Annotated in this window: 49 protein-coding genes, 2 tRNA genes, 3 rRNA genes and 1 riboswitch (2 of these 55 cut by a window edge); of the genes, 26 read left to right on the top strand and 28 right to left on the bottom strand. The window is 65.7% G+C overall.

Features of this window, described 5'->3' with window-relative positions:
* Window positions 1-571, bottom strand: the 5' end (the start) of a protein-coding gene (locus tag ABL844_RS28665; protein WP_418129758.1) for an ATP-binding cassette domain-containing protein. Its footprint begins 1,334 nt before the window's first position; 571 of the gene's 1,905 nt are visible here — the first part of the coding sequence; its start codon is at window positions 569-571; its stop codon lies beyond the left edge, outside the window.
* A gap of 730 nt (window positions 572-1,301) precedes the next feature.
* On the opposite strand from ABL844_RS28665, the gene ABL844_RS28660 reads away from it, so the two are divergent.
* The 5 genes from ABL844_RS28660 to rrf all read left to right on the top strand — a co-directional run bounded on the left by ABL844_RS28660 (window position 1,302) and on the right by rrf (window position 6,524).
* Window positions 1,302-2,836, top strand: a 16S ribosomal RNA gene (locus ABL844_RS28660).
* Window positions 2,837-2,915: 79 nt separating this feature from the next.
* Window positions 2,916-2,992 (top strand) — tRNA-Ile (locus tag ABL844_RS28655).
* 29 nt (window positions 2,993-3,021) lie between these two features.
* Window positions 3,022-3,097, top strand: a tRNA-Ala gene (locus ABL844_RS28650).
* 316 nt (window positions 3,098-3,413) lie between these two features.
* Window positions 3,414-6,284 (top strand): 23S ribosomal RNA (locus ABL844_RS28645).
* A gap of 127 nt (window positions 6,285-6,411) precedes the next feature.
* A 5S ribosomal RNA gene (gene rrf / locus ABL844_RS28640) occupies window positions 6,412-6,524 on the top strand.
* Together the 16S, 23S and 5S rRNA genes with 2 tRNA genes alongside form the textbook arrangement of a ribosomal RNA operon.
* Before the next feature lie 144 nt (window positions 6,525-6,668).
* Here rrf and ABL844_RS28635 read toward each other — a convergent pair.
* From ABL844_RS28635 to hppD, 5 genes are all read right to left on the bottom strand, one after another.
* Window positions 6,669-7,601, bottom strand: coding sequence for an MBL fold metallo-hydrolase (locus ABL844_RS28635; RefSeq protein ID WP_418129757.1), 933 nt, complete (start codon window positions 7,599-7,601; stop codon window positions 6,669-6,671).
* 9 nt (window positions 7,602-7,610) lie between these two features.
* The gene (locus ABL844_RS28630) at window positions 7,611-9,308 is read right to left on the bottom strand and encodes an AMP-binding protein (protein WP_184640944.1); all 1,698 of its coding nucleotides are present in this window, start codon (window positions 9,306-9,308) and stop codon (window positions 7,611-7,613) included.
* Between the two features lie 124 nt (window positions 9,309-9,432).
* Window positions 9,433-10,308 (bottom strand): phenylalanine 4-monooxygenase, encoded by an 876-nt coding sequence (phhA, locus tag ABL844_RS28625; RefSeq protein ID WP_418129756.1) that lies wholly within the window; start codon window positions 10,306-10,308, stop codon window positions 9,433-9,435.
* 27 nt (window positions 10,309-10,335) lie between these two features.
* A complete protein-coding gene (locus tag ABL844_RS28620) occupies window positions 10,336-11,145 on the bottom strand; it encodes a transporter substrate-binding domain-containing protein (protein WP_418129755.1) in 810 nt (269 codons plus the stop codon).
* A gap of 35 nt (window positions 11,146-11,180) precedes the next feature.
* Window positions 11,181-12,308 carry a 4-hydroxyphenylpyruvate dioxygenase gene (hppD, locus tag ABL844_RS28615; RefSeq protein ID WP_184640941.1) on the bottom strand — a complete coding sequence of 376 codons (1,128 nt, stop codon included), beginning with the start codon at window positions 12,306-12,308 and terminating at the stop codon, window positions 11,181-11,183.
* A 156-nt stretch (window positions 12,309-12,464) separates the two neighbouring features.
* Here hppD and ABL844_RS28610 point away from each other — a divergent pair, with 156 nt between their 5' ends.
* The 4 genes from ABL844_RS28610 to lnt all read left to right on the top strand — a co-directional run bounded on the left by ABL844_RS28610 (window position 12,465) and on the right by lnt (window position 16,329).
* Window positions 12,465-12,938 (top strand): Lrp/AsnC family transcriptional regulator, encoded by a 474-nt coding sequence (locus ABL844_RS28610; RefSeq protein WP_019658474.1) that lies wholly within the window; start codon window positions 12,465-12,467, stop codon window positions 12,936-12,938.
* 109 nt (window positions 12,939-13,047) lie between these two features.
* The gene (locus tag ABL844_RS28605) at window positions 13,048-13,776 is read left to right on the top strand and encodes an N-acetyltransferase family protein (protein WP_418129754.1); all 729 of its coding nucleotides are present in this window, start codon (window positions 13,048-13,050) and stop codon (window positions 13,774-13,776) included.
* A gap of 109 nt (window positions 13,777-13,885) precedes the next feature.
* Complete coding sequence (locus ABL844_RS28600) at window positions 13,886-14,764, top strand: HlyC/CorC family transporter (protein WP_126023798.1); 879 nt, start codon at window positions 13,886-13,888, stop codon at window positions 14,762-14,764.
* Window positions 14,764-16,329: an apolipoprotein N-acyltransferase gene (lnt, locus tag ABL844_RS28595; RefSeq protein WP_418129753.1), complete on the top strand. Its 1,566-nt coding sequence runs from the start codon at window positions 14,764-14,766 to the stop codon at window positions 16,327-16,329. The genes ABL844_RS28600 and lnt overlap by 1 nt, the downstream gene beginning before the upstream one ends.
* Window positions 16,330-16,335: 6 nt before the next feature.
* Here lnt and ABL844_RS28590 read toward each other — a convergent pair whose 3' ends face one another.
* The 7 genes from ABL844_RS28590 to ABL844_RS28560 form a co-directional block, all read right to left on the bottom strand.
* Window positions 16,336-17,715, bottom strand: coding sequence for an FAD-binding oxidoreductase (locus tag ABL844_RS28590; RefSeq protein WP_418129752.1), 1,380 nt, complete (start codon window positions 17,713-17,715; stop codon window positions 16,336-16,338).
* 8 nt (window positions 17,716-17,723) lie between these two features.
* Window positions 17,724-18,533, bottom strand: a complete 810-nt coding sequence (locus tag ABL844_RS28585; RefSeq protein ID WP_418118081.1) for an ABC transporter permease — start codon at window positions 18,531-18,533, stop codon at window positions 17,724-17,726.
* Entirely contained in the window at window positions 18,530-19,366 is an 837-nt protein-coding gene (locus ABL844_RS28580; RefSeq protein ID WP_418129751.1) for an ABC transporter ATP-binding protein, read from the bottom strand. Before ABL844_RS28580 ends, ABL844_RS28585 begins: the two co-directional genes overlap by 4 nt.
* Before the next feature lie 20 nt (window positions 19,367-19,386).
* Window positions 19,387-20,370 carry an ABC transporter substrate-binding protein gene (locus ABL844_RS28575; protein WP_126023793.1) on the bottom strand — a complete coding sequence of 328 codons (984 nt, stop codon included), beginning with the start codon at window positions 20,368-20,370 and terminating at the stop codon, window positions 19,387-19,389.
* 72 nt (window positions 20,371-20,442) lie between these two features.
* Entirely contained in the window at window positions 20,443-21,309 is an 867-nt protein-coding gene (locus ABL844_RS28570; RefSeq protein ID WP_126023792.1) for a creatininase family protein, read from the bottom strand.
* A 23-nt stretch (window positions 21,310-21,332) separates the two neighbouring features.
* The gene (locus ABL844_RS28565; RefSeq protein WP_418129750.1) at window positions 21,333-22,598 is read right to left on the bottom strand and encodes an amidohydrolase family protein; all 1,266 of its coding nucleotides are present in this window, start codon (window positions 22,596-22,598) and stop codon (window positions 21,333-21,335) included.
* Complete coding sequence (locus ABL844_RS28560) at window positions 22,595-23,182, bottom strand: NAD(P)H-dependent oxidoreductase (RefSeq protein ID WP_126023790.1); 588 nt, start codon at window positions 23,180-23,182, stop codon at window positions 22,595-22,597. Before ABL844_RS28560 ends, ABL844_RS28565 begins: the two co-directional genes overlap by 4 nt.
* A 314-nt stretch (window positions 23,183-23,496) precedes the next feature.
* On the opposite strand from ABL844_RS28560, the gene ABL844_RS28555 reads away from it, so the two are divergent.
* The 6 genes from ABL844_RS28555 to ABL844_RS28530 all read left to right on the top strand — a co-directional run bounded on the left by ABL844_RS28555 (window position 23,497) and on the right by ABL844_RS28530 (window position 29,247).
* Window positions 23,497-24,012 (top strand): spore coat U domain-containing protein, encoded by a 516-nt coding sequence (locus ABL844_RS28555; RefSeq protein WP_126023789.1) that lies wholly within the window; start codon window positions 23,497-23,499, stop codon window positions 24,010-24,012.
* 20 nt (window positions 24,013-24,032) lie between these two features.
* The gene (locus ABL844_RS28550; RefSeq protein ID WP_418129749.1) at window positions 24,033-24,764 is read left to right on the top strand and encodes a molecular chaperone; all 732 of its coding nucleotides are present in this window, start codon (window positions 24,033-24,035) and stop codon (window positions 24,762-24,764) included.
* A gap of 40 nt (window positions 24,765-24,804) precedes the next feature.
* Window positions 24,805-27,126: a fimbria/pilus outer membrane usher protein gene (locus ABL844_RS28545; protein WP_418129748.1), complete on the top strand. Its 2,322-nt coding sequence runs from the start codon at window positions 24,805-24,807 to the stop codon at window positions 27,124-27,126.
* A complete protein-coding gene (locus ABL844_RS28540; RefSeq protein ID WP_418122948.1) occupies window positions 27,123-28,139 on the top strand; it encodes a spore coat U domain-containing protein in 1,017 nt (338 codons plus the stop codon). Before ABL844_RS28545 ends, ABL844_RS28540 begins: the two co-directional genes overlap by 4 nt.
* A 245-nt stretch (window positions 28,140-28,384) precedes the next feature.
* A complete protein-coding gene (locus ABL844_RS28535) occupies window positions 28,385-28,780 on the top strand; it encodes a hypothetical protein (RefSeq protein WP_418129747.1) in 396 nt (131 codons plus the stop codon).
* A 152-nt stretch (window positions 28,781-28,932) separates the two neighbouring features.
* Complete coding sequence (locus tag ABL844_RS28530; protein ID WP_184640932.1) at window positions 28,933-29,247, top strand: hypothetical protein; 315 nt, start codon at window positions 28,933-28,935, stop codon at window positions 29,245-29,247.
* Between the two features lie 22 nt (window positions 29,248-29,269).
* On the opposite strand, the gene ABL844_RS28525 is transcribed toward ABL844_RS28530, so the two are convergent.
* Together ABL844_RS28525 and ABL844_RS28520 are read right to left on the bottom strand one after the other, a co-directional pair.
* Window positions 29,270-30,394, bottom strand: coding sequence for a hypothetical protein (locus ABL844_RS28525; RefSeq protein ID WP_418129746.1), 1,125 nt, complete (start codon window positions 30,392-30,394; stop codon window positions 29,270-29,272).
* A 194-nt stretch (window positions 30,395-30,588) separates the two neighbouring features.
* Entirely contained in the window at window positions 30,589-31,266 is a 678-nt protein-coding gene (locus tag ABL844_RS28520; RefSeq protein WP_184640930.1) for a TetR/AcrR family transcriptional regulator, read from the bottom strand.
* Between the two features lie 163 nt (window positions 31,267-31,429).
* On the opposite strand from ABL844_RS28520, the gene ABL844_RS28515 reads away from it, so the two are divergent.
* Entirely contained in the window at window positions 31,430-32,500 is a 1,071-nt protein-coding gene (locus ABL844_RS28515; RefSeq protein ID WP_418129745.1) for an asparaginase, read from the top strand.
* 75 nt (window positions 32,501-32,575) lie between these two features.
* Here the strand turns inward: ABL844_RS28515 and ABL844_RS28510 are convergent, their stop codons facing one another.
* Window positions 32,576-33,394, bottom strand: coding sequence for a phosphatase PAP2 family protein (locus tag ABL844_RS28510; protein WP_184640928.1), 819 nt, complete (start codon window positions 33,392-33,394; stop codon window positions 32,576-32,578).
* Between the two features lie 150 nt (window positions 33,395-33,544).
* Between ABL844_RS28510 and glyQ the strand changes: the two genes are divergently transcribed.
* Genes glyQ through ABL844_RS28475 form a run of 7 tightly spaced genes read left to right on the top strand, consistent with a single transcriptional unit; the run spans window position 33,545 to window position 39,867 of the window.
* Entirely contained in the window at window positions 33,545-34,453 is a 909-nt protein-coding gene (gene glyQ, locus ABL844_RS28505; protein WP_418129744.1) for a glycine--tRNA ligase subunit alpha, read from the top strand.
* Window positions 34,454-34,456: 3 nt separating this feature from the next.
* The gene (glyS, locus tag ABL844_RS28500) at window positions 34,457-36,622 is read left to right on the top strand and encodes a glycine--tRNA ligase subunit beta (protein WP_375792103.1); all 2,166 of its coding nucleotides are present in this window, start codon (window positions 34,457-34,459) and stop codon (window positions 36,620-36,622) included.
* A gap of 24 nt (window positions 36,623-36,646) precedes the next feature.
* Window positions 36,647-36,976 carry a hypothetical protein gene (locus ABL844_RS28495; protein WP_418129743.1) on the top strand — a complete coding sequence of 110 codons (330 nt, stop codon included), beginning with the start codon at window positions 36,647-36,649 and terminating at the stop codon, window positions 36,974-36,976.
* A complete protein-coding gene (locus tag ABL844_RS28490) occupies window positions 36,966-37,499 on the top strand; it encodes a DUF6036 family nucleotidyltransferase (RefSeq protein WP_126023777.1) in 534 nt (177 codons plus the stop codon). Before ABL844_RS28495 ends, ABL844_RS28490 begins: the two co-directional genes overlap by 11 nt.
* The gene (gene gmhB, locus ABL844_RS28485) at window positions 37,496-38,074 is read left to right on the top strand and encodes a D-glycero-beta-D-manno-heptose 1,7-bisphosphate 7-phosphatase (protein WP_126023776.1); all 579 of its coding nucleotides are present in this window, start codon (window positions 37,496-37,498) and stop codon (window positions 38,072-38,074) included. Before ABL844_RS28490 ends, gmhB begins: the two co-directional genes overlap by 4 nt.
* Window positions 38,074-38,847, top strand: coding sequence for a lysophospholipid acyltransferase family protein (locus tag ABL844_RS28480; protein ID WP_418129742.1), 774 nt, complete (start codon window positions 38,074-38,076; stop codon window positions 38,845-38,847). Before gmhB ends, ABL844_RS28480 begins: the two co-directional genes overlap by 1 nt.
* Window positions 38,848-38,892: 45 nt before the next feature.
* Entirely contained in the window at window positions 38,893-39,867 is a 975-nt protein-coding gene (locus tag ABL844_RS28475; protein ID WP_260319385.1) for a M48 family metallopeptidase, read from the top strand.
* Between the two features lie 32 nt (window positions 39,868-39,899).
* Here ABL844_RS28475 and thiC read toward each other — a convergent pair whose 3' ends face one another.
* On the bottom strand, window positions 39,900-41,783 hold the full coding sequence (thiC, locus tag ABL844_RS28470) for a phosphomethylpyrimidine synthase ThiC (RefSeq protein WP_418129741.1): 1,884 nt from the start codon (window positions 41,781-41,783) through the stop codon (window positions 39,900-39,902).
* 89 nt (window positions 41,784-41,872) lie between these two features.
* Window positions 41,873-41,978, bottom strand: a riboswitch (TPP riboswitch).
* A 41-nt stretch (window positions 41,979-42,019) separates the two neighbouring features.
* Window positions 42,020-42,439, bottom strand: a complete 420-nt coding sequence (locus ABL844_RS28465) for a YchJ family protein (protein WP_418118069.1) — start codon at window positions 42,437-42,439, stop codon at window positions 42,020-42,022.
* Between the two features lie 188 nt (window positions 42,440-42,627).
* Between ABL844_RS28465 and ABL844_RS28460 the strand changes: the two genes are divergently transcribed.
* Entirely contained in the window at window positions 42,628-43,368 is a 741-nt protein-coding gene (locus ABL844_RS28460; RefSeq protein ID WP_418129740.1) for a response regulator transcription factor, read from the top strand.
* A gap of 13 nt (window positions 43,369-43,381) precedes the next feature.
* Here ABL844_RS28460 and iaaH read toward each other — a convergent pair whose 3' ends face one another.
* From iaaH to ABL844_RS28410, 10 genes are all read right to left on the bottom strand, one after another.
* Window positions 43,382-44,902: an indoleacetamide hydrolase gene (gene iaaH / locus ABL844_RS28455; RefSeq protein ID WP_418129739.1), complete on the bottom strand. Its 1,521-nt coding sequence runs from the start codon at window positions 44,900-44,902 to the stop codon at window positions 43,382-43,384.
* A gap of 98 nt (window positions 44,903-45,000) precedes the next feature.
* Entirely contained in the window at window positions 45,001-45,840 is an 840-nt protein-coding gene (locus tag ABL844_RS28450; RefSeq protein ID WP_418129738.1) for a metallophosphoesterase, read from the bottom strand.
* A gap of 1 nt (window position 45,841) precedes the next feature.
* The gene (locus tag ABL844_RS28445; protein WP_126023769.1) at window positions 45,842-46,972 is read right to left on the bottom strand and encodes an acyl-CoA dehydrogenase family protein; all 1,131 of its coding nucleotides are present in this window, start codon (window positions 46,970-46,972) and stop codon (window positions 45,842-45,844) included.
* A gap of 31 nt (window positions 46,973-47,003) precedes the next feature.
* Window positions 47,004-48,254 (bottom strand): glutamate carboxypeptidase, encoded by a 1,251-nt coding sequence (locus tag ABL844_RS28440; RefSeq protein WP_418129737.1) that lies wholly within the window; start codon window positions 48,252-48,254, stop codon window positions 47,004-47,006.
* Window positions 48,255-48,325: 71 nt separating this feature from the next.
* On the bottom strand, window positions 48,326-49,207 hold the full coding sequence (locus tag ABL844_RS28435) for a hypothetical protein (RefSeq protein WP_418129736.1): 882 nt from the start codon (window positions 49,205-49,207) through the stop codon (window positions 48,326-48,328).
* Entirely contained in the window at window positions 49,208-49,831 is a 624-nt protein-coding gene (locus ABL844_RS28430; protein WP_418129735.1) for a hypothetical protein, read from the bottom strand.
* Window positions 49,832-49,989: 158 nt separating this feature from the next.
* On the bottom strand, window positions 49,990-51,174 hold the full coding sequence (locus ABL844_RS28425) for an acetyl-CoA C-acyltransferase (protein ID WP_418129734.1): 1,185 nt from the start codon (window positions 51,172-51,174) through the stop codon (window positions 49,990-49,992).
* A 50-nt stretch (window positions 51,175-51,224) separates the two neighbouring features.
* The gene (aceK, locus tag ABL844_RS28420; protein WP_418118059.1) at window positions 51,225-53,045 is read right to left on the bottom strand and encodes a bifunctional isocitrate dehydrogenase kinase/phosphatase; all 1,821 of its coding nucleotides are present in this window, start codon (window positions 53,043-53,045) and stop codon (window positions 51,225-51,227) included.
* Window positions 53,046-53,088: 43 nt separating this feature from the next.
* Window positions 53,089-53,820 (bottom strand): carbonate dehydratase, encoded by a 732-nt coding sequence (can, locus tag ABL844_RS28415; protein WP_369660687.1) that lies wholly within the window; start codon window positions 53,818-53,820, stop codon window positions 53,089-53,091.
* A 27-nt stretch (window positions 53,821-53,847) separates the two neighbouring features.
* Window positions 53,848-54,282: a MerR family transcriptional regulator gene (locus tag ABL844_RS28410; RefSeq protein ID WP_126023764.1), complete on the bottom strand. Its 435-nt coding sequence runs from the start codon at window positions 54,280-54,282 to the stop codon at window positions 53,848-53,850.
* Between the two features lie 120 nt (window positions 54,283-54,402).
* Between ABL844_RS28410 and ABL844_RS28405 the strand changes: the two genes are divergently transcribed.
* Window positions 54,403-55,464 (top strand): MBL fold metallo-hydrolase, encoded by a 1,062-nt coding sequence (locus ABL844_RS28405; RefSeq protein ID WP_418129733.1) that lies wholly within the window; start codon window positions 54,403-54,405, stop codon window positions 55,462-55,464.
* Window positions 55,465-55,473: 9 nt separating this feature from the next.
* On the top strand, window positions 55,474-56,301 hold the 5' portion of the coding sequence (locus ABL844_RS28400; protein WP_418129732.1) for a leucine-rich repeat-containing protein kinase family protein. The gene runs 483 nt beyond the window's last position; only the first 828 of its 1,311 coding nucleotides appear in the window; it begins with the start codon at window positions 55,474-55,476; its stop codon lies beyond the right edge, outside the window.

Below are 56,301 nucleotides of genomic sequence, written 5' to 3'. Positions count from 1 at the left end.
CGATCAGCAGCTGCTCGAGCCATTCGATGGAGTCGAGGTCCAGGTGGTTGGTGGGCTCGTCGAGCAAAAGGACGTCCGGAGCCGCCACGAGAGCCTGGGCGAGGGCCACGCGCTTGCGGGTGCCGCCTGAGAGAGAGCCGACGCGGGCGTTGCGGTCGAGGTGCAGGCGGTGCAGCGTCTCCTCGACGCGCTGCTCCCAGTTCCAGGCGTCGAAGGCCTCGATCTGGGACTGGAGTGCGTCGAGGTCGAGGCCGTCGGCGCCGGAGAGATAGAGATCGCGCAGCGCGATGACCGGGGCCAGGCCCTGGCTGGCGGCGGCGAAGACGTCTGCATCCATGTCGAGCGCAGGCTCCTGGGCGACGTAGGCCACGCGAAGGTTCTGCTGCAGCTGCAGGGTGCCGTCGTCGGTCTTCTCCAGGCCGCCCAGTATCTTGAGCAGGGAGGACTTGCCCGCGCCGTTGCGGCCGATCAGGCCGATGCGCTCCGATTCCATAAGAGAGAAGTCCGCATGATCCAGCAGCGGGACGTGACCGAACGCGAGCTGCGCGTCGAGGAGTGTGATGAGTGCCATGTGGCGCGGATTATCGGAGGAGGGGATGCCGAGCCGTCCTGGGGAGTGTTTCTTCCTCCATATAGATAGAGCAGAGAAGAGCCCGCTGCGACGCCGATCCAAGATTCTTCCACGAGTGTCTTGCGCAAGCACAAATCTGTCATATACTCGTGGGCTTCGCTGCTGAATGCCTCCTGGTGTTCGGGTCTTGCAGGTTCTTAGGGGCTGGTTGGACGGGGCGAAGAAAAGTCTTCGAAAAGTTGACGCGGTTTGAAAAAACAGTGCATAATCGAAGGCTTCGCTGAAACGAACTGCTTCAGCGACTTGCGATGAAAGTTGCGGGTTGCGAGAGAAGTTGGTGGATGCGAAAAGCCAAAATAGTTTGGTTGATTTGAAAAAATCGTGCTAGACTACAAGGCTCCGCTGAAATGACTTCGGCGGCTGACAATGAGAGTTGTGAGCTGCGAATAACGAAGAAATGGAAAGCGAAAAAAGTTTGGCGATTCTTTAAAAATCGTGCTAGACTACAAGGCTTCGCTGATCGCAGCAAGCAAACGAAGTAAGCGACAAGTTGCTTCGGTGATCGTTAAAAAATTACAGCCGATAAGCGTGGGCGTTTGAAGGTAATTGCACAAGTTCTTCGGAACAAGTCGCAAGACTTAAAACGCTCATGAGAATAGAAGTGAAGTTCACTTCAATTCCGTTTTTGTGAGTTTTGCTCCATCGCGAGATGGGGCGCAAAATCAAGATCGAACTATAGAGTTTGATCCTGGCTCAGATTGAACGCTGGCGGCATGCCTTACACATGCAAGTCGAACGGCAGCGCGGGAGCAATCCTGGCGGCGAGTGGCGAACGGGTGAGTAATACATCGGAACGTGCCCAATCGTGGGGGATAACGCAGCGAAAGCTGTGCTAATACCGCATACGATCTACGGATGAAAGCAGGGGATCGCAAGACCTTGCGCGAATGGAGCGGCCGATGGCAGATTAGGTAGTTGGTGAGGTAAAGGCTCACCAAGCCTTCGATCTGTAGCTGGTCTGAGAGGACGACCAGCCACACTGGGACTGAGACACGGCCCAGACTCCTACGGGAGGCAGCAGTGGGGAATTTTGGACAATGGGCGCAAGCCTGATCCAGCCATGCCGCGTGCAGGATGAAGGCCTTCGGGTTGTAAACTGCTTTTGTACGGAACGAAACGGCTCTTTCTAATAAAGAGGGCTAATGACGGTACCGTAAGAATAAGCACCGGCTAACTACGTGCCAGCAGCCGCGGTAATACGTAGGGTGCAAGCGTTAATCGGAATTACTGGGCGTAAAGCGTGCGCAGGCGGTGATGTAAGACAGTTGTGAAATCCCCGGGCTCAACCTGGGAACTGCATCTGTGACTGCATTGCTGGAGTACGGCAGAGGGGGATGGAATTCCGCGTGTAGCAGTGAAATGCGTAGATATGCGGAGGAACACCGATGGCGAAGGCAATCCCCTGGGCCTGTACTGACGCTCATGCACGAAAGCGTGGGGAGCAAACAGGATTAGATACCCTGGTAGTCCACGCCCTAAACGATGTCAACTGGTTGTTGGGTCTTCACTGACTCAGTAACGAAGCTAACGCGTGAAGTTGACCGCCTGGGGAGTACGGCCGCAAGGTTGAAACTCAAAGGAATTGACGGGGACCCGCACAAGCGGTGGATGATGTGGTTTAATTCGATGCAACGCGAAAAACCTTACCCACCTTTGACATGTACGGAATTTGCCAGAGATGGCTTAGTGCTCGAAAGAGAGCCGTAACACAGGTGCTGCATGGCTGTCGTCAGCTCGTGTCGTGAGATGTTGGGTTAAGTCCCGCAACGAGCGCAACCCTTGTCATTAGTTGCTACATTCAGTTGGGCACTCTAATGAGACTGCCGGTGACAAACCGGAGGAAGGTGGGGATGACGTCAAGTCCTCATGGCCCTTATAGGTGGGGCTACACACGTCATACAATGGCTGGTACAAAGGGTTGCCAACCCGCGAGGGGGAGCTAATCCCATAAAACCAGTCGTAGTCCGGATCGCAGTCTGCAACTCGACTGCGTGAAGTCGGAATCGCTAGTAATCGTGGATCAGAATGTCACGGTGAATACGTTCCCGGGTCTTGTACACACCGCCCGTCACACCATGGGAGCGGGTTCTGCCAGAAGTAGTTAGCTTAACCGCAAGGAGGGCGATTACCACGGCAGGGTTCGTGACTGGGGTGAAGTCGTAACAAGGTAGCCGTATCGGAAGGTGCGGCTGGATCACCTCCTTTCTGGAAACAGGCAATTTAATTTAAACGCCCACACTTATCGGTTGTTGGAAGAAGTCGAGATCGTCAAGGTCATCGATATGGGTCTGTAGCTCAGCTGGTTAGAGCACCGTCTTGATAAGGCGGGGGTCGTTGGTTCGAGCCCAACTAGACCCACCAAATCTTCTGATATCTCGTGTGAGAGTTGAGGGGGATTAGCTCAGCTGGGAGAGCACCTGCTTTGCAAGCAGGGGGTCGTCGGTTCGATCCCGTCATCCTCCACCAACAACTCGATGCTTACTCAACACCAAAGCGGCTTCCTGCGAAAGCATGAGGCTTCTTTGTTGTTGATCAGGATCTCTTGATCAATCGGCTGTTCTTTAAAAATTCATAGAGTCGAATCAGCGCTGCTGATGGAAACCGCACATTCGTAAAGGTTTAGTGCGGACCGTGCCATCAGCAGCAAGAATTTTTGATTGCGTCAAAAGAAACTTCAATTTCGAATCAAATCGATTTTTGAAGACGGCATAACGCGTCAGGTGAAAGACCTGGCAATTCCTTGATTGACTTTGGTTTCCGTGAGGAAACGTCAAAGTTATAGGGTCAAGTGAATAAGAGCACGTGGTGGATGCCTTGGCAATGATAGGCGACGAAGGACGTGATAGCCTGCGATAAGCTTCGGGGAGCTGGCAAATTAGCTTTGATCCGGAGATTTCCGAATGGGGAAACCCACCGAAAGGTATCGTTATCTGAATACATAGGGTAACGAGGCGAACCGGGTGAACTGAAACATCTCAGTAGCTCGAGGAAAAGACATCAACCGAGATTCCGAAAGTAGTGGCGAGCGAAATCGGAGAAGCCTGTTAGTGATAGCACAAGACATAACGGAACAGCTTGGAAAGGCTGGCCATAGCGGGTGATAGCCCCGTACGTGAAATGACCTGTGTGGTACTGAGCTAACGACAAGTAGGGCGGGACACGAGAAATCCTGTCTGAATATGGGGGGACCATCCTCCAAGGCTAAATACTCATCATTGACCGATAGTGAACTAGTACCGTGAGGGAAAGGCGAAAAGAACCCCGGGAGGGGAGTGAAATAGATCCTGAAACCGCGTGCTTACAAAAAGTAGGAGCCCGCAAGGGTGACTGCGTACCTTTTGTATAATGGGTCAGCGACTTACATTCAGTGGCAAGGTTAACCGAATAGGGAAGCCGTAGAGAAATCGAGTCCGAATAGGGCGATCAGTCGCTGGGTGTAGACCCGAAACCAAGTGATCTATCCATGGCCAGGATGAAGGTGCCGTAACAGGTACTGGAGGTCCGAACCGACTAGTGTTGCAAAACTAGCGGATGAGCTGTGGATAGGGGTGAAAGGCTAAACAAACTTGGAAATAGCTGGTTCTCTCCGAAAACTATTTAGGTAGTGCCTCAAGTATTACCTTCGGGGGTAGAGCACTGTTTTGGCTAGGGGGTCATGGCGACTTACCAAACCAAGGCAAACTCCGAATACCGAAGAGTACAGCTTGGGAGACAGAGCACCGGGTGCTAACGTCCGGACTCAAGAGGGAAACAACCCAGACCGCCAGCTAAGGTCCCTAAAATTGGCTAAGTGGGAAACGAAGTGGGAAGGCTAAAACAGTCAGGATGTTGGCTTAGAAGCAGCCATCATTTAAAGAAAGCGTAATAGCTCACTGATCGAGTCGTCCTGCGCGGAAGATGTAACGGGGCTAAGCCAGTTACCGAAGCTGCGGATTTGCAATTTATTGCAAGTGGTAGGAGAGCGTTCTGTAAGCCTGTGAAGGTGCGTTGTAAAGCGTGCTGGAGGTATCAGAAGTGCGAATGCTGACATGAGTAGCGTTAAAGGGGGTGAAAAGCCCCCTCGCCGTAAGCGCAAGGTTTTCTACGCAACGTTCATCGGCGTAGAGTGAGTCGGCCCCTAAGGCGAGGCAGAGATGCGTAGCTGATGGGAAACAGGTCAATATTCCTGTACCGATTGTTAGTGCGATGTGGGGACGGATCTTAATAGGTCATCCGGGTGTTGGATATCCCGGTTTAGATGGATGTAGGCGTGCATTAGGCAAATCCGGTGCACATATACCGAGGCCATCGATCGAGCCAGCTTGCTGGTGAAGTGATTGAACGAGGTTCCAGGAAAAGCCACTAAGCTTCAGCTAACAACGACCGTACCGCAAACCGACACTGGTGCGCGAGATGAGTATTCTAAGGCGCTTGAGAGAACTCAGGAGAAGGAACTCGGCAAATTGACACCGTAACTTCGGAAGAAGGTGTGCCCTATTAGTGTGAAGTGAACAACGGAGCATGAACGGGTTGCAAAAAATCGGTGGCTGCGACTGTTTATTAAAAACACAGCACTCTGCAAACACGAAAGTGGACGTATAGGGTGTGACGCCTGCCCGGTGCTGGAAGATTAAATGATGGGGTGCAAGCTCTTGATTGAAGTCCCAGTAAACGGCGGCCGTAACTATAACGGTCCTAAGGTAGCGAAATTCCTTGTCGGGTAAGTTCCGACCTGCACGAATGGCGTAACGATGGCCACACTGTCTCCTCCTGAGACTCAGCGAAGTTGAAATGTTTGTGATGATGCAATCTCCCCGCGGAAAGACGGAAAGACCCCATGAACCTTTACTGTAGCTTTGTATTGGACTTTGAACAGATCTGTGTAGGATAGGTGGGAGGCTTTGAAGCAGGGTCGCTAGATCTTGTGGAGCCAACGTTGAAATACCACCCTGGTGTGTTTGAGGTTCTAACCTAGGTCCATTATCTGGATCGGGGACAGTGCATGGTAGGCAGTTTGACTGGGGCGGTCTCCTCCCAAAGCGTAACGGAGGAGTTCGAAGGTACGCTAGTTACGGTCGGACATCGTGACGATAGTGCAATGGCATAAGCGTGCTTAACTGCGAGACTGACAAGTCGAGCAGATGCGAAAGCAGGACATAGTGATCCGGTGGTTCTGTATGGAAGGGCCATCGCTCAACGGATAAAAGGTACTCTGGGGATAACAGGCTGATACCGCCCAAGAGTTCATATCGACGGCGGTGTTTGGCACCTCGATGTCGGCTCATCTCATCCTGGGGCTGTAGCCGGTCCCAAGGGTATGGCTGTTCGCCATTTAAAGAGGTACGTGAGCTGGGTTTAAAACGTCGTGAGACAGTTTGGTCCCTATCTTCCGTGGGCGCTGCAGATTTGAGGAAGCCTGCTCCTAGTACGAGAGGACCGGAGTGGACACACCTCTGGTGTATCGGTTGTCACGCCAGTGGCATTGCCGAGTAGCTAAGTGTGGAAGAGATAACCGCTGAAAGCATCTAAGCGGGAAACTCGTTTCAAGATGAGATCTGCCGGGGCCTTGAGCCCCCTGAAGAGTCGTTCAAGACCAGGACGTTGATAGGTCAGGTGTGGAAGCGCAGTAATGCGTTAAGCTAACTGATACTAATTGCTCGTGCGGCTTGACCCTATAACTTTGATCAGTCAGATCAAGGTGTTATGCCAAGTTGACGCATTCAAAACAATTCGCCAAAACTGATTCCAAACTCTATGAATTCGTCTGATTGATCATGTGATCAACCAGACAACCCTTTATGCCTGATGACCATAGCGAGTTGGTCCCACTCCTTCCCATCCCGAACAGGACAGTGAAACGACTCAGCGCCGATGATAGTGCGGGTTCCCGTGTGAAAGTAGGTCATCGTCAGGCTCTTACAGCCCCAGAAACCCCCGGTCCATCGCGATCGGGGGTTTTTGCTTTGCACAGCACAAACAAGAAAAAACGCCAGGAGACGGATCAGATGCTCCGAGAGCGCCAAAAGTGAAGCAAAACGCTTGGCGCGGGGTACACCAATTACCGATTGCGGATATCTGTGTGGCTCGCTTCGGCCGCGCCAGCGCTGACCAGCTCCGCCAAGATATCGCCAGTCAGCCGACCCAACTCGACGTCACTGAAAAAGCGTGATCGGATCGCCTCGAGATAGGGCGTGCCGTGCAACCAGGCATTCCATCCGGCTGTCGAGATGGTCTGCACTTCCAGCAACTTGAACTTCATCAAGACCTTGATGGCATGCCGCGCATGCTTGGCCGGATCGCCTATCAATTTCTCCAGGCGCTGACGCGCAACAGCCAGCGCTTTCCCAACATCGTCGAACACAGCTCCGTGCCCCGGAATCACTCGTTCCGGCGCCAGCTTCTCGATCAGGTCCAAGGTCGCTCCTACTTCTCCGAACGACGGCTCCCCCGCCAGTTCTGGAAACGCGATACCGAACCCGTTCTCCCACAGCGCATCCGCTGATATCAACGTGCGCGACTGCTCATCGAACAAGATGACCGAGTGAGGATCGTGCCCCGGTGCCGCGTGCACCTGCCACAGCCTGCCGCCAAGCACGCAATCGCTCCCCGGCAGCAGCAGCGTTGTGAATCGGAACCTGGGACAAGTCTGCCCGGTAGCCAGAAAACTCAGCCCCTGCTGGTTCCAGCTCTCCACAAATGCAGCTTCTCCTGGCGGAATCTCGGTGCGAACCGTTGGATATCGCAGTTGCAGCGCAGCATTCCCTCCGCAGTGGTCACTGTGCAGATGCGTATTCAGAATTCGGTCGAGCGGTCGCTCTCCCAGTACCGACTCGACCAGCGCCAAGGTCTGCTCGGCGTGCGCGGCGTACCCCGTGTCGACCAGCGCAGTCTCTTCGCCGGCCACGAACAGCACGTTGTTCGAAGACAGCCACCCCCGCTCGAACACAACGACACCCGCCGGCAGCCCGGCGCCAGCCGACGAAGGGCTCATCTGTGCCGCTCAGGCGTTTGCATTGACGCGAAGCTCACGCCGCAGGATCTTCCCGACATTGGTCTTCGGCAGCGACTCCCGAAATTCGATGTGTTTCGGCCGCTTGTAGCCCGTGAGCTGCGAGTGGCAATACTGCAGCACCGCATCCTCGGTCAGCGCCGGGTCCCTGCGGACCACGAAGACCTTGATGGCTTCGCCCTGCTTCTCATCGGGCACGCCCACCGCCGCGCACTCCACCACGCCCGGGCACAGCGAGATCACGTTCTCCAGTTCGTTCGGGAATACGTTGAAGCCGCTCACCAGGATCATGTCCTTCTTGCGGTCGACGATGCGGCTGTACCCGTCTTCCTGCATCACCGCGATGTCGCCGGTGCGCATGAAGCCATCGGCAGTGAAAGCCGCGGCAGTCTCGGCCGGCTGGTTGTAGTAGCCCGTCATCACGTTCGGCCCCTTGATGCAGAGCTCCCCGGCTTGGCCCACGGGCAGCGAGTTTCCATCGTCATCCTTGATGGCGATCTCGATGCTGGGCAGCGGCAGCCCGATCGTCCCGGTGAACTCGGTATTCGATACCGGGTTGTTGGTCCCGATCGCGCAGGTCTCGCTCATGCCCCAGCCTTCGATCATCGGGCAGCCAGTGGCCTCGAACCACTTGCGCGCCGTGCCTTCCGAGGCGGCCATGCCGCCCGCCTGCGAGACGAACAGCGTCGAGAAGTCGATCGACTTGAACTCCGGATGCATCAGCAGCGCATTGAACAAGGTGTTCACCGCGGGCAGCATGTGGAAGGGCCGCTTCTTCAGCACCGCGATGAACTTGTTGAAGTCCCGTGGATTCGGGATCAGCGTCATGTGCGAGCCCTGGCGGATCACCAGCAGGCACAGCGTCAGCGCGAAGATGTGATAAAGCGGCAGCGCCGCGATACTGTTGACCTTCGCCAGGTCACCCGCGCGCGACAGTGCCGGCGTGAACCAGGCCTCGGCCTGCAGCGTGGCCGCGACGATGTTGCGGTGGGTCAGCACCGCGCCCTTCGACAAGCCGGTCGTGCCACCCGTGTATTGCAGGAAAGCGATCGAATCGAGCGTGCTCTGGTCAGGCCCCAGCGTACGGCCGCGTCCCTCGGCAATCGCCTGGCTGAACGGCGTCACGCTGCGCCCGTCGCTCAGCGGCAGCTTGTAAGCCGGCACGAGCTTCGCGAGGTGGCGCACGGCCATCGTGATCCACGCGCCGTACAGGCCGCCCAGCAGGTCACCCATCGAGGTCATGACCACGTGCTTCACCGGCGTGCGCTCGATCACCTTCTCGAGCGTGGACGCGAAGTTTTCAAGAATGACGATGGCCGTCGCGCCGGAGTCCTTCAGCTGGTGCTCCAGCTCCCGCGCCGTGTACAGCGGATTGACGTTGACGCACGTGTATCCCGCGCGCAGCACGCCGCACATGGTGACCGCGAACTGCGGGATGTTCGGCAGCATGATCGCCACCCGCGCACCAGGCTCCAGCCCGCGCGACTGCAGCCAGGCGCCCAGCGCCTTCGACAGCGCATCGAGCTCGCCGTAAGACATCCAGCGCTCCATGCAGACCGAGAAGGGCCTGTCGGCATAACGGGCAAAGGCCTCGTCGAACATCTGGGGCAACGAGCGGTACTGCTCCGGATGAATCTCGTGCGGCACGCCGGCCGGATAGTTCTGTCGCGCGGATGTGTTGGTCTGCATGCAAGCTCCTTTGGCGCGGATTGTGGAAGGCACCCTGCCTCCGCGACCAGCGGGCTTGTCCTAGGGAAGGGGTGTGCGCTGTCACGCGCGCGATAGCTGCGCGTGCGAACAACCCTTCGAGGTTTCAGGCCTTGCCGGACTCGCCCGGCAGCAACACCCCGGCCTCGATGTCGGTCGCGACCTTCAGCGACTCGTACAGCGGCGTGAAATCGGGCTCCGTGAGGTCGAACAGCTGCTTGAAGCTGTCGATCACGAAGTAGTTGGCCTGGTAGGTGTCGATCTTGTAGCGCGTGCGCATGGTGCGCAGCAGGTCCAGCGGCAGGCGGCGCGGCTCGTCGCTGAGCACGGCGTGCCTGAGTTCGCCTACCGAGCTGAGGATGCCCGCGCCGTACGCGCGCAGACGGTCCGGCTGGCGGATCAGGCCGAACTCCACCGTGTACCAGTAGAGCCGCGCGAGCTTCTCGCCCGCGCCGAGTTCGTGCGCCTTGATGCCGCCCTGGCCGTAGCGCTGCACGTAGTCGGCGAAGGTCGGGTCGAACAGCATCGGCACGTGGCCGAACAGGTCGTGGAACACGTCGGGCTCGACGATGTAGTCGAACTCCTCGGGCTTGCGGATCCAGTCCGTCACCGGAAACTTGCGGTTCGCCAGCAGCGTGAAGAAGGGCAGCTCCGGGATCAGTCCCGGCACCGCCACGATCTCCCAGCCTGTCGCCTTGCGCAGCCGCTCGTTGAGCTCGTCGAAGCGCGGGATGCGGTCCTTCACGCCCAGCGAGGGCAGCGCATTGATGAAGGCGTCGCAGGCCAGGCCCGGCAGCTGCGCCACCTGCCGCTCGTAGAGGCGGCGGTAGGTGTCGTGGTCGGCCGGCGTGTAGCTGGCCCAGTCCTGCGGGCAGGTGTAGTCGGCCAGCACCGCGCCGCCGCGCGAGTAGTCGCCGCGCGGAGGGCGGTCGGAGGCGCCATAGACGGCGGGGGTGACAACTGCGGCGGCGGGGGAGTCCATGAAAAAGCGATCTCGGAGGAGGAAGGTTTACTTGAGCCAGCGGTCCATCGTCCGCTGGAAGTCGCCGCCGGCTTGCTGCAGGTGCAGCCACTGGTCGACATACGACTTGAAGGCCACGTCGTCGCGCGGCAGCATCCAGGCCATTTCACCGTACTGCAGCGGCTTGTCGGGGTTGACCGCGCACAGGCCGGGCTTGAGCTTCTGCTGCGTGATGGCCTCGGCCGCCTCGGTGACGAACACGTCGGCGCGGTTGGCGAGGATCTCGTCGAAGATCGTCACGTTCTCGCCGTGCAGCGTGAGCTTGGCCTTCTTGAAGTTGGCGCGGGCGAATCGCTCGTTGCTGCCGCCCGGATTGAAGATGACGCGCACCGACGGCTGGTCGATGGCCGCCACGCTCTGGTACTTAGCCACGTCGGCGCAGCGCGCGATCGGCGTCTTGCCGTTGACCATGTAGGGCGCGCTGAAGAAGGCGCGCTTCTGCCGGTCGGTGGTGACCGACACGCCGCCCACGGCGATGTCGCACTTGCCGGCGGCCAGGTCGGGCAGCAGGTTGGCCCAGGTGGTCTTGACCCACTCGGGCTTCGCGCCGAGGCTGGCGCTGAAGCCGGTCATCAGGTCGACGTCGATGCCCTCGAATGCGCCGTCGGGCTTCTGGAAGCTGAAGGGCTTGTAGTCGCCCGGGGTGCAGATGCGCAGTACCGCGGCCTTCTGCACCGTGTCCAGGTGCGAGGCCCCGGCCACCGGCACGGTGGCGGCCGGGGCCATGGCGCAGCCCGAAAGAAGGGCGGCTGCCGCCGCAATGAAGGTCAGACCGATCGAAGGCGTACAGCTGCGCATGCGTGCTCCAGAAGCGTGAATAAGGGATGGGGCCCTTATTTTGCGGCGCTCAGCACCCCGCGGCGCATCTGGTCGAGCTCGATGCTCTCGAACAGCGCCTTGAAGTTGCCGTTGCCGAAGCCGTCGTCGCCCTTGCGCTGGATGAACTCGAAGAAGATCGGGCCGAGCTGGTTCTCGCTGAAGATCTGCAGCAGCAGCGCGTCCTTCTTGCCGTCGATCAGGATCTTGCGCTTGTGCAGCTCCTCCACGCTTTCGCCGTGGCCGGGAATGCGCTTGTCGACCAGCTCGTAATAGGTGTCGATGGTGTCCAGCAGCTTCACGCCGTTGGCGCGCAGGGCGTCGACGGTTTGGTACAGGTCGTCCGAGCCCATCGCGATGTGCTGGATGCCTTCGCCGTTGTACATGTCCAGGTACTCCTGGATCTGGCCGGCCTGCTCCTTGCCTTCCTCGTTGATCGGGATGCGGATCTTGCCGCAGGGGCTGGTCATGGCCTTGCTCTTCACGCCGGTGACCTGGCCTTCGATGTCGAAGTACTTCACTTCGCGGAAGTTGAACAGGCGCTCGTAGAACTCGGCCCATTCGTTCATGCGGCCGCGGTGCACGTTGTGCGTCAGGTGGTCGATGTAGGTCAGGCCGTTGCCCACGGGTGCCAGCGCCTCTTCGGCGGTCAGGCCCGGCAGCGCCTCGAAGTCGACGTCGAAGAAGCCGATGTTGCCGATGTCGCCCGGCTTCGCGCCGTTCTTGCCGCGCCAGCGGTCGACCAGGTAGATCAGGCTGTCGCCGATGCCCTTGATGGCGGGAATGTTCAGCTCGCCCGGGCCGGCCTTGTCGGCGAAGCCCCAGGCGCCCAGCGAAATGGCGCGCTCGTAGGCGAACTTGGCGTCCTGCACGCGGAAGGCGATGGCGCAGACGCTGGGGCCGTGCAGGCGCGCGAAGCGCTGCGCGAACGAATCGGGCTCGGCGTTGATGATGAAGTTGATCGTGCCCTGGCGGTACAGCAGCACATTCTTGTGGCGGTGCTTGGCCACGGCCTTGAAGCCCATGCGCTCGAACACCTTGCCCATGGCGGCCGGATCGGGTGCCGCGTACTCGATGAATTCGAAGCCGTCGGTGCCCATGGGGTTCTCCCAGGGCGTGAAGGCGGGGGCGTCGGCAAGGCTCATGTGCGGTCTCCGGTAGAGGTGGGGAATGGAACGGATCGAATGAAATGGGGCGCGAAATCGGCCGGTCATGCAATGTAGGGTGGATGCCTCTCAGGTTTTCTGCGTTTCCACGCGCTCATGGTGGCTCTTGCGCAGTAAAGCTGCAAGAATGGCGAAATGGAAGCACTGGACAAGATTGATCGGCTCATTTTGCGCACGCTGCAAGCAGACGGCCGCGCCACCTACGACCAGATCGCCGAGCAGGTGAGCCTGTCGCCCAGCGCCGTGCTGCGCCGGGTCAAGCGGCTGGAAGAGCATCGGGTGATCGACCGCTATGTGGCCCTGGTCCAGCCCGAAGCCGTCGGCCTGGGGCTGACCGCCTACCTCAACGTGCGGCTGGAAAAGCACACCGAGACCCACAAGCGCAACCCCATGGACCTGTTCCGCGCCAGCGTGCAGACCTGGCCCGAGGTGGTCGAATGTGCGGCTCTCACCGGCGACATGGACTACCTGCTGCGCGTGGTGGTCGCCGACATGGCTCACTACAGCCGCTTCATCATGGACACCCTGCTCAAGCACCCGAGCGTTGAAGACTGCAAGACCAGCTTCGTGCTCGACCGTGTCAAGGCCACAACAGCTGTGCCTGTTTAGCCACAATTTGGTTGCGATGGCGCCACACGTTCTGGTAAGGGGTCACGAATGTGTCCCCGGATTAACCTTGTGAACTTGTTGTTTAGGTGAAAACCCTTACATTGGAGCCATGCTTACCGCCAAGACCCTTCTCAAAGCGTCTCTCGGCATTGGCTCTTTCCTGAAGGCGCCAATGGTTGAGGCGCAACCACGCGCAGTCAGCGCGCCTCAACCGGTGATGGTGCCGATCCGCTCGATCGGCCCCCGCGAACGCGAGCGCATCGCCCGCCACCTGCTCGACCTCGCTCCGCACGACCGCTACCTGCGCTTCGGCTACGCGGCGGCCGACGAGCAGATCCAGCGCTACGTCGACAGCCTCGATTTCGAGCGCGACGAGCTCTTCGGCATCTACAACCGCCGCCTCGACCTGATCGCGATGGCCCACCTGGCCTTCGCCCCCGGCGACCAGCACAGCGACTGCGCCGAGTTCGGCGTTTCCGTGTCGGCCCATGCCCGCGGACGCGGCTACGGCGCCCGCCTCTTCGAGCGTGCGGTGGTCGTGGCGCGCAACGAAGGCGTGGGCATGCTCTTCATCCATGCGCTGAGCGAGAACGCCGCCATGCTGAAGATCGCCCGCAACGCCGGTGCCACCGTGGTGCGCAGCGGCTCGGAAGCCGAGGCTCATCTCGAACTGCCCAGCGCCACCTTCGACAGCCGCATGAGCGAGATCGCCCTGGAGCACTACGCCGCCGTCGACTTCGCGCTCAAGAGCCGGGCCAAGCAGTTCTGGGCCTTCCTGGCCAGCCTGCAGGAGGTGCGCAGCGGCATGCGCGACGCCCGGAAGAAGTCGGCGCCCTGAGCTCCGCGGCCCTGGCGGCTGCTTCCGTACTTACCCTCGGGGAGGGCCCGGTAGAGCGTGTCACACGCAATCCGGTATCCTTGTCCCTCCTCAACTCCGCCCTCCCGCAGTGGCCGAACCTCACCCTGAACGCGCTCCCGTCGAACGGGAAGACAAGCGCAGCTTTCTCCAGAAACTCGCCGAATTCATCCACCCCGGCCCCGATTCGCGCGACGAGCTGATCGAAACCCTGGCAGACGCCGAGGACAACGAGGTGATCGGCGCGGAGTCGCGCGTGATGCTCGAAGGCGTGCTGCGCATGGCCGACATGACCGCCGGCGACGTGATGGTCGCCGCGCCGCGCATGGACCTGGTGAACATCGACGCCCCGTTCGACGCGCTGCTGCATCTCGTCATCGACACCGCGCACTCGCGCTTTCCGGTGTACGAGGGCGAGAAGGAAAACATCATCGGCATCCTGCTCGCGAAGGACCTGCTCAAGCTGCAGCGCGCGCCTGGCCTGAACATCCGCGCGCTGCTGCGCCCGGCCACCTTCGTTCCCGAGAGCAAGGGCCTGAACGACCTGCTGCGCGAGTTCCGCGGCAACCGCAACCACCTGGCCATCGTCATCGACGAGTTCGGCCGCGTGGCCGGCCTCATCACCATCGAGGACGTGCTCGAGCAGATCGTCGGCGAGATCGAGGACGAGTTCGACATCGCCGAGGACGAGGGCGACATCTTCGGCCTGGCCGACCACACCTACCGCGTCTCGGGCGACACGCCCATCGAGCGCGTCGCCGAGGCCTTCGGCATCGTGTTCGACGAAGAACAGCTCAGCGAAGACTTCGACACCATCGGCGGCTTGATCGCGCACGAGATGGGCCACGTGCCCAAGCGCGGCGAGCACCATGCGATCGGCGGCTTCGACTTCGTCGTGCTGCACACCAAGGGCGGCGCGGTGCGCTGGTTCAAGGTGTCTCCGGCGCGCGGCGGCGACGCGGCCGACTGATGGCTCGCGCGCCGGCTTCCTCCTTCGCCTCCTTCCTCCGTCCGCTCGGCTTCGTCGCCGCCGGGCTTGCGCAGGCGCTCTCGATGGCTTCGCCGGCCGGCGGAAAACCGCTGTGGTGGCTGCAGCTGCTGTCGCTTGGCGCGTTCGTCTGGCTGTTGGACGGACTGCGTTCGCAGGGCGCAGGCTGGCGACGTGCCGGGCTGCACGGCTGGCTGTTTTCCACCGCCTGGCTCACCGGCAGCTTCTGGTGGCTCTTCATCTCGATGCACACCTATGGCGGCCTGCCGGCGCCGCTGGCCGCCATCGCCGTGCTCGCCCTGGCTGCCGCGCTGGGCCTGTACTACGCGGTCGCCGCTGCATGGTTCGTGGTGAAGGGGCCGCAGGGGCGGGTGGCGGGCGCGCTGGTCTTTGCGGCGCTCTGGACGCTGGCCGAGCTGGTGCGCGGCAGCTGGTTCACCGGTTTCCCTTGGGGCGCCGGCGGCTACGCGCATGTCGAGGGGCCGCTAGCGGCGCTTGCGCCATGGGTGGGCGTGTACGGCATCGGCGCCGCAGCAGCACTGGCCGTTGCGCTGGTCGCGCTGCATCGCCCGCTGCGCATCGCGGAAGCCGTGCAGGGCGTGGTGCTGATCGCATTCGTGTTCGCCGTGCCGAACCTCGTGCCCGCGCTGCGCGACGATGTGCGAGGCGCGAAAGGCGCGGCCGGCAACCTGAGCGTCGCGCTCCTGCAGGGCAACATCCCGCAGGACGAAAAATTCATTCCCGGCGGCGGCATCGAGACCGCGCTGCGCTGGTACGGCGAGCAGCTGCGCGATGCGAAGGCTTCGCTCGTCGTCACGCCCGAGACCGCCTTGCCGCTGCTGCCGCAGCAGCTGCCCGCCGGCTATCTCGAAGCGATCAAGGCCCGCTACAGCCAGGGCAGCCAGGCCGCCATCGTCGGCCTGCCGCTGGGAGGGCAGGGCACCTACAGCAACGCGGTGCTGGGGTTCCGCCCCGGCGACGAGCAGCCCTATGCCTACAGCAAGCACCACCTTGTGCCCTTCGGCGAATTCATTCCGCTGGGCTTTCGCTGGTTCATCCAGATGATGAACATCCCGCTGGGCGACTTCGCGCGCGGCGGGCTCGCGCAGGCGCCCTTCGTCTGGCAGGGCCAGCGCATCGCGCCGAACATCTGCTACGAGGACTTGTTCGGCGATGAGATCGGCGCGAACTTCCGCGACGAGGGCACGGCGCCCACCATCCTGCTCAACGTGAGCAATATCGCCTGGTTCGGCGACACGGTGGCCATCGACGAGCACCTGTCGATCTCGCGCATGCGCGCGCTCGAGTTCGCGCGGCCGATGGTGCGCTCCACCAACACCGGCGCGACCGTGGTGATCGACGCCCAGGGCCGCGTGACGCACGAACTCCCGCGTCTCACGCGCGGCGTGCTCGAAGCCACGGTGGAAGGCCGTCGCGGCCTCACGCCCTTCGCGCGCTGGGTGGCGCCCCTCGGACTCTGGCCGCTGTGGCTGCTGGCCATGGCCATCGTGGCGGTGGCCTGGGTACTGGGCCGTCGCCGCGACTGAAAACGGTCAGGCTGCCGGAGCCGCCTTCACCGGCCAGTCGCGCAGCTTGCCCGGGTTCAGCAGGCCCAGCGGGTCGAAACGCTTCTTCACCTCGATGACCTCCGGCGGCAGCGGCCCGCCGGCCTTGCCGTCTTCGACGATGTTCACGTGCGGGTTGTTGATGTGCACGTTGTGCTCGCGGTGGATGCGCATGATCTCCTGCAGGCGCTCCTCGGTGCTGAAGCGCACCAGCTGCAGCCCGCTGCAGGTCATGAGGCCGGCCACGTTGCGCAGGAACTCGATGTGCATCATCACCTCGCCGGTTTCGCCGCCCAGCAGCTTCTCCATCTCGATGACCTGCTCGACGTGCCGGCCCGGAACGAAGCCGCTCTGCAGGTAGGTGAGGCTCGGATCGATCTTCAGCGCATGCAGCGTCGTGTGGTTCCAGGTGAATTCCATCAGCGTGCGATTGCTCTTCTGCACCTCGGCCGCCGTCTTGCGGTAGCCGACGGTGCCGCCGTGGGCCTCCGCCAGCTGCAGCATCGCGGGCTCGCACGACTCGGCCACCAGCGACAGCACCGTGTGGCAGCCCTTGGGCAGGTGCGCGGCGAGTTGCGACAGATGGTCGGAGATCGGCGCCGCGAAGAAAGTGACACCGCGCTTCACGATGCCCGGCGCATGCGCAAGCTTGTCGGCGAAGTTCAGCGCGCTTTCGAAGTCGGTGAAGGTCACCAGTGTTTCCAGCCACGGATGCGCGGGTGCCAGCGCGATCTCCAGCTCCAGCACCAGTCCATTGGTGCCCCACAGGTGGTGCATGCGCATCGCGTCGGCGCCGCGCAGCTCCACGACCTGCGGCTCGGCCTCGATGGTCATCGCGCGGATGCCGATCACGTTGCCGGGCGCGCCCAGCGGCCCGTAGTTGATGGAGCCCACGCCGCCGAAGCCGCCGCCGAACAGGCCGCCCAGCGTCGCGCTGCGGTAGGTCGATGGAACACAGCGCAGCTCCTGCCCCGTGGGCTTCGTCTGCTTCTCGAGTTCGCCGAGACGGATGCCGGCCTGTGCGCGCGCCACGCCGGGGCGCACCCACAGGCAGCTGTTGTAGTCCGTCATGTCGAGCACCACGCCGCCGGCCAGCGGCGTGGTCTGGCCGTAGTTGCCGGTACCGCTGCCGCGGATGGTGATGGGCACGCAGCGGCGCGCACAGGCACCGACCACCGCGCGGATCTCTTCCTCGGTGCGCGGCCGCACGACCACGTCGGCGCGCTTGTCCTTGAGCTGGCGCACCAGCACGGGGCTGAACCACGAGAAATCGGAGGACAGCCGCGTGACGCGGCTCTCGTCGGTGATCCAGTCGAGGTCGGGGAGTTCGAGCAGCAGTTGCTCGATGGCGGAAACAGGGGCGTTCATGGTCAAGGTCAGTCCTGGGAAAGTTCGCTCGCATGCCACGAGCCCAGCGCCAGCTTGGTGAGCCAGGCCATCAGCACGAAGAGCGCGACACCGGTGAGGGAAATGAGCAGCAGCGCCGCGAACATGCGCGGGATGTTCAGCTGGAAGCCCGCCTGCAGGATCTGGTAGGCCAGCCCCGCGCCCGAGCCGCCGGTGCCCGCGACGAACTCGGCCACCACTGCGCCGATCAGGGCGAGACCGCTGGAGATGCGCAGGCCGCCGAAGAAGTAGGGCAGCGCGCTCGGAATGCGCAGCCGCACCAGCTGCTGCCAGCGCGTCGCGCGGTTGAGCTTGAAGTAGCTCTGCAGATCGGGGTCGATGCTGCGCAGGCCCAGCGTGGTGTTGCTGATGATCGGGAACAGCGCCACCAGTGCCGCGCACACCGTCATAGCCGCCACCGGGTTCTTCACCCAGATGATGATGAGCGGGGCCACCGCCACGATGGGCGTGACCTGCAGCAGCACCGCGTACGGGAAGAGCGCGGTCTCGATGCGCTTGCTCTGTACGAACAGGAAGGAGATCAGCACGCCCGCGACCGTGGCCAGCAGGAACGACAGCACCGTGATCTTCAGCGTGACCAGCAGCGCGTTGCCCAGCGGCGCCCAGTCGGTCACCAGCGTCTGCATCATCAGGTAGGGCGAGGGCACCAGGTACGGCGGCAACTCCATCGCCACCACCAGCCATTGCCAGAGGGCGACCAGCACCACGCCGATCAGCACCGGGTAGAGCACGCGCTGCACGCGCGGCTGAGCCAGCAGGGGAAGGGTCTTGGCAGTCATCGCGCGGCCTCCTCGTCGGTGCTGCTGGCGCGCAGCAGGCTGTCCTGCAGCTGCTTGGCGTAGCGCGCGAATTCGGGCGTGACCATGAAGTCGGCCCTGCGTGGATACGGTTCGTCGATGCGGAACTCCTCCACCACGCGGCCGGGCCGCGCGGCCATCATCACCACGCGGCTCGACAGGAACACCGCCTCGTGGATCGAGTGCGTCACGAAGATCACCGTGAGCTTCTTCTTGCGCCACAGCTCCAGCAGGTCGGCGTCGAGCTTGTGGCGCGTGATCTCGTCGAGCGCGCCGAAGGGCTCGTCCATCAGCAGCAGGTCGGGCTGCGTGACGAGGCCGCGCGCGATCGACACGCGCATCTGCATGCCGCCCGAGAGCGCACGCGGCAGCGTGTCGGCGAACTTCTCCAGACCCACGAGCGCGAGCGATTCCATCACCCGCGCATCGGCCTCCTTGCGCGGCACGCCGGCCAGGTCCAGCGGCAGGCGGACGTTGGTCCGCACGCTGGCCCACGGCATCAGCGTGGGCGACTGGAACACGAAGGACATCTTGCGCGGGCAGTCGTGCAGCTGCGCCGCCGGCCGGCGCCACACCAGCAGGCGCCCGTCGCTGGGCTCCAGCATGCCCGCCACCATCTTCAGCAGCGTGCTCTTGCCGCAGCCCGAGGGGCCGAGCAGGGTGACGAACTCGCCTTCGGCGATGGACAGGTCCACCGGCAGCAGCGCCTGCGTGCCGTTGGGATAGGTCTTCTCGGCCGAGAGCACTTCCACCGCGGGTACGGCGGGTGAGTGCTCCGGGGGCGGTGCCAACGTGTGGGGGTCGATTCGGTTCATGCGCAGCGCGTCGTTAAGGTTCAGGGGATGACCTTGGCGTCCTTCACGAACTCGGTCGTGTAAGTCTTCGCCAGCTCCACCTTCGACGGATCGAGCAGCTTCGCGCTCACCAGGAAGTCGTAGCTCGCCTTGGCGCGCGCATCCGTCATCACGCCGATGCCCAGCCTGGCCGCGTCGCCGCCGGTGACCATGCCCATCTCCTTGAGCTTGGCCACGCTGTAGGCCAGCTGGTCGTCGGTCATGTTGGGGTTGTCCTTCTTGATGAGCGCGTTGGCGGGCGCCGGGTCGGCGAGGTAGCTCTTCCAGCCCTCCGCCGAGGCCTTCACGAAGGCGGCGACCTGCTTGCTGCGGTCCTTCACCGTCTTCTCCATGCACGACACGGTGGTCGCGTAGGCCGGGAAGCCGTGGTCGCTGAACATCAGCACGGTGCTCTTCACGCCGGCCTTCTGGATGGCGTAGGGCTCCGAGGTCAGGTAGCCCTGCTGCGCCGCGTTCTTGTCGGCCACGAAGGGCTGGATGTTGAAGGTGTAGGGGCGGGTCTGCTCGTCGGTGAGGCCGAACTTGGCCTTCAGCCACGGCCAGTAGCCGCGCTGGGCCTGCGCGCCGATCAGCAGTGTCTTGCCTTTCAGGTCCTCGAACTTCTTCACGTCGTCGTGCGCGATCAGCACCTGCGGGTCCTTCTGGAAGAAGGCCGCCACGTTGACCACCGGCACGCCGCCTTCGCGCACCTGCATCATCTGGATGTCGCTCGAACCCATGATGCAGTCGGCCTGGCCGGCGGCCATCATCTGCGTGATGTTGACCTGCGGGCCGCCCATCTTGATGGTCACGTCCAGGCCGTACTTCTTGTAGATGCCCTGTGCCACGGCCTGGTAGAAGCCGCCGTGCTCGGCCTGCGCGTACCAGTTGGTCATGTAGGTGAACTTGTCCTCGGCCTGCGCGGGTGCGGCGGCGAGGAATGCGATGGCGGCGGCGCCGGCGATGGACAGTGCGAAGGAGCGCATGGGGACCTCTCTGGGGCAGGGGGTTGAGGAAGACGAAGGAAAAGGAAGAAGCGGCCGTTGCAAGAAGCGGGCTCAGGCCGCCGGCTCGAAGCGCTGCTGGATGAAGCCCTGCTGGTGTCCGCGCTCCCAGGTGGCTTCCTCGCGCACCACCCAGCGCAGTGCGTGCAGCTCGGTCAGCGCCTGCACCCAGCTGTCGGAGAGCGTGTCGAGGATGGCCTCGCCCTGCTCGCGCGTGGCGGTGGTCGGGTCGCCGATCACGCCGCTCGGGCCGAAGTCGCGCGAGGTCCATGCACAGGCCGGGCGGCCGTCGGCCGACAGCAGCTTGATCGGGAAGGGCGGCGGAAAGTTGGCGACCGCATGTTCCATGTGCACCGTCTCGGGCGCGAGCGCGAGCATCAGCGCGGTCTCGGAATGGCCGGCGTGCATCGCGAGTTTCTTCTCCTGCTCGCTGACCTGCTTGCTGGCCGCGCTCGGCAGGCGCGACACGCCATGCGGCACCACCACGAAATCGCCGTGGCGCAGGCGCAGTTCGCGCGCCGCCATTTCGAGCACCTGCGGCTGGCCGCCGTGGCCGTTGGCGAACAGCAGCTTGCGAAAGCCCGAGCGGTACACCGATTCGCCGATCTCGATCACCGTCGACAGCAGCGTGGTGCCGGTCAGCGTCATCGTTCCGGGGAAGTGCAGGTGCTCTTCCGACTTGCCATACGTGATGGTCGGCAGCGCGAAGGCGCGCACCTCGGCGGGGAGCTTTTCGAGCGCCTTGCCCATCACGCCCGAGCAGATCACGCTGTCAACCGAGCAGGGCAGGTGCGGACCGTGCTGCTCGATGGCGCCGCAGGGCAGCACGATGACGGTGTTCTCGCGGTCGGGCAGCGCGGCGATTTCGGTCCAGCTCAGGTAGGGCAGGAAGCGGTGGGGCGGGATGTAGCCGTGGAGCATGGGAAGGTGTCCTTGTGTGTTCGTTACCGGGGGAGGAAGGGCGTCGCGTCGCCGTGCGTGACGCGGCCGTCGCGCAGCACCACGCGGCCGGCGGTGCGCGAGGGCCAGCCGTGGCGGTCGGCCTGCGTGAACAGCACCAGGTCGGCGCCCTGGCCCACCAGTGTGGGCCTCGCAGGAGCGGCTTGGCGCCGCAGCCAGTCGCTGCGGCACAGCGCCTGCGACCATTCGTCGAAGGGTTCGTCGAGCTGCGCCACCAGCGCGGCCGTGCCCAGCGCCTCGACCGGGTCGAAGCTGCCGACGCGGCAGAACGGGTCTTGCACGTTATCGCTCGCGAACAGCAGCGGAATGCCGCGCTCGCGCGCTTCCTTCACCAGCGTGATGCCGCGCAGGCGCGGCGTGCGGCCGGTGACGGCATCCTGCAGCAGCAGGTTGGTGGCAGGCAGCGACACCACCGTGATCGGCGCGCGCGCCACGGCGTCGAGCGTGGCGAGCGCCTGCGCCTCGGGCTGGGCCGCGAGCGCGCAGATGTGGCCGCAGACCACGCGGCCTTCGTAGCCGATCTCGCGCAGGATGCGGGCGGTGGTCTGCAGGCCCACTGCCGAAGCGTTGAGCTCCTCGTCCACGTGCAGGTCGATGTCCAGGTCGCAGGCCTGCGCCGACACCAGCAGGTTGCGCAGCGCGTTCTCGCTCCAGTTGGTGGAGTGCACGAAGCCGCCGAGCAGCGCGTGCGGGCCGGTGGCCTTCACCTGCCTGGCGAGGCGCATGGCCTGAGCCGCGTCTTCGAAGAGCGGCAGCTTGATCAGGCTCACCTGCTCCAGCCGCACCCTGTCGGCCCATTCCTGCGCCAGCTCGGCCATCACCGGCCATGCCATCGGCACGGCATCGGGCTCCCACCAGTCGACGTGCGTGCGCAGGTGCGAGGTGCCGCATTCCCAGGCCCACTGCAGGCCGCGCGAGGCGCGCTCGCGCACGTCGGCCGGCGTCCAGTGCACGCGATCGGCGAGCATCGCGTCGATGGCGCCGAGCAGGCCGGGCTGCACCTGCTTCATGCGCGGCAGCGTGAAGGCCTTGTCCAGGTGCGTGTGGACGTCGATGAAGCAGGGAAGCACCAGTGCGCCGCCGAGGTTCCAGGCGGAGGGCGTGGCGGCGACAGCGGGGTCGACAGATCGCACGCGGCCGGCCTCGATCGCAACGCGCGCGAGTTCGGGCACGCCATCGCGCTGCGGCCAGTCCGCCGGCAGCAGCCAGCGCGGCAGGCGCACGTTGTCGAGGAGCGATGGCGCGCTCATGCGAAGCGCGCCATGGCTTGCCCCACGCGCGCCATGAAGCGCTTGAGCTGGGGCTCGGTGGCGACATTCATGTGGTAGTGGGCGTGGTAGTCCACCTTCGCGCGCCGGCCGGTCAGCCGCAGCATGTACCGCGTGACGATCTTGCGCGGCGGATCGCCCATGTACATCGCCATCCAGCGCGGCCGCCCGTAGGTGACGACGGCGCTGATGCGCTTGATGTGCGTGAGCATCGGCTTCACGTTGGCCGGGTCGCTGATGTCGAAGGCCACGCCCGGCATGAAGAGCCGGTCGAAGTAGCCCTTGAGCATCGCCGGCAGCCCGAAGCACCAGGTCGGAAAGCAGAACACGATGCCCTCGGCCCACAGCAGCCGCTCCACGTAGGGCGCGAGCGGCAGCTGGTTGGAGGGCACGTCGTGGTAGCCCAGGCGCTCCTCGCGCGACAGCACTGGGTTGAAGCCTTCGGCGTAGAGGTCGCAGTCGTCCACCTCGTGCCCGGCCGCGCGAAGGTTCTTCAAGACCTCCTGGTGCAGGGCGGCGTGGAAGCTGGTTTCGACCGGATGGCAGTAGACGACGAGCACTCGCATGGTGTGTTTGACCGCTTAATCAGAGCAAGTGGTCAGGTTATGCAAGCGACGTGCCAGTGCGGGTGCACCGGCTTGGGGCGGCGTGGCGGCCGCGCTACGGAACTGTCGGAAGGCTGCTGGATGAGTGGCCGAATTTCGTAACAAAAGTCACGCGAGGCCGGGAAACGAGTGCCTGGGCGAGCGAATTTTGCTGTCTCCGTAACAACAGCTCACTCTTTCTTCCAATTGTTAACTAAAATTCACAGTCCCAAATTTGTGAACTTTGGGCCTCATTCTCTCTTCATCAACCGTTCGATACCCGAGAGTCCGTCCTCATGAAAAAACCTTCCCTCATCGTTGCAGCCGTCCTGGCCGCTCTGGCCGCCAGCGCGGCGATCGCCGACACGGCCAGCTCCACGTTCAAGGTCCTCATCACCGTGACCAAGGCCTGCTCGGTCACGGCGGGTGCGGCCTCGAACATCGACTTCGGCTCGGTCACCTCGACCGCCACCGCCCTGTCGGCCAGCAGCAACATCAGCGTGACCTGCTCCAAGTCGACGCCCTACAACATCGGCCTGCAGCCTTCGAGCACCGCTGCCACCGACACCACCGGCGCCGGCTTCATGAGTCCCATCGTGGCTGGCCCGGACACCATTGCCTACCAGCTTCGCTCGGTGAGCGCGACGGGTCCCATCTGGGGCAACACCGCCACGCCCACCTCGGTCGGAAACGGCGTGGCCGGCACCGGCACCGGCACGGCCCAGTCCATCCCCGTGTTCGCAACGGTCGCAAGCGCCAACGTGACGCCTGGTGCCTACGCCGACACCGTGACCGTCCAGGTCAACTACTGATCCATTGCCTGAGGCCGACCGTGCACCGCCTGCTGCGCCACACCCTTGCCCTCGCGTTCGCCCTGCTGGCGCACGCGGCCGCCTCGGCTAGCGGGCTGCAGGTCTCTCCGGTCACGCTGACGCTGCAGGCCACGCAGAGCGCCGATGGCCTATGGCTCAGCAACACCGGCGACGACGTGGTGCACGCCCAGGTGCGGGTCTACCAGTGGTCGCAGGAAGCCGGCAACGAGAAGCTCACGCCCTCGCGCGAGCTCCTCGTGAGCCCGCCGATGGTGCAGCTCGCACCGTCCGAGCGGCAGCTGATCCGCGTCATCCGCACCGGGGTTCCTGCCGGCGCGGTCGAGAATTCGTACCGGGTAGTCATCGACGAACTGCCCGTCGAGATGAAGGAAAAGAAGGGCCTGCAGCTGGTGCTGCGCTACTCGGTGCCCATCTTCATCGCAGCCGCCGGCGCGCAGCCGGCCGCACCCCAGCTCAGCTGGTCGCTGCGCCGCGAAGGCAGCCAGACGGTGCTCGAGGTCGCCAACGGCGGCGGCATGCACGCCCAGCTCGCCGATCTGGATTTCGTCGATACCGCCGGCAAGCGCACTCCGGTGCACGCCGGCCTGATGGGCTACGTCCTGCCGGGCGCGAACATGCGTTGGCCCTTGAAGACCCCCGCGGAGGCCTTCGCCACCGGCGGCGTTCTGGAAACGAAGATCAATGGCAACGCGACGCAGGAAAAGATTCCGCCACTTCCACGCGTCCGCTGAGCGTCTGCTCCCACTGCTGCTTCTGTCGGGCCTGGCGTCATTGGACGCCCAGGCCGAGAAGACTGCAGCCGGACCGGGCCCGTGGCTGGTTGCATCCGCTGCGGAAAGCGACCTCACCGGCCCGACCGGGAGCGACCTCTACCTGGAACTGAGCCTCAACGGCAACCCCCAGGGGCTGGTGCATTTCGGGCTGCGCGATCGCGAGCTCTGGACCAGCGCCTCCACCCTGCGGCAACTGGGCTTCGTCCTGCCGCCGGGCGCGTCCGACCCGGTGAGGCTCAACAGCCTTCCCGGCGTGAAGGTCGCCTACGACGCCGCAAGGCAGAGCGTCGCCATCAACGCGCCCGCCGACGTGCTGCGCCTGCCCACGACGGTGGTGAACACCTCGACGGTCGCCTCCCCCAAGGCCAGCGCCTCGCCCGGCCTGCTGCTGAACTACGACCTCTACGGCACGCAGGGCCGCGGCAACAGCACCAGCCTCAACGCGCTGGCCGAAGTTCGCGCCTTCAGCGGAAGCAGCGTGTTCACCAGCACCATGATGTCGCGCGCCTACCGCTCCGACAACGAAGACTGGAAGCACGACTCCGTGCGGCTGGACACCACCTGGAGCCAGTCCTTCCCCGACGACATGCTGACGCTGCGCGTGGGCGACACCACCACCGCGTCGCTGCCGTGGTCGCGCTCCACCCGCATCGGCGGCATCCAGCTCTCGCGCAACTTCTCGCTGCAGCCCTATCGCACGACGACCCCGCTGCCGGCCTTCCTGGGCTCGGCCACGCTGCCCTCGCAGGTGGAGCTCTACATCAACGGCCTGCGCCAGTACACCGGCCAGGTCCCTGCCGGGCCCTTCCAGCTGAACACGGTGCCCAGCATCAACGGCGCGGGCAATGCCCAGGTGGTTCTCACCGACGCCTTCGGGCGCGCGACGACCCTCGACTTCTCGCTGTACGACACGCAGCGCCTGCTGCAGGAGGGCCTGTCCGACTGGTCCGTCGATCTCGGCATGGTGCGCAGGAACTACGGCCTGCGCTCGAACGACTACGGCAGCGACCCCGCCGCCACCGGCACCTGGCGCTACGGCGTGAGCAACAGCTTCACGCTGGAGGCGCACGGCGAGACCACCAAGGGGCTGGTGAAGGGTGGTGTCGGCGGCGCATGGCTGATCGGGCAGAGCGGCGTGTTCACGGGCGCCGTGGCGCACAGCAGCTATCGCGGCGAGCAGGGCTCGCTGCTCAACCTAGGCTACAGCTGGCGCGACAACCAGTTCAATTTCGCGGTCGAGGGCACGCGCACGCGCGGCGAGTACCGCGACGTCGCCTCGCTCTACGGCAGCGCACCGGCCCGTGGCTCGGGCCGTGCATCCATCGGCTACACGACAAAGGATCTCGGCAGCTTCGGCCTGAGCTACCTCTACCTGCGCTACCCGGCGCAGGAGGCGACGCGCATGGCCAGCGTCTACTGGTTCCGGGCCATCGGAAAGAGCGCCTCGATGAACGTGAGCCTCAACCAGAACCTCGACAACCGCCGCGAGCGCAGCCTCTTCGTCGGCTTCACCTGGGCGCTGGACGGCAACATCACGGCCAGCGCCGGCGTCCAGCGCGACAACGGCAAGACGGTCTACACCGCCGATGCGCAGAGCTCCATGCCGGGCGACGGCGGCATCGGCTGGAGAGCGGGCCTGCGCCAGGGCGGCGGCCAGAACGGCGGTCAGGCCGAGATCGACTACCTCGGCCGCTACGGCCGCGCCATGGCCGGCATCAGCGTGCTCGGCGACAACCGCTTCGCCTACGCGGGCGCCACCGGCTCGATCGCGTTCATGGGCGGCCAGCCCTTCGCGGCGCGGCGCATCGACGACGCCTTCGCGGTGGTTTCCACCGACGGCATCGCGGGTGTGCCCGTGAGGCTGGAAAACCGCGACATCGGCACCACGGACGACAAGGGCATGCTGCTGGTGGCGCCGCTTCGCTCCTACCAGAACAACCAGCTGTCCATCGACCCGATGCAGCTGCCCGCCGACGTGAGAATCGAGCGCGTGAAGACGGTCGCCACGCCGAGCGACCGGGCCGGCACGCTGGTGCGCTTCGGCATCACGCCGGTCAGCGCGGCCGCGCTGCTGCTGGTGGACGAGGCGGGCAAGCCGCTGCCGCTGGGCAGTCGCGTGCGAGCCAACGCACAGGGCGGCGAGCCGGCGCTGGTGGGCTTCGACGGCGCCGTGTATCTCGAGTCGCTGCAGGCCCGCAACACGCTCGACGTGCAGACGCCCAACGGCGTCTGCCGGACCAGCTTCGACTATCGCAAGGAAGGCGCGGCAGTCCCGCAGATCGGGCCGCTGCGCTGCACCAGGGAGGCCAAGACGCCATGAGTCTTCTGATCCGCACGCTGCGGGCCCTGCGCCTGCCCATGTTCTGCGCGCTGCTGTGGCTGCTGTCGGCGGGCAGCGCCCAGGCGTCGATCAATTGCACGGCATCGATGACGGCCGTGGCTTTCGGCGCGGTCGACCTGGTTGCCGGCACGGCCACGCCCGCCAACGCCACGCTGAGCTACACCTGCACCAAGAGCGGCAACAACAACACCACCGAGTACGCCAGGGTCTGCTTCAACATCGGCGACGGCAACGAGGGCCTCACGAACTTCAATCCGCGCGTCATGAAGAACACCGCGGGCGACAGCCTGAAGTTCCAGCTCTACCAGGGGACGAGCAGCACGATCTGGGGCTCGAACGGCAACGCCGCGGTGCCGAACCCGTTCACCATCAACATCGCCATTCCCGCCCGGTCCACCACCACCTCGGGCACCGCCACGATGCGCGGTGAGTTGCTCGCGGGCCAGAGCACTGTGCCCCCGGGCTCCTATCAGGACAACTTCGCCGGCATCCACACCTCGATCACGCTGACGTCGAGCACGAACGCGCCCCCGACCACGTGCGGCACGACGCTGGCGGACCAGTTCGCCTTCATCGTCAGCGCCACCATCTCCAAGAGCTGCGTCGTCACGGCCGATCCGCTGAACTTCGGCTCCGTCGCGGGCCTGCCGGGCGGGGCCAACATCGACAAGCTCGGCAACATCTACGTGACCTGCACGACGCCCACCTCCTACACGGTCGGGCTGACGCCGTCGAACAACGTGGCCAATGGTGCGGGGGCGATGACGCCGACCGGGGGCGTGCCTGGCAACACGGACACGGTGCCGTACCAGCTCTACCGCAACGCCGGGCGCACGAATGCCTGGGGCAACATCGCGGGAACCAACACCATGGGGGGTACGGGCAGCGGCCAGGTCCAGACGCTGCCCCTGTATGGCCGCGTTCTCGGCGCAAGCACCAACGTGCGGCCGGACAGCTACCTCGACGTCGTGACGGTCACCGTGACCTACTGAATCCGGGTCCGGGCCGAGCCCGGGCGAGCGAAACGGGAAGCCCGCTGGCAAATTGCGGGAATGTGTGAAGAATGGGGCCTCACGGCCTTCATTTTTCCGCGACTCTGCCGATAAGCCTGACTGGGCATCGATCCGATGCCTCCCAGGTTGCGACGATAGGAGTTCCCATGCCCGGAAACAGGCGAACTGCGAGGGCGGCTGCGCTGCGGTCGCCGCGAACGGCACCACCACTGGCGGCCGCAGGCATGCTGCTGCTCGTGTTGCCCCTGCCGCTGCAATTGAGTTCCGCCGAGCCGGCGCGCGAAGCGAACAGGGCGGCCGGCCGCTTCAACCTGACGATCAACGTGCTCCCGACCTTCGAGGTGCTGGAGATCAGGCCCGTGAACGGCGGGCACGAGTACCGCGTGCGGACCAACATGGCGTCGGTGGTCATCAAGGGGCGGGAGTACCGGTTCGACAAGGTCGGAGAAGCGACCTTCATGGTGCCTGGCACCGATGCCGACGGCCGTGCAAGCCTGGGCACCGCCCTGCACGGCACCGTCAGCGCGATGGCCGCGACCGCGGGCGGCGCTTCGCCGCAGTCCGCGAGTGCTGCAGCCGGCGACGGCAGCAATGCCACGCGGGTGACGGTGACCTACTGACCGGCCGGGCCCGCCGGCCAGTTGCCGGCCAGTCGCCGGTTTCTCCGGCGGGCCCTGCATTTCTTTCCATTCCTGCCGATATCCGGATGCCGGGCGCCCCTGCCGCGCCCGCGCCTCGCGTCCTTGCGACGCACGACAACGGATCGGGCCTCATGACGGGAAATCGGTTTCAACCGGCGCGCGCCGCCCTGGCTGCGCTGGTCGCATTCGCGCCGCTGGTGTGCGCGGCGGAGAGCAGCGCCGGCCCGGCCACAGCGACGGCGCGGGTACGGCTCGTGGTGAGCGTGGCGCCTGTGTTCCAGGTGCTGCAGGCCACGCGAACCCCCGAGGGATACGACTATCTGGTCTGGACCAACATGAGGTCGATCACCATCGGCGGGCGCGAGTACAGCTTCGACCGGCCCGGCGAGCACACCGTGCACATACCCGAGGCGCCTGCAGGCGCCTGGGTCGTGCATGGCCTCTAGACGGCGGCCGGTCGTTCGGCGCTCAGTCCTGGTTCCCGATCTCGGTGTTGTCCGGCGACAGGCACAGCGCCCCGGTGCAGTTCAGCGACCGGAAGAAGATCGGCTCGTCCGGGTTGCCGAAGTAGCGCAGGCCGTTGGCCGTCTGCTCGTTCGCCTGGATGATGTTGTTTTCATCGAGACCGAAGTAGATGTTGTTGGCCTTGGGGAACTCGTACTCGAAGGTGCTCGCCTGCGTCAGGTCCTTCATGTAGAGGAAGAAGCTCGAAGTCTTGCCCTCGTCGGTCAGGAAGCGCTCCTTCAGCAGGCGGTAGCCCAGCGCACCCTGTTCGCGGATCTGTTTCGGGACGTCGGGGAAGTCGCCGCCGACCACGCTCAGCGGACTGATCACGGCCTTCATCTCGTAGCGGGCCGGGCTGCTCAGGTCCTTGATGAAGAAATACGCGCTCTCGTGGTTGATGGTGCTGGGTGCGAACCACGGCCTGAAGCCGTTGGCGCCCTGCGCGTTGGCCGCGTTCACCATGTCCACCGTGGTGGTCGGGATCGGGATGGAGTTGTAGTCGTAGGTGGCCGATGAGCCCATGTCCTTGCGGTAGAGCACGCCGAACACGGGGTTGCTGTTCGGCGGCGGCAGGATCTTCAGCTGCGGCATCAGCTGCACGAAGACCTTGCCCTGCGCGCCCTGGTCCTTCATCTGCTGCAGCAGGCGCGGCAGCAGGTCGGGCGTCAGGATGTCGAGCTCGATCGTCTTGTACTCATAGCTGTAGGTGGTGTCGACGTCTTTCACCACCATGAACTTGTCCTGCAGCCGCACGATGTTGCCGCCCAGGGTGCCTTCGACATAGCGATAGCCCGCGGCGCCTTCGCGGTTCAGCAGCGCGATGTAGTCGTCGTAGCGCTTCTCGGCCGGATCGACGTCCGGATCGCGGTCCTGCTCGAAGGTCACCCACTTGTAGTGGGCGTTGACGGGCGTCGGATTGGTGCCGGGGCCAGGCTCTTCAGGTGGCGGCTCCTTTGGCGGCGGCTCCTTCGGCGGAGGGGGTATCTGGCTGAAGAGCCCGGGGTCGAAGCTGCTGCCGCCACCCCCGCCGCCGCCGCAGGCCACCAGTGCTGCCGTCGCGAGCGCGGCAAAGAACAATCTCGCTTTCATGATCCTCTACTCCTGTTTGTCTGTTCGTGATTCGCCGCCGCGAAAGAAGAAAAAGAAGGCTGGGCGGCGAAGCGTGCGAAGGTAGGCGCGCGGGCGTACCGAACACAGTGCACAAAGTCACTGCGTTGCAGGAAGCGGAAGGAAGGCGGGAAGAGGAGTAAGAAGAAAGAATTGGCTACGACCGCAGCCGGCGCTCAGGCCTCGATGCCGCAGCCGTGCAGCACGAAGGCCACCAGCTCGCGCGCGATGGGCTCGCGGTCGAAGGGCGCGTCGGGCGGCAGGCCGAGCATCACGCGCGTCTGGATCGCGTAGTCGGCATAGCTCTGCGTCATGGCCCAGATGTGCATCAGCAGGATGCGTGCGTCGAGCGGGCGCATCTGGCCGCGTGCGATCCAGCCATTGATGACGTCGATCTTCTTCTGCGTCCAGGCCCGTGCGTTGGGCCAGTAGCGGTCGAGGTTGCGCCCGCCGTCGAGAATTTCGCGCGTGAAGATGCGCGACATCTCGGGGCTGTCGATGGCGTGGTCCAGCTTCTTGCGGATGTAGTCGCCCAGCACCGTGGCCGGGTCGCTCGCGTCCTCGAAGGAGAACACCACCTTCCATGCGTGCAGCACCTGCATCAGCAGCTCTTCGTAGAGTTCTTCCTTGCCGGCGATGTAGTAGTGCAGCTGGGGCTTGGTGAGGCCGGCGCGCGCCGCGATGGCCTGGGTCGAGGTGCCCTTGAGGCCATGCAGGCTGAACTCCGTGACCGCCGCGGTGCGGATCGCCGCCATGATGCGTTCGCGCCCGGGCCTTGCGCGCGACAGGGGGCCGTCGGGCGCGGGCATTTCCTGGGCGGTCGAGACGGGAAGGGCGGCGGGATCGGCGTTCATGGTGGCGGGTGGGCGAGCGGCGGTGCGCGCGGTCGATGGTAATACCACCGGTACCCCTGGCATGACCGCATGCCATGCCGGCATGAGCGGGCAGGGCATGCGGGCATGGTTCCTGTATCTTCCTCGCCGCCTCGAAAAATTCCATTCAACACAGGAGTTGTTTATGTACCTCTCTCCCCGTTTCCGTGCCTTCGCGGCCGGCGCCGCGCTGCTGGCCGCCAGCGCGCTCGCGCAGGCGCAACAGGCGCTGCCCAATGTGGTGATCCTCGCCACCGGCGGCACCATCGCCGGGGCCGGCGCCTCGGCCGTCAACAGCGCCACCTACGCGGCCGCCAAGGTCGGCGTCGAGAAGCTGATCGCCGGCTTGCCTGAGCTCTCCAAGGTCGCCAACGTGCGCGGCGAACAGGTGTTCCAGGTCGCGTCGGAAAGCCTCACCAACGACAACCTGATGACGCTGGCCAAGCGCGTGTCGGCGCTGTCGAAGCAATCGGACGTGGACGGCATCGTCATCACCCACGGCACCGACACGCTGGAAGAAACCGCCTATTTCCTCACGCTGACCGTGCACACAAACAAGCCGATCGTGGTGGTCGGCTCGATGCGCCCGGGCACCGCGCTGTCGGCCGACGGCGCTCTCAACCTGTACAACGCCGTGAACGTGGCGGGCAGCAAGGACGCGATGGGCAAGGGCGTGCTCGTGACGATGAACGACAACATCGACACCGGCCGCGACGTGAGCAAGAACGTCAACATCAAGACCAACGCCTTCTCCAGCCAGTGGGGCCCGCTGGGCATGATCGTCGAAGGCCGCAACTACTGGTTCCGCGCCCCGGTCAAGCGCCACACCATGAACTCGGAGTTCGACATCGACAGCATCACCGCGCTGCCGCCGGTTGAAATTGCCATGGGCTACGAGGGCGTGAGCTCGGTGGCCATCGACGCCATCGCCAAGAGCGGCGCCAAGGCGCTGATCCACGGCGGTACCGGCAACGGCTCGGTGGCCGACCGCATCGTTCCGAACCTGCAGAAGGCCCGCGCCGACGGCGTGATCGTGATCCGCAGCGCCCGCGTGCCCGACGGCTTCGTGATCCGCAACGCCGAGCAGCCCGACGACAAGTACGACTGGGTGGTGGCGCACGACCTGCGTCCGCAGAAGGCGCGCATCCTGGCGATGGTCGCCCTGACCAAGACGAACAACACCAAGGAACTGCAGCGCATCTTCTGGGAGTACTGATCTCCCCCGGGGCGCATGGCGCCCCTCTGCAGAACAAGGCCGCAGCGGTGAAAGCCGCAGCGGCCTTTTTTCTTTCTATCGGCGGTCCGTTCCGCGATGGTGCCGCGCGTACTCGATGCTCGCGATGCAGATCGCCAGCCATGCGGCGCCCGAGCACAGCCCCGCGAGCACGTCGCTCGGGAAGTGCGCCCGCACGAAGATGCGGCTGCAGGCCACGGTGACGATCACGGCCGTCGCCGCCATCACCGATGGCACGCGCCAGCGCGCGGGCAGCATGCGCAGCCCCAGGTAGCCCAGCATGCCGTAGAGCACCATCGAGCCCGAGCTGTGGCCGCTCGGAAAGGAGTAGCCCGAGACCTGCGCGAAGCCGAAGTCATGCACCGGCCGGGCGCGCTCGAAGATGTGCTTGAGCATGTGGTTCAGCAGTGCATTGCCGACCGTGGCCGCGACCCAGCCGGCAGCGAAGCCGCGGTGCCCGCGCAGCCACAGCGCGATCGCCACTCCGGTGCACAGCAGCACCACGGTGATCGGGTCGGCAAGGTGGGTGAGCCACGAGAACACCTCGCGCACGCCCGGTGGCGTATTCACGCCCACGGAATGGCTGATCGTCTCGTCCAGCAGGCCCATTGGCCGGCCGTTGCCAAGGCCCTCGGCCACTTCGGCGAATACCCAGGCCAGCGCCAGCACCGCCGCCGCACCGATGGCCAGCCCGCCGAACAGCAGCCCGGCGCCCGGCTCGGGTTGCGCCGCGCGGCGGCGGCGCAGGTGCTCGAAGCCCCATGCGGCGATGCCGGCGACCAGGGTCAGCAGGGCGAGAAGAACCAGGAATCCGGGCCAGGCCTGGGCGCCGAGGCGCTCTCCCAGGGCGATCAGTGCGGCATGGTCAACGGGCATGAGTGGGGCGTTCGGGCGACAGGGCTGGGGGTTCGGCGGGAAGGGCAGGAGCATAGCGGCCCGTTCCTGACTGCCCGCTGCCTCGTAAAATAGCCGGTTCGTTGCGCCGCGGGGTCTTCTCCCGCCGGGCGGCCGCCTTCACGCAGATCCATGCTGACCTTCCAACAAATCATTCTCAAACTGCAGTCGTACTGGGCCGACAAGGGCTGCGCGCTGCTGCAACCGTACGACATGGAAGTGGGCGCGGGCACCTCGCACACCGCCACCTTTCTGCGCGCGCTGGGCCCCGAGCCCTGGAAAGCCGCCTACGTGCAGCCCAGCCGCCGCCCCAAGGACGGCCGCTACGGCGAGAACCCCAACCGCCTGCAGCACTACTACCAGTACCAGGTGGTGCTGAAGCCGGCGCCCTCGAACATCCTCGAGCTCTACCTCGGCAGCCTCGAGGCCCTGGGCTTCGACCTCAAGAAGAACGACATCCGCTTCGTCGAGGACGACTGGGAGAACCCCACGCTCGGCGCCTGGGGCCTGGGCTGGGAAGTCTGGCTCAACGGCATGGAGGTGACGCAGTTCACCTACTTCCAGCAGGTCGGCGGCATCGACTGCAAGCCCATCACCGGCGAGATCACGTACGGCCTGGAGCGCCTGGCCATGTACCTGCAGGGCGTGGACAACGTCTACAACCTCACCTGGACCGACGGCCTGAGCTACGGCGATGTCTACAAGCAGAACGAGGTCGAGCAGTCGACCTACAACTTCGAGCACAGCGACGCCGAGTTCCTGTTCACCGCCTTCAACGCGCACGAGAAGCAGGCCAGGCACCTCATGGAAGCCCAGCTCGCGCTGCCCGCCTACGAGCAGGTGCTGAAGGCCGCGCACAGCTTCAACCTGCTGGACGCGCGCGGCGCGATCAGCGTGACCGAGCGCGCCGCCTACATCGGCCGCATCCGCAACCTCGCGCGCAGCGTGGCGCAGAGCTATTACGACAGCCGCGAGCGCCTGGGCTTCCCGATGGCGCCGCGCGAGTGGGTCGCGCAGATCCCGCCGAAGAAGGTTGCCTGAGCGATGACGACCCCCATGAACAAGAACTCCCTCCTGGTCGAACTGTTTGTCGAAGAGCTGCCGCCGAAGGCACTGAAGAAGCTCGGCGACGCCTTTGCCGGCGTGCTGCGCGACCAGCTCGTGGCGCAGGGCCTTGCCGACGCCGGTGCGGTGCTGACGCCGTACGCTTCGCCGCGCCGCCTGGCCGCGCACATCACGCACGTGGCCGAACGCGCCGCTGACAAGGCCGTGTCGCAGAAGCTCATGCCCGTGGCCGTGGGCCTCGACGCTTCGGGCCAGCCTACGCCCGCTCTGCTGAAGCGCCTGGGCGCGTTGGGCGCCGACGCCTCCGCCGTGCCCGGCCTCAAGCGCGCGATGGACGGCAAGGCCGAGGCCCTGTTCTACGAAAGCACCGCCAAGGGTGCAACGCTGGCCGAGGGCCTGCAGAAGGCGCTGGCCGAAGCCATCGCCAAGCTGCCGATTCCCAAGGTCATGAGCTACCAGCTCGAAAGCGGCTGCGAGCTGCCGGGCTGGAGCAGCGTGAGCTTCGTGCGACCCGCGCACGGCCTCGTGGCGCTGTACGGCGATGCCGTGGTTCCGGTGGAGGCGCTGGGCCTGAAGGCGGGCCGCGAAACGCACGGCCACCGCTTCGAGGCGGCGGTCGATCCGGTGGTGCTGCGCGATGCCAACAGCTATGCGTTGCAGCTGCAGGAGGAAGGCGCCGTCATCGCGAGCTTCGAGACGCGCCGCGCCGAGATCGCGCGCCAGCTCGCGGCGGCCGCGGTGAAGGCCGGCGGCGGCTCGGTGCCCATCGAGGACGACGCCCTGCTCGACGAAGTGACCGCGCTGGTCGAGCGCCCGAACGTTCTGGTCTGCAGCTTCGAGCGCGAGTTCCTCGAAGTGCCGCAGGAGTGCCTCATCCTCACGATGAAGGCCAACCAGAAGTACTTTCCGCTGCTCGACGCCTCGGGCAAGCTCACCAACAAGTTCCTCGTTGTCAGCAACATCAGCCCCGACGACGCGAGCGCGGTCATCGGCGGCAACGAGCGCGTGGTGCGCCCGCGCCTGGCCGACGCCAAGTTCTTCTTCGACCAGGACCGCAAGAAGTCGCTGGCCTCGCGCGTCGAATCGCTGGGCAAGGTGGTCTATCACAACAAGCTGGGCACGCAGGGCGAGCGCGTGGAGCGCGTGATGCGCATCGCGCGCGGCATTGCCGAGAAGCTCGGCGACGCGGCCCTCGCCGCGCATGCCACGCAGGCCGCCCAGCTCGCCAAGGCCGACCTGGTGACCGACATGGTCGGCGAGTTCCCCGAGCTGCAGGGCATCATGGGCCGCTACTACGCGCTGCACGACGGCCTCGACGCGTCGGTGGCCGACGCCATCGAGGACCACTACAAGCCGCGCTTCGCCGGCGACGAGCTGCCGCGCAACACCGTGGGCCTCGTGGTGGCGCTGGCCGACAAGCTCGAGACGCTGGTCGGCATGTTCGGCATCGGCAACCTGCCCACGGGCGACCGCGACCCGTTCGCGCTGCGCCGCCACGCGCTGGGCGTGATCCGCATGCTGGTCGAGAAAGACCTGCCGCTGGAGCTGACCAGGCTGGTGAGCGACGCGCGCACGGCGCTGGACGACGCCATCGGCAAGACCGGCGAGTTCCCGCTGCACAAGGCGGCGGAGGACGTTGGCCAGGTCGTCGACTTCATCTACGACCGCCTTGCGGGTTCCCTGCGCGAGCAGGGCGCCAGCGCGCAGGAGGTCGAGGCCGTGCTGGCACCGCGCCCGCAGCGCCTGGGCGAGGTGCCCAAGCTGCTGGCCGCCGTGCGCGCCTTCGCTGCCCTGCCGGCCGCCGCAGCGCTCGCGGCAGCGAACAAGCGTATCGGCAACATCCTCAAGAAGGCTCCCGAGGCCGACGCGCACGTCAGCGAGCTGCTGCTGCAGGAGCCCGCCGAGAAGGCGCTGCACGCGGCCATGGCGCAGGTCGTGCCCGCCGCCAACGCGCAGTTCGACGCCGGCGACTACACCGCCTCGCTGCAGACGCTGGCCGCGCTGCGCGAGCCGGTCGATGCCTTCTTCGACGGCGTGATGGTCAACGCCGAGCAGGCCGACCTGCGGCTGAACCGGCTGGGCCTGCTGATGTCGCTGCACGCCGCGATGAACCGGGTGGCGCAGCTCGAGCGGCTGGCGGTCTGATTTTCGGCGCTCGATAATTCGGCCATGAACCGCCAGCAACAGATCGACGACTTCCTGCTTCAGGCGCATCGCCTTGCAGTGTCCCGGCTGCGGGCGGAGCCTGCGCGCATCGCGGATGTTTCCGCGACGCTCGAGCGGTGGCAGGCGCGGGCCGGTGCCACGCGGTCCGATCCTTACTGGAACGAGTGGCGCGCCATGCTCGCTGCCGGCGTCGATGCGATCGAGGAGGCCACTTGCGGTACCGACGATCACGCGGTGGCGCTGCGCAATGTTTCTCCTGTTGGCGTCCTCATGACGCAGCGCGAGCGCGGCGAACTCCTGCGCGCGGCGCGGCAGGGCACACATGCAGCGTAGCGAAGCCGAGCATGTGCTGCGCGCGGCCGCAGCCATTGCGCAGGAGCAGTCGTTCGTCGTGATCGGCAGCCAGGCGTTGCTCTTCCTGCTGGAGGATGCACCGCCGAGCCTGCTGGTGTCGCGGGAGCTCGATCTCTATCCCGCCCTGCACCCCGAGAAGTCCGATCTGATCGACGGTGCCATCGGCGCACTGTCCAGCTTCGACGACACCTTCGGATACCACGCCGATGGCGTCGGCCCCGAGACGGCAGTGATGCCCGGCGACTGGATGCAGCGTGCCAGTCTTCACTACTTGGGTGACCTGACGGTGGTCTGTCCCGATCTGCACGACCTGGCGCTGTCGAAGTGCGTGGCGGCTCGCGAGAAGGATGCCGACTTCGTGCGCGAGTTGCTCAGGCTCGACTTGGTGAACACCGCCGTCCTGCACGAACGTGCTGCCTTGCTGGACGGGGCGAAATATCCTGTGGCGCAGATCGACGACTGGATCGGGCGGCGCAGCATCGAAGCGGGGAAAAGCTCATGAAACTCGTCATCCTCGACCGCAACGGCACGCTCAACGTGCACCGCGAAGACTTCGTGAAGAGCGACATCGAGTGGACGCCGCTGCCCGGTGCGCTGGAAGCGGTGGCGCGGCTCAACCATGCGGGGTGGCACGTGGTGATCGCGTCGAACCAGTCGGGCCTGGGGCGCGGCCTGTTCGACATGGCCTCGCTCAACGCGATGCACGCCAAGATGCACAAGATGCTCGCGGCCGTGGGCGGCAAGGTCGACGCGGTGTTCTACTGCCCGCACAGCCCCGACGAGAACTGCGACTGCCGCAAGCCGAAGCCGGGCCTGTTCCTGCAGATCGGCGACCGCTACGGCATAGATCTCAAGGGCATCCCGACCTGCGGCGACAGCCTGCGCGACCTGCAGGCCGGCGCGGCCGCCGGCTGCGAGCCGCACCTGCTGCTCACCGGCATGGGCGCCGCCTGCCGCGGCGTGGATCCGCTTCCTTCCGAATACCCGGCGAACACGATGGTCCACGACGACCTCGCCGCCTTTGTCGATTTTCTGCTCGCGCGCGAAGCGCGGGATGCACTGCAGGTGGCTGTCTGATGGCGTTGTTCCGTTCCGTTCTCCACGCACTGTGGATGCTCGTCACCGTGGTGCCCTGGGGCATCATCATGTGCGTCAGCTCGCTCTGGAAGCGCGGCGTGCCGCTCTACTGGATGGCCGTACGCTGGCTCGGCTGGGCCATCGGCGGCGCGCGCGTGCTGCTGGGCATCAGGACCCGCGTGAGCGGCATGGAGAACCTGCCGACCGACAAGCTCGCCGGCGCGGTCCTGCTGGTGAAGCACCAGTCCACGCTCGAGACCTTCCTGATGCCCACGCTGATGCCGCATCCGCTGGCCTACGTGTTCAAGAAGGAACTTCTCTACATCCCCTTCTTCGGCTGGGCGATGGCGCGGCTGGACATGATCCACATCGACCGCAGCCAGCGCGCGCAGGCCTTCAACAAGGTGGTGAACCAGGGCCGCAAGCTGCTCGCGCAGGGCATCTGGATCATCATGTTCCCCGAGGGCACGCGCATCCCGCGCGGGCAGAAGGGCACCTACAAGAGCGGCGGCACGCGGCTGGCCTGCGAGACCGGCGTGCCGGTGATCCCGATCGCCGTGACCTCGGCCAAGGTCTGGCCGCGCAAGGCCTTCATCAAGCGCCCGGGCGTGGTCGACGTGTCCATCGGCCCGGCCATTCCCAGCGTGGGCCGCAAGCCCGACGAGCTGATGCGCGAGGTCGAGGAATGGATCGAGGCCGAGATGCGCCGCCTCGACCCCGAGGCCTACGTGGACAGCCCGCCCCGGCCCGCGCGGCAGGAAGCGGTGAGCTGACGGGCGCGGGCCGCCGGTAGAACGACAGAAACCAGAAGGCCCGCCATGGGGGGATTGCTCCGGTTCACGATGGACCTGTTCGAGGGGCTGGGGAGCGAGTTCGCGCCCCCGGCGCCCGCGCCGGCACGTCCGCGCCGTCCGAGAAAGCCGAAGCCGGCGGTACCGCCTTCCGTGCTGCCGGACGCGGCCATCCTTCCTCCCGCGCCCGTCGATCCGGATGCGCCGCCCGCGGTGCCGCTGGCCGACACGCTGACGCTCGCGAACTTCGCGCACCCACAGGCCACGCGCGAAGTGGTGCTGGGCTCCGCGCGCGTGGCCTACGAATTCAAGCGCGGCAAGCGCAAGACCATCGGCTTCCTGGTGGGGGCCGAAGGGCTGTCGGTGCGCGCGCCGCGCTGGGTCGCGCTGCGCGATGTGGATGCGGCCATCCACGAGAAGTCGGACTGGATCCTGCGCAAGCTCACGGAGACGCGACAGCGCCTCGCGCGCGTGGAAGCCACGCGCATCGAATGGAAGGACGGCGCAGCCTTCCCGTTCCTGGGCGAGCCGGTCGTGATGCGGCTCGATCCCAAGCACGGCTTCGCGAGCGTCGGTGGCACGCTGGACGCGGCCACCGAGGAAGGCGCGCCGCGCATCCTGCGGCTGGCCGTCTCGCAGAACGCCGAGCCCTCGCAGATCCGCGACGCCGCGCAGGCCTGGCTCATGCGGCAGGCGCGCAAGCTGTTCATCGAGCGGCTGGACCACTTCGCGCCGCTGCTCGGCGTGCAGTGGCAGAAGCTGTCGCTGTCCAACGCGGCAACGCGCTGGGGCAGCGCCAGCGCCGACGGGTCGATCCGGCTCAACTGGCGGCTGATCCACTTCCGGCTGCCGGTGATCGACTACGTCGTGGCGCACGAACTGGCCCACCTGCGGGTGATGGACCACTCGCACCGCTTCTGGGAGACCGTGGAGAGCGTGGTGCCCGACTACGACGTGCTGCGGCAGCAGCTCAAGGACGAAGCGGTTCCACGCTGGAACTGAGGCCGGGGCGCCCCGGCCCCGGGGTCAACGTTTCAGGACACGGCCTTGATGGGGATGTACATCTCACCCCCGCCCGCCATGAACTCCTTCGACTTCTCCTCCATGCCCTCGCTCATGGCCTGATCCTCGGCCACGCCCTTCTTCGCGGCGTACTCGCGCACTTCCTGCGTGATCTTCATCGAGCAGAACTTGGGGCCGCACATCGAGCAGAAGTGCGCCACCTTGCTCGAATCCTTGGGCAGCGTCTCGTCGTGGAATTCGCGCGCCGTGTCGGGGTCGAGGCCGAGGTTGAACTGGTCCTGCCACCGGAACTCGAAGCGCGCCTTGCTCAGCGCGTCGTCGCGCGAGCGCGCGCCCGGGTGCCCCTTTGCCACGTCCGCGGCGTGCGCGGCGATCTTGTAGGCGATGATCCCCTGCTTAACGTCGTCGCGGTCGGGCAGGCCCAGGTGCTCCTTCGGCGTCACGTAGCACAGCATCGCGGTGCCGGCCCAGCCGATCATGGCCGCGCCGATCGCGCTGGCGATGTGGTCGTAGCCCGGCGCGATGTCGATGGTCAGCGGGCCCAGCGTGTAGAAGGGCGCCTCGTGGCAGTGCCTGAGCTGCTCGTCCATGTTCGACTGGATCATGTGCATGGGCACATGGCCCGGGCCTTCGATCATGGTCTGCACGTCGTGCTTCCAGGCGATCTGCGTGAGCTCGCCCAGCGTGCGCAGTTCGGCGAACTGGGCCTCGTCGTTGGCGTCGGCGCCCGAGCCGGGGCGCAGGCCGTCGCCGAGCGAGAAGCTCACGTCGTAGGCCTTCATGATGTCGCAGATGTCCTCGAAGTGCGTGTAGAGGAAGCTCTCCTTGTGATGCGCGATGCACCACTTGGCCATGATCGAGCCGCCGCGCGACACGATGCCCGTCATGCGGTTGGCCGTCAGGTGGATGAAGGGCAGGCGCAGGCCGGCGTGGATGGTGAAGTAATCGACGCCCTGTTCCGCCTGCTCGATGAGCGTGTCGCGGTAGATCTCCCAGGTCAGGTCCTCGGCCACGCCGCCCACCTTCTCGAGCGCCTGGTAGATGGGCACGGTGCCGATCGGCACGGGGCTGTTGCGCACGATCCAGTCGCGCGTGGTGTGGATGTTCTTGCCGGTGGAAAGATCCATCACGTTGTCCGCGCCCCAGCGGATGGCCCACACCAGCTTCTCCACCTCTTCCTCGATGCTCGAGGTGACGGCCGAATTGCCGATGTTCGCGTTGATCTTCACCTTGAAGTTGCGGCCGATGGCCATCGGCTCGACCTCGGGATGGTTGATGTTCGCGGGAATGATCGCGCGGCCGCGCGCCACCTCGTCGCGCACGAACTCGGGCGTGATGATGCGCGGAATGCTCGCGCCCAACGGGTTGCCCGCCACGCGCTTCGCGCGCTCCTCGTTGGCGAGGTACTCGGCCATCCACTCGCGCTTGCCGTTCTCGCGCAGGGCGACGTATTCCATCTCGGGCGTGACGATGCCGCGGCGTGCGTAGTGCATCTGCGTGACATTGCCGCCCGACTTCGCGCGGCGTGGCGTGCGCTGCAGCGCCGAGGCACCGGCGCGCAGTTCGGCCAGGCGCTGGGCGTCGCGGTCTTCGTTCTTGGCGCCGTCGTCCAGCGCATGGTGCACGCGGCCTTCGTAGCTCTCGGTGTCGCCGCGTTCGGCGATCCACGCGCCGCGCACGTCGGGCAGGCCCCGGCGCACGTCGATCTCGACCTTCGGGTCGGTGTACGGGCCGGAGGTGTCGTAGAGCGACACGGTCTCGCCGTTGGTCAGCTGCACGTCGCGCACGGGCACGAACAGGTCGGGCCGGCTGCCCGGAATCACGCACTTGTGCGACGCGGGAAAGGGCTCGCGCGTCAGCGAAAGCAGCGAGGTGAACTTGTCGGGGGCATTCATCGGAGGCACTCCTTGTTGAGGAAAGGGTGCTCCGCAATCGCTCGGTGGTCTTCGGCAGAAGCCCGTCACGGGAAGGTGGACGGACCGAAGTCAGGGAGTGCAGCTCTTCTTACGCCGGTATGACCCGGATCAAGTTCGCGGGTCGGCAGCTTTGCCATCTCAGCACGCCACATGCGTGCACCCCGGAGCGGGGCCGATTGTGCGAGCCTCGGCCCGGCGCGTCAACCCGCGGGTTGTTACCGCAGGTCGCCGTCGAGGTAGTACCAGCGCCCGTCCTCGCGCACGAAGCGGCTGCGCTCGTGCAGGCGCGTGGCGGCGCCGGAGGGGCCGCGCTGGCGCGCGACGAACTCGACCTCGGCGTGGTCCGCATCGAGCACCGACCGGGCGCGGACGTCCAGCCCGAGCCATTTGACGCCCGGCTCGAACTCGATGGAGGCCGGGCGCTTCGAGGGATGCCAGGTGGCGAGCAGGTACTCGCCGCGCTCCAGCACGAAGGCCGAATAGCGCGAGCGCATCAGCGATTCGGCATCGGGCGCGGGCGTGCCGTCGAAATCGTCGAGATAGCGGCCGCAGCATTGGGCATGGGCGACGGGCTTGTCGCGGCGGTCGGTTCGGCCGCAGGGGCAAGGCCCGGAGAAAGGGACGGAGGCACTCATGAAGACTGCTATTGGAACACCCCGCGGCCCAGCCTCCGACAGGGCAAGCCCGGAGCCGGTGAAGGCCGCTAGCGGCGGATGGGCTCCTGCAGCGCCTGCGCACCGGCCGGCCCGGTCCCCGGGCATCCACCCTTGGCGCGGCGCTTGCTAAACGATAGCGTTGCCCTAGCCCGTCGAGAAAGCCCGCGATGTACCTCACAGCCCCCGAACAGCAGGCCCTGCGCGGCGTCTTCGCGCTGCTGGCCGAGGACGACCGTGGCGAGCACGAGATCCGCGAGCGCCTCGGTAGGGCTCTGCTCGACCTGCTGCACGCCGACCAGTTCGCCTCCTTCGTTTGGAACGCGGCGGGCAACAGCTTCGGCTCGCGCGTGGCGATCCACATGGACCCGGCGAACCTCGACACCTACGCGCAGTGGCACCAGCACCACGACCCGATCACCTTCGTGCTGCAGTCGCGCCGCCGTGCCACGCGTGTGACCGAGGTGATGCCGCAGCGCGAGCTGATGCGCACGCCCTTCTTCAACGACTTCCTCGCGCGCGACGGCCTGCACTGGGGCATGAACCTGCACGCCTTCGAGGGCGACCGGGCACTGGGCGACCTGCGCATCTGGCGCCGCAAGGGGCGCGGCGATTTCGGCGATCACGAGAAGGCGCTGCTGGACCTGATCGAGCCGGCGTTCATCGGTGCCTTACAGCGGGCGCAGCGTGCCGCCGCTGCCGCCATGCCTTCATCGCATGCACCTGCCTCCTCCGATGCGCTGCTGAGTGCGCGCGAGCAGGAGGTGGCCCGCTGCGTACGCGAAGGGCTCACCGACAAGGAGATCGCGCGGCGCATGGCGGTGAGCGTGCCCACCGTGCGCACCTACCTGCGCCGCATCTTCGACAAGCTGGGCATCGAGCGCCGCTCGGCGCTGGCGGCCTTGCGCTGACACCCGCAGCCGGTCACTTCGGCGCGGGCAGCCGTCCCAGCACCTTCTCCACCGCGAGGCCCACGGCCAGCAGCCTGCGGTCGCTGCCGGCGGGGCCGTCGAGCTCCAGGCCCACGGGCAGGCCCGTCGTCGCGCCGATGCCCGAAGGCAGCTGGATGCCGGGGATGCCGGCGTTGCTGCCAGGGTCGGTGTTCTGGATCAGCGCGCCGAAGTTCTCGGGGCTGCTGGCCTCGGGCGCGGCCGCCAGCGCCACGCGCGGCACCGTCGGGAACACCAGCGCGTCGAGCCTGTTCTTCGTGAAGGTGTCGCGATACAGCTTCTGCAGCGCGGGGCGCGCGACGCGCATCGCGTTGTCGTAGACCGGCTTCGCATCCACCACGCCGCTGGGCGCCGGCAGCTTGCGCGGGATGACGAAGGCTTCGAAGGTGCCCTTGACGTCGGGGCTCGCGATGCCGGCCGTGAGCTGCGCGATGTCGATGCCGGTGCGGTATGTCGCGAGATAGGCCGCCATGTCGTCGTTCGCCTCGTAGAGCGCGAGCGGGAAGCCGACGGCGCCGTTGAGCTCCATGAGCTTCGGCATCTCGACGTTCACCAGCGTGACGCCGGCAGCGCGCAGCTTTTCGAGCGCGGCATCGGTGGCCGCGCGCGTGTCGGCATCGAGATTCGCCTGGAAGGCCGGCACCACGCCGAGGCGCACGCGCTTGAGGTTCGCGGGCTTCGGCGGTGCGCCGCCGGCGATGACGCTGTCGAGCAGCGCCACGTCGGCCATCGACTGTGCCATCGGCCCGGCGGTGTCGCGCGTATGCGAGATCGGCGCGATGCCCTGCTGCGGATAGCGGCCCACCGACGGGCGCAGCGAGGCGCAGCCGTTGAATGCGCAGGGAATGCGCACCGAGCCGCCCGTGTCGGTGCCCAGCGCGGCGGGCACCATGCGTGCGCCGAGTGCCGAGCCGTTGCCCGACGACGATCCGCCCGCGATGCGGCTGGCGTCGTAGGCATTGCGCACGCCCACCTCGGCGCCGGTCTGGAAGGCGGGGTTGTAGCCGGTGACGCCGAAGGCCAGCTCGTGCATGTTGGTCTTGCCGAGCACGACGGCGCCGGCCGCGCGCAGCCTGGCCACCACCGGCGCATCGGCGGCAGGCACGAAGCCCTTGAGCGCCGGTGTGCCGGCTGTGGCGGGCAGGCCCTGCACCTGGATGTTGTCCTTGATGGCCACCGGAAGCCCCGCCAGCGGCTTGCAGGCACCGCCGCGCTTGCGCTGCGCATCGGCGGCGCGCGCCTGCTTCAGCGCACCGGCTTCGTCGAGGGTGATGAACGCGTTGAGGTTCGATTTCGCCTTGGCCTGCGCGATGTAGGCGGCCGTCAGCTGCTCGCTGGTGACGGTGCCTGCGCACAGCTGCCGCACGGCTTCTGTTGCAGTCAGCGTCGCGATGTCGGGCGTCGCCGGCTGGGCCTGGGCGGAGAGGGCGAGAGCGACGGCGGACGGCACAAGGGCCAGCCGAGCGGCAAGGGAAATGGATTTCTGAACGGTCATGGCAAGGGCCTCCGGGAAAGAGGCGGCCATGGTGCGCCGGCGCGCGGCACCTGTCTGTCATCCAAACCGATGACAGGCGGCAGAGGCGGCCCGCAGCTCTACCGGAACATCACCCACTCGGGCCGCATGTTGAAGCGCACCGGCAGGATGCTGACGCCCAGCCCGCTGGTGACGTACATGCGCCTGTGCTTGTGCGTGATCCAGCCGTAGGCCCACTCGCGCGGGGCGGCGCCCGGCACGATCAGCGCGCCATAACCCGGTACGCTCACCTGCCCGCCGTGTGTGTGCGAGGCCACCACCAGCCCGCGCGTGCGCGGCATGGTCGCGAAGCTGAAGGGGTCGTGCATCATGACCAGCGTCGCCGCATCGGCGGGGATGCCGGCCAGCGCGCGCATCGGATCCGAATGGCCGGTCGAATGGTCTCCGATGCCGGCCACCCAGATGTCGTGGCCGGGCAGGCGCGCCGAGGTGTTCTCCAGTACGCGGATGCCCTGTGCGGCGAGTGCCTTTGCCGTGCGCTCGCCGCCGTGCCACCAGTCGTGGTTGCCCAACACCGCGTACACACCCTGCGGCGCCTTCAGCTTGCCGAGCACGGCGGCCATATCTTCGATGGGCAGGGGCTCGTCGTCCTCGCCGGTGCCCGCGAGGAAGTCACCGGGCAGCAGCACCACGTCGGGCTGCGCGGCGTTGATCTCGTCGATGATGCGCGCGGCGCGCTCCACGCTGGTGATGCGCCATGCAGAGCGGGATGTGAGATGCCAGTCGCCAGCTACCGCGACCTTCAGGCCGGCGGGCGCCTGCCATTGCGCCGAGCTCAGGGGCTCGACGCGCGCGGCCACCCAGCGCGGCTCGATGGCGAAGCTCCAGACCGCCAGCGCCGCGAGCACGAATGCCGCGGCGTACCACCAGCCCGGGCGTCGCCCTCGGTGCTCGCTCACGTCACGCCAACGCGCGCTGGATCAGCAGCTTCTGGATGTCCGAAGTGCCTTCGTAGATCTGGCACACGCGCACGTCGCGGTAGATGCGCTCCAGCGGAAAGTCGTTCACGTAGCCGTAGCCGCCCAGCGTCTGGATGGCGGCGCTGCACACGCGCTCGGCCATCTCGCTTGCGAACAGCTTGGCCATGGCGGCCTCTTTCAGGCAGGGCAGGCCGGCGTCGCGCAGGCTGGCCGCGTGCCAGATCAGCTGGCGCGCGGCCTCGATCTGCGTCGCGCATTCAGCGAGGCGGAAGCCCACGGCCTGCTGGTCGAAGATGGAGCCGCCGAAGGCCTGGCGCTCCTTGGCGTAGGCCAGCGCGGCGTCGAAGGCGCTGCGCGCCATGCCCACGCTCTGCGCGGCGATGCCGATGCGCCCGCCTTCCAGCGCTCCGAGAGCGATCTTGTAGCCCTCGCCCTCCGCGCCGATCAGGTTCTCGCGCGGAATGCGGCAGCCGTCGAAGTTGATCTGCGCGGTGTCGCTGCTGTGCTGGCCGAGCTTGTCTTCCAGCCGCGCGACGTTGTAGCCCGGCGTGTCGGTGGGCACGATGAACGCGCTCATGCCGCGCTTGCCAGCGCCCTTGTCGGTCACCGCGATGACGATGGCGACCTGCCCGTTCTTGCCGCTGGTGATGAACTGCTTCACGCCGTCGATCACGTAGCCGTCGCCGTCCTTGCGCGCGGTGGTGCGCAGGCTCGACGCATCGCTGCCGGCCTGCGGCTCGGTGAGGCAGAAGGCGCCGAGCATCCGGCCCTGCGCCAGCGGCTCGAGCCACTGCTTCTTCTGCTGCGCGTTGCCGTAGCGCATGAGGATGGCGTTGACGGGGCAGTTGGTCACGCTGATGGCAGTGCTGGTGCCGCCGTCGCCGGCGGCGATTTCCTCCAACACCAGCGCGAGCGTGAGGTAGTCGAGGCCCGCGCCACCATGCTCCTCGGGCACGCAGATACCGTAGGCGCCCAGCGCCGCGAGGCCCTGGTGCGCTTCCTTGGGAAAACTGTGCTCTCGGTCCCACTTCGCGGCGTTGGGCCAGAGTTCGGCTTGCGAGAAGTCGCGCACCGCGTCGCGGATGGCTTCCTGGTCGGCGCTGAGCAGCATGGCGTTGTCTCCTGTCTTTTCTTTTCGTGCCTTACTTGCCTGCGCCCAGGTCCATGATGAGGCGGGCGGCCATGTACAGCCGGCGCGGGATGGCGCTGATGTCCACGTACTCGGCCTTGTCGCTGTGGTAGCCGAAGCCCGGCAGGCCCAGGCTTTCGATCACGGGCTTGCCCGAGAGCGCCGCATAGGCAGCGTCGGTGCCGCCGCCGGTGCGCTCTTCAACGCCCAGCGTGCCACCGGCTTCCTTGTAGTAGGCCACCGCCTTGTCGACCAGCTTCTTGCCGCCTTCGCCCGCGTTGAAGGCCGGACGGCCGCGCGTGACGATCACCTTGACGTCGGCCTCGGGCAGCTTCTTCTGCTGCGCGCGCTCTTCCAGCGTCTTCATGGCGGCGTCGAAGTCCTCGTTGCGCGCATAGCGCACGTCCGCGTTCAGCGTGGCGCTGGCAGGGATGATGTTCGAGACGTTGCCGGCCTTGGCGATGGTCCAGTTGAAACGCAGGTTCTTCGACTTGTCGTCGATGTTCATCGTGCGCAGCACCAGGTCGGACGCCTCGACCAGCGCGTTCACGCCCAGCTCCGGCGCGGCACCCGCGTGCGAGGCCTTGCCGGTGATGTTGACCTGCACGTAGGCGATGCCCGAGGTGCCGAGCGAGAGCTTCTCGTCGCCGGCGCTGGTGGGCTCGAAGGAGAGCACGTAGTCGGCCAGCTTGGCTTCTTCCTGGATCAGGTCGCGCGAGCCGAAGGAGCCTTTTTCCTCGTCGGTGTTGAACAGCACGGTGATGGTGCCGTAGTCGCGCACGCCGTAGTCCTTCAGCAGCTTGAGCGTGTGCAGGATGACCGCGTTGCCGCCCTTGTCGTCGGCGATGCCGGGGCCGTAGGCCTTGTCGCCCTCGACGCGGAAGGGCGCCTTCGCGAGGATGCCCTTCAGGTAGACGGTGTCCATGTGCGACATCAGCAGCAGGTTCTTGCCGCCGCGGCCCTTGATCTTGCCGACGATGTTGTCGCCCACCACGAGGCCGGCCGACTTGCTGCGCGTGACGGTGAAGCCCAGGTTCTTGAGCTCGGCTTCGAGGTAGTTGCCCGCGGCGGCGATGCCTTCGGCGTCACCGGTGCCGGTCTCGATGTTGACGAGCTTCTCCAGCGTCTTGATCACCGCAGGCTGCTCGTCGGTGGCGGCCTGGAACAGCACGTTGTCGCGCTTCTGGGCCAGGGCGGCAGCGGGTGCCAGGAACGCGAGGGCAACCAGTGCGGCGACGGTGTTGCGGGGGAGGGCCGAGTACATGAACGAAGTCTCCAGGCAGATTTGAAAGCGAAACTCTGATTCTAGGCATCGCCCCCGCCGCCGGGGCTGTCTCAGCCTGAGCCCATATCGACGCATGCCTGCAGCGAAAGGTGCGTGCTCTCCAACTGGTCCGCCAGCGCCTTCAGCCGGTCGGACTCGAGGCGTTGCGCCTCGACGCGGATCAGCCTGAGCATCTTCTGCGATCCGTCGGCCAGGCGGGACTGTCCTTCGATCGACAGCCAGCAGTACAGCCTCGTGAGATCGGCCGGCTCGGTCGACCAGCGCTGCTGGAAATAGGCCACCAACCCGTCGACGTCATGGGCGTATCCGGTTCGCCGGGCAGCGAATTCCAGGGACAGGCCTCGGTCCGTGTCCCTGTCCATTCCGTCGATGCCGAGGAGCAGTCGACGCCCCAACTGCAACCGGCATTCCGCGTGACCGCGTTCCGCGCCCTGCAGCAGCCACTTTCTGGCGATCTCCGCATGCTCGCCGGACACGCGCGCTTTATTGACCTGGGCGACCAGCGCGGTCATCAGGCACATCGCGCCGGTGTCTCCCTGCTCCGCGAGCGCCTGCAGCCGCCGCATCGGCTTTTCCAGCGGATAGACATACCCGCCATCGGGCTCGAGCACCTGCAAGGCGATGTGCGCCAGTTCGAACCCTTCGCCCGCGAGTTGCCGCCATCGCCTTTCCCGGTGGACGGTGCCGCTCTCCGTCGGGTAGCGTCGGCTGAGGCGATTCCACTGGGACAGCTCGCTGAACAGTTCGCGCTCGTAGGCCGCGCGATTTTCGGCACTCAGCAGCCTGCCGCGCCGCTCGTCGAAGGAGCGCAGGTCGTTGCGGGGAAAGTATTCGCGCACCGATTCGTACAGCAACAGGGCCGACGCGGCGAAGAAGATCGTCCCCGCGAGCACGGCCGGCCATTGCGGCGGGCGACGGTCGTCGCGCGCCATTCAGCGGACCGCCACGACGACTTCGACATCCGCGGGGCAGGACCGGCTGGGCTCCCGCCATCCGATGAGGGTCCGCTCGCTCGCGTCGCGCGTCAGCTCGTAGCCGTGGTCATAGACGCCGGCTTCGCCCGGCACCGCCAGCCGGGTCTGGACCCGGCGGCCAATCAGGCGCTGTGCGCGGGCGGAATCTGTGTCGCAGAACCGGTGCCCAGCTATTTGAAGCTGGAGCCTGCAGACGGTGCTGGCGCCGGACTGGAATTTTGAATAATTTCCGGCGATAGTTTGATCGGGGGCATTGACGGTGGCCGCGGAATTGAACGTAGCGTTGCCGGAGGCTCCCGCCTTGTCAATCCGAATGGAGAGATATCTTTCGATATTTTCGGGATTGCACAGGACTGATTTGCCTTCGCGCCCCAAAGCCGCCAGTTTCAGGAGCAGATCGTCGGGGTTGGCAGTGACGAATTCGGCAGGTGACTTCTGCAGTGCCAGGAATGCAACCACAAGCACCGCAAACACGGCTAGTGCCGGAAACTTCAGGATGTCGAGCAATCCCCGGAACAGCTCCTCCGTGATCGCCCAATGGCCCGAGTTCAATGCGCAACCGGCTCCTCTCTGCTTATTCATTTTCTTTCCTGATTTCCATCCGGCGCGAGCCCTCTCAGGTCGCAGCGATCATCGGCGCGCGGATGGTATCAGAGAAAATTAAGCAAAAAGAAGAAGTTGCGCTATTTCGGAATTAGACGGTAATTGTCAATTAATTTCGAATTTTGACCAATATTGACTTAAACCAATTCGAGTGCCACGGCCGTGCCTTCGCCGCCGCCGATGCACAGCGTCGCCACGCCGCGCGTCTTGCCGCGCGCCTTCAGCGCGTGGATCAGCGTGACCATGATGCGCGCTCCGCTGGCACCGATCGGGTGGCCCAGCGCGCAGGCGCCGCCGTGCACGTTGACGATGTCGTGCGAAACGTCGAGTTCGTGCATCAGCGCCATCGGCACCACGGCGAAGGCTTCGTTCACTTCCCAGAGGTCGACGTCGCGCGCCTTCCAGCCGGTCTTGGCGAAGAGCTTCTGCACGGCGCCGACCGGCGCAGTGGAGAACCACTCGGGCTGCTGCGCGTGCGTGGCATGGCCGACGATGCGGGCGATGGGCTTCGCGCCGATCTTCTTCGCGTGCGACTCGGTCATCATCACCAGCGCGGCCGCACCGTCGTTGATCGAGGAGCTCGATGCGGCGGTGATGGTGCCGCCGTCCTTCTTGAACGCGGGCTTGAGCGTGGGGATTTTGTCGAGCTTGACCTTGCCCGGGCCCTCGTCGACCGAGATCACGGTCTCGCCGCCGCGGCCCTTCACGGTGACGGGCGCGATCTCGTCCTTGAAGAGGCCGGTGTCGGTGGCCTTCTTGGCGCGCTCGACGCTGGCGATGGCGAAGGCGTCCTGCTGCTCGCGCGTGAACTTGTACTTGGCGGCGCAGTCCTCGCCGAAGGTGCCCATGGAGCGGCCCGGCTGGTAGGCGTCTTCGAGGCCGTCGAGCATCATGTGATCGAAGATGCGGTCGTGGCCCATGCGGTAGCCGCCGCGGCCCTTGAGCATGAGGTAGGGCGCGTTGGTCATGCTTTCCATGCCGCCTGCCACCATCACCTCGTGCGTGCCCGCCAGCAGCAGGTCGTGCGCGAGCATCGCGGCCTTCATGGCCGAGCCGCACATCTTGCTGAGCGTGACGGCGCCCGCGCTGTCGGGCAGGCCGCCCTTGTAGGCCGCCTGGCGCGCCGGGGCCTGGCCCTGGCCGGCCATCAGGCAGTTGCCGAACAGCACCTCGCCCACGCTGTCGGGCGCGATGCCCGCGCGCTCGACGGCGGCCTTGATGGCGACGCCGCCGAGGTCGTGCGCGGAAAGGGAGGCGAAATCGCCCTGGAAGCCGCCCATGGGGGTGCGGGCGGCGCCGACGATGACGATGGATTCGGACATGGAGGTCTCCTTCGGAAATGTGAAAGCGGAATCGGAAAAGAAACGAGAGGTCAGAAGTGCGTCGCGTGCCCCTCGTGCCTGAAGCGCTGCGACTCTTCGTAGGGGAACACGTCCAGCATCTGCCCGGCCTGGATGCGTTCCTTGTGGTGCTGCCAGAAGGCGGCGTCGAGCAGGTCGGCGTGGTGCGCCATGAAGGCCGCGCGCACGTCCTTGTTGCCCAGCAGGAAGGGTTCGAAGGTTTCGGGGAACACGTCCTTCGGGCCCACCGAATACCAGACCTCGCCGCTCATCTCGTCTTCCTCGTTGCGCGGCGTGGGTACCTTGCGGAACTGGCAGTCGGTGACGTACTCGATCTCGTCGTAGTCGTAGAACACGACCTTGCCGCCGCGCGTGACGCCGAAGTTCTTCCACAGCATGTCGCCGGGGAAGATGTTGGCGGCCACCATGTCCTTGATGGCGTTGCCGTATTCGACGACCGCATGTTCGAGCTGGTCCTTCGCGCGCTTCGCATGCGCCGGGCTCTCGGGGGCGGCCAGGGTGTCGAAGGCTTCCTGCAGGTAGATGTTCAGCGGGATCATGCGCCGCTCGATGTAGACGTGTTTCACCACGACTTCCATCTCCCCGTTGCCGTCGCGGTCGCCGATTTCCAGCTGGCTGGGCGCGAACCTGCGGATCTCCTCGATCAGCTCGGGCTCGAAGCGGTCGAGCGGAAAGCCCACGTCGCTGTATTCCAGCGTGTCGGCCATGCGGCCCACGCGGTCGTGCTGCTTCACGAGCATGTACTTGCCCTTGATCTGCTCGCGCGTGGTGTCCTTCTGCGGCGGATAGAAGTCCTTGATGACCTTGAACACGAACGGGAACGAAGGCAGGTCGAACACCAGCATCACCATGCCCTTGATGCCGGGCGCGATGCGGAAGCGGTCGCTCGAGTAGTTCAGGTGCGAAAGAAAGTCGCGATAGAAGAGCGTCTTGCCCTGCTTGGCCAGGCCCAGTGCGTTGTAGATCTCGGCGCGCGGCTTGCGCGGCATGAGCGAGCGCAGGAACTGCACCCAGGCGGAGGGCACCTCCATGTCGACCATGAAGTAGGCGCGCGCGAAGCTGAAGAGCATCTGCAGGTCGTCCTCGCCGAAGAGCGCCGCGTCGATGTAGAACCGGCCGTGGCTGTCGTGCAGTATGGGCAGCGAGAAGGGCAGCTCGGTGAAACCGTTCATGATCTTGCCGACCACGTACGCACCCTTGTTGCGGAAGAACAGGCCCGACAGCACCTGCAGCTGGAAGTTGGCGCGCAGCTTGACCTGGTTGAAGCGGCCCAGGATGACGTGCGCCACGCGCTCCGCGTCACGCCGCTTGCTGGCGAAGCTGCCGATCAGCGCGAAGTCGTCGAGCATCTGCTCGACGGTGTCGGCCAGCGTCTCGGGCTTGGGGTAGTAGGGGCGATAGGTGGGCGCGCCTCGCGGCTCGATGTACTCGGTGCTGATGGCCGGGCGCACGAAGATGAAGTCGTTCTGGAAGTACGCCCGATGCAGGATCTTCGTGGTCACCGAGTTGAAGAAGGTCTCGGCCAGCTCGGGCTGGTGATGGTCCACCAGCAGGCCGATGTAGTGCAGCTTGATCTGGTGCCACACGTCCATCGGCTGGTCGCCTGCCTTGAACTCTTTCTCGAGCCGGGCCACGGCCTCGCTCACGCGCAGGTCGTAGAACTCGATGCGCTCGCGCTGCGCGCGCTGCTGGCCATGCCAGTCGGCGGTCTCGAAGCGGTGCTTGGCGCGCGCCGACTCGGCCCTGAACAACCGGTAGTGCCGGTTGAAGCCGTCCATCATCGCCTTCGCGATGTCGTAGGCCAGCGGCGAGTCGAGGCGCTGCGGGAACATGGCGGCGCGAGACTGCGGATGAAAGGCTGCGAGCCGCCCGGTATCAGGCTGGCTCGGAGCCGCTGTTCGCGGCCTGGGCCCCGATCGAACGCACCACCTCGCCCGGCTTGCTCCACTTGTGGCGGATGCGCTGCACGGTGGCCTTGTAGGCGGCGTCCAGCGGCTGGGTGCCGTCCACGCTCAGGCCCAGGTCCTGCAGCAGGCCGTCGTGCACGCCGAAGGTCCAGCCGTGTATCTTGACCTTCTGGCCGCGGGCCCAGGCATCGACCATCACGGTGCTGACGGCCACGTTGACCACCTGCTCGGCCACGTTGAGTTCGCACAGCGCATCGACGCGGGCTTCCTCGTCGGGCAGGCTCTCCAGCATCACGTGGTGGCGGTCGCGCACGTCCTGGATGTGGCGGATCCAGTTGTCGGCCAGGCCGATGCGCGCGCCGCTCAAGGCGGCCTTCACGCCAGCGCAGCCGTAGTGGCCGACCACCATGATGTGCTCGACCTTCAGGTGCTCCACCGCGAACTGGATCGCCGAGAGCGCGTTGAGGTCCGAGTGCACCACGATGTTGGCCACGTTGCGGTGCACGAACACTTCACCCGGTTCCAGGCCGGTGATCTGGTTGGCGGGCACGCGGCTGTCGGAACAGCCGATCCACATGTAGCGCGGCGTCTGCTGCTTCACCAGGCCGGTGAAGAAGCCGGGCCGGTCGCGTTCCATCTGCGCGGACCAGGCGCGGTTGTGGGCGAAGAGGTCGTCGAGGTTGTCGGATTTTTCGGACATAGTCGGCTATTGTCGGTGAGAGGTGTATCAGGCCTTGGCTTCGGCCGGTTTCTGGGCCTTGCCGGCCTTCTGTGCCTTGGTTTTCTGCGCCTTGGCGAGTGTTGCCCGCCCCTTCTTCTCGTGCTCCTTCACTTCGGCGAGATTGGCCTGCAGTTCGGCCAGCTGCGCTTCGAGCTGGGCCCGGTGGGCACCCAGCACGCCGAGGAATCTTTCCAGCTGCGGGACGGTGTCGCGCGGGCTGTCGTACATGTCGAGGATGTCCTTGGCCTCCGTGAGGCTCAGGCCCAGGCGCTTGGCGCGCAGGGTGAGCGTGAGCCGGGCCCGGTCGCGCGAGCTGTAGATGCGCTGCAGGCCGGCGCGCTCGGGCGAGAGCAGGCCCATGTCCTCGTAGAAGCGGATGGCCCGCGTGGTGAGGTCGAACTCCTTCGCGAGCTGGCTGATGGTGAAGGTCTGCGCGGGCATGACGGCGGTGGCGGAAAAGTGCCTTGTTCGGGGGACGTTACGGGCGCGACAGCAGGTTTTCGCCGCGATCCCTACAATGGTGCCCTTGATTCATGACGTTTACGTAAACGTCAATCTTACATGAACCTCCTCGAACGCGAACTCCACTACCCCCTCGGCGACACGCTCCCCGAGCCCGGCCGGACCCTGGAAGTGGCGCCCGGCGTGCGCTGGATCCGCATGCGGCTGCCCTTCGCGCTCGACCACATCAACCTCTGGCTGCTTCGCGACAGCATCGACGGCGTCGAGGGCTGGACGGTGGCCGACTGCTGCATCGCCCGCGACGAGGCGCGCGCGCAATGGGAGCAGGTGTTCGAGACGCAGCTGCAGGGCATGCCAATCCTGCGCGTCATCGTCACCCACATGCACCCCGACCATATCGGCCTGGCCGACTGGCTGTGCAAGCGCTGGAACGCACCGCTGTGGATCAGTTCCACCGACTACCACGTGGCCCGCGTGCTCAGCACCGCCGGCGACACCCTGGCGGGCGGCGAACAGGCGGCGCGCTTCTTCGCCTCGCACGGCCTGACCGATCCCGAGTCGGTCGCCAAGATACGGGCGCGTACCAACTACTACGCGAACATGGTGCCCTCGGTGCCCGACAGCTTCGTGCGCATGCTCGACGGCGACATCGTCGACATCGGCGGCCACGCCTGGCGCTGCATCAGCGGCTATGGCCACGCGCCCGAGCACATTTCGCTGTACTGCGACGAGCTCAAGCTGCTGCTGGGCGGCGACATGATGCTGCCGCGCATCTCCACCAACGTGAGCGTGCACGCAGGCGAGCCCGAGGCGAACTCGCTGCGACTCTTTCTCGACAGCATCGAGAAATTCAAGTCGCTGCCTGCCGACACACTGGGGCTGCCTTCGCACGGCAAGCCGTTCCGGGGCATCCATCGCCGCGTCGAGCAGTTGCAGGAGCACCATCGCGACCGCCTGGCCGAGCTGCTCGAAGCCTGCACGGCGCGCGCGCTCACGGCCGCCGAGGGCCTGCCGATCCTGTTCAGGCGCGAGCTCGACCTGCACCAGATGACCTTCGCGATGGGCGAGACCGTGGCGCACCTGCACCTGCTGTGGTTCTCGGGCCAGGTGAAGCGCGAACTGGGCCAGGACGGTATCTACCGCTTCGGCCCCAAGGCTTAGACTCGGCCGATGGACACGCTGGCTCAGCTGCGCGCGGGCCGGCTGGCAGGCGCAACACGAATCGATCTCTCGTGCGGACTCACCGAGTTTCCGCGCGAGGTCTTCGACCTTGCCGATTCGCTGGAGGTGCTGAACCTGTCGGGCAACGCGCTCGAAACGCTGCCCGACGACCTGTACCGCCTTCGCAGGCTGCGCGTGCTGTTCTGCTCCGACAACCGCTTCACCACGCTGCCTGAATCCATCGGCCGCTGTAACGGCCTCGACATCGTCGGCTTCAAGGCCAACCGCATCCGCACCGTACCGGCCAATGCGCTGCCGCCTTCGCTGCGATGGCTGATCCTCACCGACAACGAAATCGAAGAGCTTCCCGATTCGCTTGGCGCATGCACGCGGATGCAGAAGCTGATGCTCGCAGGCAACCGCCTGCGCACGCTGCCTGATTCGATGGCGAGGTTCGAGCAGCTCGAACTGCTGCGCATCTCCGCCAACCGCTTCGAGACGCTGCCCGGGTGGCTGCCATCGCTGCCGCGCCTGTCGTGGCTCGCCTGCGCCGGCAATCCGTTCGACACCCAGGCCGAGGATGCGGCCATCGTGGCGCAGTCGGTGCCGCATGTCGACTGGAGCGAACTCACGCTGGGCGAAAAGCTTGGCGAGGGCGCATCGGGCGTGATCCATCGGGCAACCCTGGGTGCTGACTCACGGCCGGTGGCAGTCAAGCTCTTCAAGGGCGCGGTCACCAGCGACGGTTGGCCGCACAGCGAGATGGCCGCCAGCATCGCGGCCGGCGCACACCCCACGCTGATCGCCGCGCAGAGCCGCATCGACGGACACCCCGAA

The sequence above is a fragment of the Variovorax sp. 278MFTsu5.1 genome, from assembly GCF_048305045.1.
GTDB lineage: Bacteria > Pseudomonadota > Gammaproteobacteria > Burkholderiales > Burkholderiaceae_C > Variovorax > Variovorax guangxiensis.
Note: the sequence above shows the minus strand (reverse complement) of the source record. Positions and strands in the feature narration are given on the sequence as shown.

What these genes read in the sequence shown, in the direction of transcription:
- ABL844_RS28635 (WP_418129757.1), bottom strand. Translation starts at nt 7,601, where the DNA reads ATGAGCCCTTCGTCGGCTGGCGCCGGGCTGCCGGCGGGTGTCGTTGTG.
- ABL844_RS28630 (WP_184640944.1), bottom strand. Translation starts at nt 9,308, where the DNA reads ATGCAGACCAACACATCCGCGCGACAGAACTATCCGGCCGGCGTGCCG.
- phhA (WP_418129756.1), bottom strand. Translation starts at nt 10,308, where the DNA reads ATGGACTCCCCCGCCGCCGCAGTTGTCACCCCCGCCGTCTATGGCGCC.
- ABL844_RS28620 (WP_418129755.1), bottom strand. Translation starts at nt 11,145, where the DNA reads ATGCGCAGCTGTACGCCTTCGATCGGTCTGACCTTCATTGCGGCGGCA.
- hppD (WP_184640941.1), bottom strand. Translation starts at nt 12,308, where the DNA reads ATGAGCCTTGCCGACGCCCCCGCCTTCACGCCCTGGGAGAACCCCATG.
- ABL844_RS28610 (WP_019658474.1), top strand. Translation starts at nt 12,465, where the DNA reads ATGGAAGCACTGGACAAGATTGATCGGCTCATTTTGCGCACGCTGCAA.
- ABL844_RS28605 (WP_418129754.1), top strand. Translation starts at nt 13,048, where the DNA reads ATGCTTACCGCCAAGACCCTTCTCAAAGCGTCTCTCGGCATTGGCTCT.
- lnt (WP_418129753.1), top strand. Translation starts at nt 14,764, where the DNA reads ATGGCTCGCGCGCCGGCTTCCTCCTTCGCCTCCTTCCTCCGTCCGCTC.
- ABL844_RS28590 (WP_418129752.1), bottom strand. Translation starts at nt 17,715, where the DNA reads ATGAACGCCCCTGTTTCCGCCATCGAGCAACTGCTGCTCGAACTCCCC.
- ABL844_RS28585 (WP_418118081.1), bottom strand. Translation starts at nt 18,533, where the DNA reads ATGACTGCCAAGACCCTTCCCCTGCTGGCTCAGCCGCGCGTGCAGCGC.
- ABL844_RS28580 (WP_418129751.1), bottom strand. Translation starts at nt 19,366, where the DNA reads ATGAACCGAATCGACCCCCACACGTTGGCACCGCCCCCGGAGCACTCA.
- ABL844_RS28575 (WP_126023793.1), bottom strand. Translation starts at nt 20,370, where the DNA reads ATGCGCTCCTTCGCACTGTCCATCGCCGGCGCCGCCGCCATCGCATTC.
- ABL844_RS28570 (WP_126023792.1), bottom strand. Translation starts at nt 21,309, where the DNA reads ATGCTCCACGGCTACATCCCGCCCCACCGCTTCCTGCCCTACCTGAGC.
- ABL844_RS28565 (WP_418129750.1), bottom strand. Translation starts at nt 22,598, where the DNA reads ATGAGCGCGCCATCGCTCCTCGACAACGTGCGCCTGCCGCGCTGGCTG.
- ABL844_RS28560 (WP_126023790.1), bottom strand. Translation starts at nt 23,182, where the DNA reads ATGCGAGTGCTCGTCGTCTACTGCCATCCGGTCGAAACCAGCTTCCAC.
- ABL844_RS28555 (WP_126023789.1), top strand. Translation starts at nt 23,497, where the DNA reads ATGAAAAAACCTTCCCTCATCGTTGCAGCCGTCCTGGCCGCTCTGGCC.
- ABL844_RS28540 (WP_418122948.1), top strand. Translation starts at nt 27,123, where the DNA reads ATGAGTCTTCTGATCCGCACGCTGCGGGCCCTGCGCCTGCCCATGTTC.
- ABL844_RS28535 (WP_418129747.1), top strand. Translation starts at nt 28,385, where the DNA reads ATGCTGCTGCTCGTGTTGCCCCTGCCGCTGCAATTGAGTTCCGCCGAG.
- ABL844_RS28530 (WP_184640932.1), top strand. Translation starts at nt 28,933, where the DNA reads ATGACGGGAAATCGGTTTCAACCGGCGCGCGCCGCCCTGGCTGCGCTG.
- ABL844_RS28525 (WP_418129746.1), bottom strand. Translation starts at nt 30,394, where the DNA reads ATGAAAGCGAGATTGTTCTTTGCCGCGCTCGCGACGGCAGCACTGGTG.
- ABL844_RS28520 (WP_184640930.1), bottom strand. Translation starts at nt 31,266, where the DNA reads ATGAACGCCGATCCCGCCGCCCTTCCCGTCTCGACCGCCCAGGAAATG.
- ABL844_RS28515 (WP_418129745.1), top strand. Translation starts at nt 31,430, where the DNA reads ATGTACCTCTCTCCCCGTTTCCGTGCCTTCGCGGCCGGCGCCGCGCTG.
- ABL844_RS28510 (WP_184640928.1), bottom strand. Translation starts at nt 33,394, where the DNA reads ATGCCCGTTGACCATGCCGCACTGATCGCCCTGGGAGAGCGCCTCGGC.
- glyQ (WP_418129744.1), top strand. Translation starts at nt 33,545, where the DNA reads ATGCTGACCTTCCAACAAATCATTCTCAAACTGCAGTCGTACTGGGCC.
- glyS (WP_375792103.1), top strand. Translation starts at nt 34,457, where the DNA reads ATGACGACCCCCATGAACAAGAACTCCCTCCTGGTCGAACTGTTTGTC.
- ABL844_RS28495 (WP_418129743.1), top strand. Translation starts at nt 36,647, where the DNA reads ATGAACCGCCAGCAACAGATCGACGACTTCCTGCTTCAGGCGCATCGC.
- ABL844_RS28490 (WP_126023777.1), top strand. Translation starts at nt 36,966, where the DNA reads ATGCAGCGTAGCGAAGCCGAGCATGTGCTGCGCGCGGCCGCAGCCATT.
- gmhB (WP_126023776.1), top strand. Translation starts at nt 37,496, where the DNA reads ATGAAACTCGTCATCCTCGACCGCAACGGCACGCTCAACGTGCACCGC.
- ABL844_RS28480 (WP_418129742.1), top strand. Translation starts at nt 38,074, where the DNA reads ATGGCGTTGTTCCGTTCCGTTCTCCACGCACTGTGGATGCTCGTCACC.
- ABL844_RS28475 (WP_260319385.1), top strand. Translation starts at nt 38,893, where the DNA reads ATGGGGGGATTGCTCCGGTTCACGATGGACCTGTTCGAGGGGCTGGGG.
- thiC (WP_418129741.1), bottom strand. Translation starts at nt 41,783, where the DNA reads ATGAATGCCCCCGACAAGTTCACCTCGCTGCTTTCGCTGACGCGCGAG.
- ABL844_RS28465 (WP_418118069.1), bottom strand. Translation starts at nt 42,439, where the DNA reads ATGAGTGCCTCCGTCCCTTTCTCCGGGCCTTGCCCCTGCGGCCGAACC.
- ABL844_RS28460 (WP_418129740.1), top strand. Translation starts at nt 42,628, where the DNA reads ATGTACCTCACAGCCCCCGAACAGCAGGCCCTGCGCGGCGTCTTCGCG.
- iaaH (WP_418129739.1), bottom strand. Translation starts at nt 44,902, where the DNA reads ATGACCGTTCAGAAATCCATTTCCCTTGCCGCTCGGCTGGCCCTTGTG.
- ABL844_RS28445 (WP_126023769.1), bottom strand. Translation starts at nt 46,972, where the DNA reads ATGCTGCTCAGCGCCGACCAGGAAGCCATCCGCGACGCGGTGCGCGAC.
- ABL844_RS28440 (WP_418129737.1), bottom strand. Translation starts at nt 48,254, where the DNA reads ATGTACTCGGCCCTCCCCCGCAACACCGTCGCCGCACTGGTTGCCCTC.
- ABL844_RS28435 (WP_418129736.1), bottom strand. Translation starts at nt 49,207, where the DNA reads ATGGCGCGCGACGACCGTCGCCCGCCGCAATGGCCGGCCGTGCTCGCG.
- ABL844_RS28430 (WP_418129735.1), bottom strand. Translation starts at nt 49,831, where the DNA reads ATGAATAAGCAGAGAGGAGCCGGTTGCGCATTGAACTCGGGCCATTGG.
- ABL844_RS28425 (WP_418129734.1), bottom strand. Translation starts at nt 51,174, where the DNA reads ATGTCCGAATCCATCGTCATCGTCGGCGCCGCCCGCACCCCCATGGGC.
- aceK (WP_418118059.1), bottom strand. Translation starts at nt 53,045, where the DNA reads ATGTTCCCGCAGCGCCTCGACTCGCCGCTGGCCTACGACATCGCGAAG.
- can (WP_369660687.1), bottom strand. Translation starts at nt 53,820, where the DNA reads ATGTCCGAAAAATCCGACAACCTCGACGACCTCTTCGCCCACAACCGC.
- ABL844_RS28410 (WP_126023764.1), bottom strand. Translation starts at nt 54,282, where the DNA reads ATGCCCGCGCAGACCTTCACCATCAGCCAGCTCGCGAAGGAGTTCGAC.
- ABL844_RS28405 (WP_418129733.1), top strand. Translation starts at nt 54,403, where the DNA reads ATGAACCTCCTCGAACGCGAACTCCACTACCCCCTCGGCGACACGCTC.